Origin of the sequence: Arthrobacter liuii, assembly GCF_014639275.1 — a bacterium.
GTDB classification, from domain to species: domain Bacteria; phylum Actinomycetota; class Actinomycetes; order Actinomycetales; family Micrococcaceae; genus Arthrobacter; species Arthrobacter liuii.
On the sequence record NZ_BMFW01000019.1, the window covers coordinates 1 to 55338 of the forward strand.

Sequence of the window (55338 nt, forward strand, 5' to 3'; positions counted from 1 at the left end):
ATGAATGCCACACCGTGACACTAGAACAAATCCCATTAGTGCGTGAAAAACCATGAAGCAGCCCGCATCACCGCAGGTCAGCACGATACGCTCCCGAAATATCCCGGCCCATGAGCCAAGTCAGGTGGTGAGGCTGATCGCCCCGACGCCGGGGAGCTGCCGGGCGTACTCCACGATCTGGCGCACCACGGCCCGTCCCACGCCGCCGCCCTGGTGTGCCGGATCCACGGCCAGCATCCGGAACTCCAACTCTCCGTTCTGCGCGATCTCGCTGTACGGCTGGCCTGCGAAGGTCAGCGTCACCGCCGACACCACCTTCCCGGAGGTCTCCGCCACCCACACCTGGGCGTGTCCGGCACGGTGTTCCACGTCCTCGAGCACGCTCATGTACGGGTGGTCGGCGGCGAAGTGCCCGGCCCGGAGGTAGGCGTCGCGGGTGATACGCCGGATCTCCGGAAAGTCCGCCGGCACCGCCCTACGGAACACAACAGTCACGAGGAAGCGCCCGAAGCGGCAGCCGTCCGCTCCACGTAGTGGCCCAGATGTGCCAAATCCGGTTGCGACGACGGGTCACCCACGGCATCGGCACCCACAGCGTTAGCTACGGCCAAAGCCCGTGTGTAATCCAGCCCGGTCCTCAGTGCCAGCACCAGGGCGGCGCAGAACGCGTCACCCGCGCCCACGGTGTTCGCCACGGCCACAGAAACGGACGGCGCCTCGGCCACCTTCCGCCCGTGCTCGAACATCGCCGAGCCGTCCTTGCCGTACGTCACCGCCACCAGCTTTGCCTCCTCCAGCGCCGGGATCAGGGCGTACTCGCTCTCGTTGACGATCGCCAGGTCGCACCGGTCGAGCAGCTCCGCCGGCAGGTCCATGGCCGGCGCGGCGTTCAGCACAAAGAAACCCTGCGCCTTCCGCGCCGCCTCGAGCACCACGGGCAGCCCCACCTCCAGCTGGCACAGCACCGTCTCCTCCGGACCGAACTCCACCCCGTCCAGCGACAGGTGGGAGTTGACGCCCGGACACACCACGATCTGGTTCTCGCCGTCGCGCTCCACGACGATCAGCGCGGTTCCGGTCGGCTGCGGCAGGACGTCAACGTCGGAAGTGTCCACGCCGGCAGCAGCCAGGGCATCGAGCATCCGCTGCCCGGACCCGTCCTGGCCGACGGCGCCGACCATCCGCGCACTGCCTCCCAGCCGCGCGGCGGCTGCGGCCTGGTTGGCGCCCTTGCCGCCGGGCTGCTCGGACAGGACGGCGCCGCCGATGGTTTCGCCCGCCGTCGGAAGCCGCTCGGCGGTGGCGATCAGGTCCAGGTTGATGCTGCCGACCACGGTGACGGCAGGACGTGTTGTGTTCATGGGAAAACTCTCTCAGGGGGGAGGGCCGGAAGCGGCCGGGCTTTCGAAAAAGTGTAGCGCATGGTTGTACTTGTGAGTCATACGTGGTTGTATAACAACTCGAATCGCCACGAAAAGACGATCCCTTCTTCTCGAACAAAGGAGTTTGATATGAACACCCCGACCCCCGCCGCAGCCGCGCCTCCCGCGGAAGGAGGCGCCGCCGTCGTACTTCGCGACGGCGACGCGGCCAGGCTTTCCGGCCGCCGCGCCGCCCTGCTGATCTCCACCCTGCTGCTGGGCGTGCTCTCCTTCCAGCTGAACGCCAGCATGGTCACCCCCGCGCTGCCGCAGATCGCCGCCAGCTTCGGCCAAACCGCGGACAACGCCGCCCCTGTCCAGTCCATGTTCTTCCTGGCCGGCGCCATCGCGGGGCCCGTGATCGGCCGGTGGAGCGACTTCATCGGCCGCCGCGCCGCGCTGCTGCTGGTCCTGGGCATCATGGGCGCCGGCACCATCCTCTGCATCGCCGCGCCCACCCTGCCGCTGCTGGTCACCGGCCGGTTCCTGCAGGGCGTCTCCAGCGCCGTGTTCGCGCTCGCCTACATCGTGCTCAGCGAGAACCTGCAGGCCAAGGTCTTCGGCACCTCCGTGGGCATCATCGCCGCCATCAACGGGGGAGTGGGCGGCCTGGACGGCTACGCGGGCGGGCTCATGGCCGAGACCCTCGGCTTCCGGTCCATCTTCGTCGTCGTGCTCGTCCTCACCGCCATCGCCGCCCTCTGCATCTTCCGCCTGGTGCCCGCCGGACGCCCTGCCGGGGTTCGCGGCGCCATGGACTGGTGGGGCGCCGGCTCCCTCTCGCTGTTCCTGGTGTTCCTGACCTACTTCGTGTCCGACGGGTCGGCCGCCGGCTGGACCTCGCCCACCGCCCTGGCCCTGCTGGCCGGCACCGTTTTGTCATTTGCCGGATTCTGGTTCATCGAGAAGCGCCGCAGCCACCCGCTCATCGCCGTGCACCACCTGCGCTCCCGCCAGGTGTGGCCGGTCATCGCCACCACCGTCCTCACCCTGGCCGGCATCTTCGCGGTCATCAACTTCACCGTGGTGCTGCTGAGCCAGGATTCCGACGGCGGCTTCGGGCTTTCCGCCTCCATCTCGGCGTTGCTGTTCCTCACCCCTGCCGCGCTGATTGGCGTCTTCGCCGCGCCTTTGGCGGGGTGGCTGGCTGACCGGCGCGGATGGGTGCGTACGTTGCGGTGGGGGACTTCGCTGAGCCTGGTGTGCGCCGTGGTGGCCGCTGTGTTTTCCACTTCGCCTGTTGCCGTGTTGATTGCTGTCGCCTGCCTGGGCATTTTCTACAACGGCTTCTTCCTCACCGCCATCAACGGGCTCTCGGTGCTGCTCTCGCCCAAGGAGGCCCCGGCTTCCTTGCCCGGAATCAATGGTGCGTCGTTCGGGATCGGGGCGAGCCTCGGCGTCGTGCTCGTGGCGCCGTTCGCCGCGCAGGCCACGGCCGCCGGGTACGCCACCGCCCTCTGGATCTCAGTGGGCATCACCGCCGCCGCGTTTATCGTCAGCCTCTTCGTCGCCGCCCCCAAGGGCGAGACGGTCTAACCCCTCTATCTGTTAAGAAGGAACCTATTGTGACTGCCCCCGTTTACCTGGACTGCGATACCGGCATCGACGACGCCCTCGCCCTGGCCTACCTGCTCGCCTCGCGCCTTGCTTCCGTGGTGGGGATCGGGACGGTGAGCGGGAACGTGAGTGCCGCCGTGGGTGCCCGGAATACTCTGGACCTGCTGTCGTTGGCTGGCACTGCTTCCGTGCCGGTGGCTGTTGGCGCCCACGACCCTCTTGCTGGTTCCTTTGGCGGCGGGTCGCCGTGGGTGCACGGGGGGAACGGTGTGGGGGAGGTTGTGCTGGAGACTTCTGCGGCTTCTGTTGTTGCGGAGTCCGCGGCCGAGATGCTGGTGCGGCTGGCCCGTACGTATCCCGGTACGTTGCGGGTGGTGGCGATCGGGCCGCTGACCAATATTGCGGAGGCGTTGCGGCTGGATCCCCTGCTGCCCTCCTTGGTGGAGTCGGTGACTGTGATGGGCGGGGCCGCGCTGGCGCCGGGGAACATCACGCCCGTGGCCGAGGCGAACATCTGGCACGACCCCGAGGCCGCCGCCCTGGTGCTGGCCGCCGACTGGGCCGTGACCCTGGTGCCCCTGGACGTGACCATGGCGTCGGTGCTGGAGGAACCACACCGGCAGGTTCTGCTGGCTTCGTCGGCGCCGGTGCCGCGGGCGCTGGGGGAAATGCTGGGCTACTACTTCCGGTTCTACGAGGGCATCTACGGCCGGCCCTGCTCCGCCATGCACGATCCGCTGGCTGCGGCGCTCGCTGTTGGCGCTGTGAAGCCTGCTCTGGCACCGGTGGTGCGTGCCGCCGTCGACACCTCCGAGGGGCCCGGCCGCGGGCAGACCGTGTGCGACATGCGCGGGCTGTACGCGGGGTATCCGGAGGTGAAGGGCGCCCGGTGCCGCGTAGTGCTATCGCTCGAGGAGGACTTCGCCGCGCACCTGGTGGAGACGCTGCTGACTTTCTTTAAAGGCACGACGGCGGCGCTCGCCTCAGTAGGTTCTGTCGCCGGAGCTGGAGGGGCCGGGAGATATGAGCGGCTGCCGAGTGGGCCAGCTGGCGGAATCGATTAGGCGTGCATTAGCAGCCGGCGCAAGGGCGGACAGATGGATGCCGATATCAACTTCGATTTCGACCCGATCTGCCCTTTTGCCTGGATGACCAGCAAGTGGGTGCGCATGGTGCAGGCGCAGCGCGGATACAACGTGGACTGGCGCTTCATCTCGTTGCGGCTGATCAACGCCAGCGTCGACTATGACGACGACGTGCCCACCGAGAACGCCGGTCAGCGACGCGGGACGCGGGAGTTCGTGGAGCCGATCCTCGCCGAGGCCGGCCTGCCCCTGTCGCTCGCCGAAGCCCTGGACGACGAGTCCTGGGACCGGGAGATCCGGCAGGAGACCGATGAGGCGCTGGGGCTGACGGGCAAGGATGTGGGCACCCCCACGGCGTGGCGTTCTTCGGGCCCGTGATCAGTCGGCTGGACGGCATAGCAATGTTCGAGGAGAAGTTCGGGGGCAGGGCCCCCGGGCAGATCGCCGACCGCACCCAGCAGGCGCTTCACGGCATCCCGGTAACGCTCGCCGCGATCAAGCAGATCGCCGAGTCCATCGCCTCAAATGAGGAAGCCAGGTCCTAGGCCTGGACCAGCACCATCACTGAGCAAGGTCCGCATGCGTCCGCTCATGCATTGTTTCAGCGCACGGCTAGTACGCCCCGGCTCCGGCCAGCGCAACCTCCTGGTCCTGCTCAATGGTCCCGGTGGACACCCCGATTGCCCCCATGATCCGCCCGTCCCGCACCAGCGGAATGCCGCCGGGGAACACCACCAGCCGTCCACCGTGGGCGTCACTGAGCCCGTGGATGGGGCCGTCCGGGCGGGTCGCTTCCTGCAAATCGCCTGTCTCGCACTGGAACGCGATGGCCGTGTAGGCCTTATTGATCGAGATGGTGATGGAGCCGATGTTCGCGCCGTCCATCCGGGCGTGCGCCTTGAGGTTGCCGCCGGCGTCAACGACGGCGATGTCCATCGGCTGGCCTATCTCTGCGGCCTTCTTCGCAGCGGCGTCGATGACCTGCTGCGCTTCTTCGAGGGTGATGGTTTCGAGAACGGTTCCGTTAGCCATGGCGGCAGTCCTTTTCGCTGGTGGGTGGGTGGTTGTGATTCCGTGACACCACTTGAGCACGGGACCCACGCCACACAACAGGTGGGGATGACCCCCAAGCGCGGGTGCGGGTTTCCCCCCGTACCCAGGAAAGGAAAGCCCCCTTAGCGTTGAAGGAAGCCAAACAAGGAGGTTTCCCGTGGGCGTCGTGCCCCTGAAAGACATAGTCGATCCGGCCTTTCACGACCGCTATGGCGTTCCGGCCGTCAACATTTTCAACGACCTGACCATGGAGGCGGTCCTCGCCGCGGCCGAGGAAGCAAACTCCCCGGTCATCCTGCAGACGTCCGTGAAGACGGTCCGCAGCATCGGCTCCCGCCAGCTGTTCGACATGTGGAAGTCGCTGACCGCCGGCATCCAGGTCCCCGTCACCCTGCACCTGGACCACTGCCCGGACCGGGAGGTGCTCACCGAATGCCTCAAAGCCGGCTGGAACTCCGTGCTGTTTGACGCCTCCAGCCTGCCGGTGGAGGAAAACCAGCGCCAGACCATCGAGGTGGTTGCCGAGGCCCGGCAGTACGGCGCCCAAGTGGAAGGCGAGATCGAGGCGATCACGGGCGTCGAGGATGACCACGGCTCGGACGACGTCGCCCCCCAGCAGAGCCTGGAGACGGCGCTGAACTTCATCGACGCCACGGGCATCGACGTCTTTGCACCCTCGATCGGCAACGCGCACGGCTCCTACAAGGCCGCACCGGTGCTCGACGTCGGCCGGGTCACCGAGATCGTCGAGGCCCGGCACATCCCCATCGCCCTGCACGGCGGGTCCGGCCTGAGCCCCGGGCAGTTCTCGGACCTGATCGCCCGTGGCTGCGCGAAGGTCAACATCTCCACCGCCTTGAAGGAAACGTTCATGCAGTCCTCCTTGGCTTTCCTCAAACAGGCCGAGCAGAACCACAAGTGGGACCCGCCGTCCCTGTTCAAGCACACGCGCGGGGAGGTCATGGCGATGGTCAAGGAGCTGACCCAGCAGTTCGGCAGCGCCGGCAAGGGCGGCCGCTGATGCCCGCCCTGATCTTCGACTGCGACGGCGTCCTCGCCGACACCGAACAGCATGGCCACCTGCCGGCCTTCAACCGTACCTTCACCGACTTCAACGTCCCGGTCCAATGGAGCGTCGAAGAGTACGCGGAGAAGGTCAAGATCGGCGGCGGCAAGGAACGGATGCGCAGCATCCTGACCCCGGAACTCGCCAACAGCCTGGGCCTGAAAGACGATGCCGCCGTGGACGAGGCCATCCTGGCATGGCACCAACGCAAGACCGCCGTTTACAAGGACATGGTGGCGTCCGGAGTCATGCCCGCCCGGCCCGGGATCGCCCGGATCGTCCAGGAAGCGCATGACGCCGGCTGGACCCTCGCGGTGGCCTCCACCTCGGCGGAACCGGCCGTCCGCGCGGTCCTTACGCACGCCGTCGGCGAGGGCCTCGCGAAGCATTTTGCTGTGTTCGCCGGCGATGTCGTCCCGGCGAAGAAGCCCGCCCCGGACATCTACCTGCTCGCGCTCAGGGAGCTGAACCTTGACCCGGACGATGCGATCGTGGTTGAGGACAGCGCCAACGGCCTGCGCGCCGCCCTGGGCGCGGGACTGAGAACCCTCGTCACGGTCAGTGGCTACACCCGTCAGGAGGACTTCACCGGCGCCTCGCTTGTGGTGAGCTCACTGGGCGACCCCGGCGGCGAGGCCGCCGAAGTCCTGGCCGACGACGCCGGCGCCGACGTTCCCGGCGCCGTGACCCTCGCGACGCTGCAGGCCATCCTGTCCACGCCCCGGCCCGGCCGCGGCGGCGCAACCCTCACCACCCCTTTGACCCCGACGGAGACCCCATGACCGCCACCGACCTCGCCGACGTCGAATACGTCGTCCGCACCCTCGCGCAGACTGCTGTCGATAAGGAGAAGGAGTTCGGCGACCTGGACGCCGTCGTGGGCGACGGCGACCTGGGCTACTCCCTGGCCCGCGGCTTCGAGAAGGTCCTGCAGGACTGGGAAAGCTTCAAGCGCGACGACGTCCCCACCTTCCTGCAGCAGATCGCCCTGGCGATCTCGAGCCGTATCGGCGGCACCTCCGGCCCGCTGTGGGGGACCGCGTTCCTGCGCGCCTCCGCCGCAGCGAAGACCGTGGACACCATCGACGGCGCCGCCGCCGTCTCCATGCTGCGCGCCGCCGCCGAGGGCATGATGGCCCGGGGCGGCGCGAGCCTGGGGGACAAGACCCTGCTGGACGCGCTCGTCCCGGCCACCGACGAGCTGGAACGCCAGCTCGCCGCCGATGCCGGAGCCGCCGAATGCCGGGCCGCGTTCGCTAAAACCGTCAGGGAATGCGCGGACGCCACCAGCACGCTCGAGGCCAAACGGGGCCGGGCCAGCTACAGCGGCGAGCGCAGCATCGGCTCCCCGGACGCCGGCGCGGTAGCGATCGCCATCATGATTGAACGCATCACCGAGGGCTGGGACCAGCGCTAGCCCTGTTTGTCTTTCCATCAACCTGACCAGCACAACGATGTGGAGATCACATGAAAAAGTTCGTCAACGACCCCAAACAGTTCGTCCCCGAGATGCTCGAGGGGCTGGCCCTGGCCAACCCCGAGACCCTCAAGTACGTCCCCGAATACAACCTGATCATGCGCGCCGACGGCCCGGACCAGAACAAGGTCTCGATTGTGCAGGGCTCCGGCTCCGGCCATGAACCCGCGCACGTCATGATCGTGGGCAAGGGCATGCTTGACGCCGCCTGCCCGGGCGACGTGTTCGCCGCACCGCCGTTCGACTACGTCTACGAGACCACCAAAATGATGGCCTCGCCCAAAGGCGTGCTGCTGCTGGTGAACAACTACACCGGCGACAAGATGGTCTTCGACATGGCACAGGAAATGTCCTCCGCCGAGGGCATCCAGGTCAGGACCCTCTTTATCAACGACGACGTCTCCGTGGAGGACTCCACCTACACGATCGGCCGCCGCGGCGTGGCCGGGAACTTCTTCGTCATCAAGGCCGTCGCCGCTGCCGCCGAACGCGGCGCGGACCTGGACGAGGTGATCCGGATCGGTGAGAAGGTCAACTCGGTCACCCGCAGCATGGGCGTCGCACTGACCGCCTGCACCCCGCCGGCCAAGGGCAGCCCGCTGTTCGAACTCGGTGAGGACGAGATCGAGATCGGCGTCGGCATCCACGGTGAACCGGGCCGGCGCCGGGCGGCCATGATGAGCGCCAACGAGATCGTCGAGGAAATGCTCACTCCGATCGTCCAGGACCTGCCGTTCGGCGACGGGGACCGCGTGGCACTCATGATCAACGGACTGGGCGGAACCCCCATCAGCGAGCTGTACCTGCTCTACGGCCAGGCCCACAAGCGCCTCGCCGAGCAGGGCATCAGCGTGGGCCGCAGCTACGTCGGCGAGTATTGCACCTCCCTGGACATGGCCGGAGCGTCCATCACTCTGGTCAAGCTCGACGACGAGATCGAGTCACTGCTCAGGGACCCGGCCGAGATCCCGATGCGGGTGTTCTAAAGGACCCGCCCAATCATTGAGGATAGCCAGGGAGTGAAGTACAGCCGCCGGAGCCGGCCGCCCTTTCGGGTGGCCGGCTCCGGCTTTTGTCCTGGCTCGCTTTTGTCTTCGCTCGTCGCAACGCCGTCGCACTGGGTCGCTTAGCCGAACAGGTACGTCGCCTCGTCGTAGCGGTCCTGCGGCACCGTCTTGAGCTTGCCGGTGGCTTCGGCCAGGCTCACCCGGACGATCTTGTCCGACCGCGTGGCGACCATTTTGCCCCACGCCCTCTCGTGAATCGCGTCGACTGCGGCGAGGCCCAGCCGGGTGGCAAGGACCCGGTCCGTGGCGCCTGGGGCGCCGCCGCGCTGGATGTGGCCCAGCGTCGTCGAACGCGTCTCAATGCCGGTGCGGTCCTCGATCACCGGGGCGAGCCGCTCGCCGATCCCACCGAGCCTGGGCCGATTAAAGCCGTCCAGGCCCCGGTCAGCGTGCGGTTCCGTCATGTCGGCGGACACGAATCCCTCGGCAACGACCACCAGGGGGGTGCGGCCGCGCCGGAACGGGCCTTCCACCCAGTCGCAGATTTCGTCCAGGGTGGCCGTCTGTTCGGGGATGAGGATCGCATGCGCGCTGGTGGCCATACCGGCGTAGAGTGCGATCCAGCCGGCATGCCGGCCCATGACTTCCGCGATCATGCAGCGGTGATGGGACTGCCCGGTGGTCTTGAGCCGGTCGATTGCCTCTGTGGCGATTTCCACCGCCGTGTGGAAGCCGAAGGAGAAGTCTGTGGCGGAGAGGTCGTTGTCCACCGTCTTGGGCACGCCGACGATGGGGATCCCCGCGTCGCTCAGGATCTTCGCCGCAGCCATGGTGCCCTCGCCGCCGATCACAATCAGGGCGTCCACGCCCACGGAGCGCAAATTCGCTTGGATCCGCTCGATGCCGCCACCCTCACCGAGCGGGCTGAAGCGCGAAGTGCCAAGGATGGTGCCGCCCAGGTTCGCGATGCCGCGCACGCTCATCCAGTCCAGGTTGATGGTGCTGCCCTCGATCAGGCCGCGCCAGCCGTCCGTGAAGCCAACAAACTCGTCGCCGTGGACGCGGATCCCGCGCAGCACGCACGAGCGGATAACCGTGTTAAGCCCCGGGCAGTCGCCGCCGCTGGTCAGGATTCCGATGCGGGCCATCAGTCTTACCTCCGCCGTGAGAGCCGTCCCAGTTGTCATGTTTCGTGTCGTCCACGAAACCACCTATCCGGGAGCGGCGGTATGAGGACTTCCCCGCCGTGCGGGATAAGGGTTATCCCGCACGCAGACGGGCGTGGGAGGTGCCATTATGGTGGGACAGATCACCAGTGCACCGCCGCAGGACCCGCGGCGCGCGGTTCGTCAAGGAGGACGAGAATGACAGACACCGGGACGGGATCTGGCACCGTGATCCGCAGCCTGCGCGACGCCGACGACACGCAGGGCAAGCTGGACACGGTCGTCGCCCTCGCCCGGGACCTCGCGGGCCGGTTTGAGCTGCAACCGTTGCTGGCCCGGATCCTGGGCCATGCTACCTCCCTGCTGGGGTGCGCATCGGGGTCGATCGCCCTGGTCAACGAGGCCAGCGGGACCTACACCAAGAAAGTGGACATCGGGGTCGGATGCCAGGAGGGCCAGACCTTTTCCCTGAAGGAGGGCTTCACCGGCGAGGTAGTCAGCAGCCGGTCCACCGTAATCCTCGACGCATACAGCAGCATTGAACGCGGGCATATCCCACCGACGGATCCGCGGTGGGACTGCGCCGTGATCGGTGTCCCGATCCAATGGGGCGAGCAGATTGTGGGCGCCTTCATTGTTTTCAGCCCGGAGCCGGGCCGGGTGTTCACTCCGGAGGAAGCCCGGCTGGCCGAACTCCTGGCCAACCATGCCGCAATTGCCTTGGCCAACTCGGAACTGCACTCCAAAGCCTCAGCCCGTGAACTCGAGGCTGCCGTGGCCGCCGAACGCGAACGTGCGGTCCGCGACGTGCACGAGACGGTTGGCCGGGCCCTTGCTGCCCTGCTGCTCAGCCTGGACGAGGCTGAGAGAGCCAGCCGGCTCGACGGGGCGGAACATGCCATCAGCCCGCACCTCAGCAAAGCCCGGACCATTGCCCACGATGCCCTCACCGAGACCCGTCGCACGGTCCTGGGCATGGGCCCGGCCGCGCTCGCCGGCCGGACCCTTGATGACGCCATTGCCGCGGAGCTCCTGTGGGTGGAGTCGATGACTGGCGCCGGAACCCAGCTGAAAGTGATCGGCGAGCCCCGTCCGCTGGCACCCGAGATCGCGCACCAGGCATTCAAGATTGTCCAGGAGGCGCTGAACAATGTGGTGGTCCACGCGCGCGCCACGACCGTACGCGCCGGACTGATCTACGAGCGCGGCGCGCTCGCCATCGTCGTGGAGGACAACGGTCAAGGCTTCGACCTCGCCGCAGCCCACGGTGACCACAACACGCTTCCGTCCGGATGCCTGGGGTTGCACGGCATGACGTCCCGGGCCGTGCACCTGGGCGGCGACCTGCACATCGAATCCACCCCGGGATGGGGCACCAAGGTGCGGGCCACCCTTCCGGACCGAGCACCTGCGCCGGAGGCGTCCGGGCAGCCACAGTGGAAGATCCTGATAGCCAATGACCATCCGATCATTAGCGCCGGCCTGGTCCGGTTGCTGGGCATCGCCGAGCCCGCCATCCAGGTCAGCGCTGAGGTGACCTCGGCCGAGCAGCTCTGCGACGCCTACGAATTGCTGCGCCCGGACGTGATTTTGATGGATCTGGACATGGTCCACCAGAACACCACCGGGATTCTTGCCCGGATCCGCGAGTTCGACCCTGGTGTCGCGGTTGTTGTGCTCACGGACAACCCCACCGTTGAGCAGGTGCGCTCCGCCCGGCAAGCAGGTGTGCGCGGCTTCATCAACCGGCGAGCGAATGGAGAGACCATGGCCCGCATTATCGTGGCTGCAGGTCAGGGCGAAGCCTCGATGGAAGGCGAAATCTTCGACCACCTTATCAGCGGCTCCGCTGCCGACGCCGGGTCCGTTCAGTTCACGACGCGCGAACGCGAGGTCCACGACATGGTCATCCGGGGCATGGCGGACAAGCAAATTGCCCGGGAACTGGAGATATCCGTGAAGACGGTTGAGAAGCACGTGGGCTCCATCCTCCGCAAAACCGGGGCACGCAACCGGACCATGCTGGTGAGCATCAACGCCCGGGAGGCGATTCCCCTGCAGCACTGGCGGTAGCCCTCCGGCCGCCGTCGGGACGAAATGCGTCCTGAAAACGACGGTGGTCCGGGTGGCAGCGGGCGCTGCCGTCCGGAGCATCGTTGGGATACGCCGGTACGCGAGGAAGTCTGGCGTCACCGCGGAACGCCTCGATCAGGATGTCTGTGTTGGGGTCGGCCAGGGTGCGAGCCCATTCGAAGAACAGGCAGCTGGCCGCCGTCCCGCAACCACTGGCCGCCAGGGTGGCCACGATTTACCGCCGGATGTCCCGCCTCGGATTACCGCTCCGAAGCAACCCTGCTTCGGGTTCACGCCCCGAGCCGGTCCGCCAATCCAGGAATGCTTGACGCTACGAGGTTCCAATCACCTTCCGGGGCCAGGTCCACTGCCTGGCCCGGTCCGTGCTCGGTGGGACGGGCCACGAACGCCGTGGCCAGCCCGGCCTCCCGGGCCGCCTGCAGGTCGCTGTTGTGCGCCGCGGCGAGCATCACCTCACCCGGCTCAAGGTCCAGGAACTCCGCCGTCCGGAGGTAGGCCTGGGGCAAGGGCTTGTAGGTGCCCGTCATGTCCGAACCGATGATGACATCCCAGGGCAGGCCGGCGTCCCTGGCCATGTCCAGCAACAATGAGGTGTTGCCATTGGACAGCGGGCCCACGATGTAGTGGCGGCGGATGGCGGCCAGGCCCTCCACGCTGTCGGGCCACGGCGGCAGCCGGTGCCAGGATTTGTTCAGCTCCTCCAGGGTCTCCCTGGAAAACTGGTCCGGATTGATGCCGTGATGGCGGAGGGCCGCGTCCAGGTTTTCGCGGTGGAGGGTGTCCAGCTTCGTGAAACCGCGCTGCCCGGAGCGGATGGCGTCCATGGCCGGCTGGTAGAGGGCCCGCCAGTGGTCGGCGAAGGCGTCGGCGTCGAGCGTATGCCCGTGTGCTGCCGCGAAAGCTGCCACCTCCCTTGCCACGCCGGTGCGCCAGTCCACCACGGTTCCGAAGGTGTCGAAGAGGACGGCGCGCACCGGGCGCCCGGTTGAGGGTGAACGGTACGGCTGGAAATTCATGTGCGGTGTCCTTCCTGGCTGCCGCGCCGGTTGGTCTGGCGGCATGCGAACTGATTTCGGTCCCACGGCGACGTCCGCCCGGGATTTCTACCGGCTGCTCACCGCCGTGGTGGTGCCCCGGCCCATCGCCTGGGTCTCGAGCGTTTCTCCGGAGGGCATTGACAACGTGGCCCCGCACTCCTTCTTCACCGTAGCCTCAACGAACCCGCCCATCGTGCAGTTCACCTCGGTGGGCGAGAAGGATTCGCTCCGCAACATCACCGCATCCGGGGAATTTGTGGTGGCTGCGTTGGCATGGGAGGGACACCTTCCGCCCCGCCACTTTCAGGCCGAAGGCCTAGGACAGGCTGGCCCGCGTTGCACGGAAGAACATCCGCTCGTCCTTGGGCTGGGCGCTCGCCATCAGCAGGGGGCCGCTGGTGGACATGGGGCTCACGTCAACCACCGAGGAGCTGATGGCGATGGCCGTGATGACGCCTACGGGCGTGAGCAGCGGATCCATGGCGATCGAATGGACAACAGGGCTGATGACACCCAGGGTTCCGGTGGTGGAGGCGAAGGCTGAGACGATGGCCACTACGTAGCTGGCGATCAGGGCCGCGAGGGAACTGTTGCCCAGGCCAGCGATGCCTTCCTGGAGTTCCTTCAGCGCACCCATTTTCTCCAGCATGCCCACGTAGGTGACGATGCCGGTGACCAGGATGATGGCCGACCATGGCATGCTTTCCACGGCGGGCTTCTGCACGTTGGAGTCCAGGACGATCAGGACCGCGGCGATGACCAGCGAGGCGACTCCCACATCGAGTCCCAGGACGGTGGTGAGTACCAGGAGCGAGCCGATGCCCGCCAGCGTGAGGATGCGCATGGGGGTTGCGGCCACCTTCTCCGGGCGGGTTCGGGTTCCGGTAGTCACCGAGGCCGGCGCGGTGAGTACTGCCGTTCCGGCGCCGCCGGGACCTGCAACGCTGTCGCCTGAGGGGGCGTCAGCGCCGCCGTCGTTCCTCATGGCAGTGTCACCGCCGCCCGCGTGACGTGCGTCCGGCTTGGCTGACCGGCGCTTCATGATGGCCTGCACCAGCACGTAGGCGATCACGGCCAGGACGGCGTTGAAGACGAAGCAGTAGGCGTAAAGCTTGAATGAATCGTCAGAAGCGCCTGCGCCGTCCAGCATCTTGTTGGCGAGGACGCCGAAGGGGTTGACGGGGGAGAAGGCGCCCGCGTTGGCGCCCTGGACGATGACCAGGCCCATGGCCAGGGTGCTGATGCCGAACCGCATGCCCAGCGCCAGGCCCACGGGCGCCACGATGGCGATGGCCGCGGGCGTGAAGGCGCCGGCGGAGGCCAGGGCTGCCGTCAGCAGGAACATCAGGATGGGGACCAGGATCTTCCGGTCGCCGGCGAGCCGTTCAGCCCAGTAGGCCAGCAGGTCGATGGTGCCGTTGATCCGCACAATGGCGAAGAGCAGGGTGGCGCCCACCAGGATGAAGAACAGTCCGGCGGGGAATTGACCGATGACGTCCTTGATGGACATCCCGGATGGTGCCCACGCCGAATGCGGCGACGGTGGCCAGCAGGCCGGCGTTGATCTTGGTGAAGGAGCCGACGGCGAAGGCCGCCACCAGCACCAGGAATGCGATGAGTGAGAGCGACATGGTGCCCGCCGCCTACGCGTTGGCCGCGGGCCGGACGCGGGCGCCGGACAGCAGGCTGCCTGCCCCGGTGATGGCCGGCTTGTGGCCCAGGGCCTTGAGGATCTCGTACGTGGTGGCCGTGGCCGCCGTGATGACCGGCAGTCCCAGCTCGTCCTCCACTGCCTGGACGGCGGCGAGTGACGGCATCTGGACACAGGCGGACAGCACGACGGCGTCGGCGCCTTCGCGCTGCAGGCTGCGGGCCAGTGCGGGCAGGTTCTGGGGGTCAAGGCAGCCGACTTCCAGGTTGTCCGCTACTTCGAGGCTGATGGCGTCCAGCACCGTGATGCCGGAGCCTTCGATGTAGTCCACCACCATCTGGGTCAGCGGCTTCATGTAGGGGGTGATCATGGCGACCTTCTTGGCGCCGATTTCTTGCAGGGTGCGGACCAGGGCGCCGGCGCTGCTGGTGACGGGCGCCGGGTGCCCATTGCCTTCGGCGGCGTCCGCGATGACCTTTTCGGAGCCCACATGGGCTTCGGGGCCCTGGGCCATGACGGCCACCAGGCAGGCGTAGGCGATAACGTCCACATCGGCGTCGGAGACCGCTTCGGCGCACTGGGCTGCCTTGCCCACCATGGCCAGCAGTTCTTCCCTGGTGACCTTCTTCATGCCGGCGCGGGCGGAGTGGAAGGTGTATTTGTGGCCGGTTGCCTCGGCCTGGCGCCGGAACAGTTCCGGCAGTTCGGTCTCCATGGTGGTGTTGGAGCTGGGGACGATCAGTCCCACGCGGCTGCTCCCGGGGCGCTTGGGCTCGGGGGCGGTTTCGCAGGTGGTGGCGGGGATGCTCATGGATTCTCCACGTCGTTGTGATGGGGATAGGATGCGAGTAAACCCATAAAGTGGGTTCGGGTCCCATGATGTGGGTCACCGGAGTAGGATGTCAAATGGATCACGTTCCGGCATTGCCCAAGCCGTCACTAAGCTGGAGGCTGCCGGCGGAAAAGAGTTAAGGGGCATTGGACTGTGGTGAAGGAAGCAGGAGTTGGGGCATCGCCCCTGCTGGTCCTGCACAAGGTGGCCGAGATCCTGGACTGTTTCTCAGTGGAGGAGCCGGAGCCGACGCTGCAGCAGATCATCCGCAAGACCGGGCTGCCGTCCAGCACCTGCCAGCGGTTGGTCCAGAACATGCTCCGCGAGGGGTTCCTGGACCGCGACGGCGACCGGTACCGGATCGGCATCGGCCTGGTCCGCTGGGCTACCCCTGGGACGTTCGGGCTGGACGTGGTCCGGCTGGTGAGGCCGGTTCTGCAGCAACTGCGCGACGAAACCGGTGAAACTGCCTGCCTGTACGTCCGGGACGGGGCCTTCCGGACCATCGTTGCCGTAGCCGAGACGCGGCACGTGGTGATGCGGCCGTTCATGGTGGGGATGGTCATGCCGCTGCACGCCGGTGCCCCCGGCAAGGTGTTCCTGGCATTCGATCCCGGGGCCTGGGATGCCCTGGACGAACAGGGACTCGAGGGCTTTACGTCGGATACGCCCGTGTCCCTGGAGACGCTGCGGGAGCAGGCGGACGTTGCCCGCAAACAGGGGTATTTCGCAGCCTTCGGGGAACGCCACCAGGACGTGGGCTCCATCAGCGCGCCGGTGTTCGACCATACTGGACGGCTTGCATGCGCCGTGGGCCTGGGCTTCCCTACCCAGCGGATTGGGCCCGTCGATGTTGAGCGGCTGGGGCCGGTGGTGGCCCGTGCGGGGCTGGAAGCCAGCCGTGCACTTGGATATGACACCAGCCAGGCCGTCGGGTGAACGGTTAGGACTGGAACTGCTGCATCACCGAGAGGTGACCGGCCCGCGCGGACACGAGGCACTTGGCCAGGTAGAACGGCCGGTGGCCGTGCCGGACGTACTGGGTCAGCACCAGGACCGGGTCCGACGGGCGCAGGTCCAGCAGCTTTGCCCGGCTCGGTCCCACCTGGCTGAGGCTGATTTGGCACTCACCCGGCCCGGCCAACCTGCCCAGCTGCCTGGTGAGCGTGGCAAGCAGGGTTTCGCCGCCGTCGTCCTCTAGCTCAAGGGGCGCAGCGGCGCCCTTGCCGAAGCTGACCGGCTGGGCGGTGACGTTCTCCTGCAGGTGGGCGATGGCCTCGCCGTCGCGGATCAGGATCGACTCCCAGAGCCAGCAGTCGCTGCCCGGTTCGACGCCGATGCCGGGGGCGACGAATTCGGACGCGGCCTGCCGGACCACCTGGGTGCGCTTGACCTCCACCTTCTGTCCGGGGCTGCCGAGGACGTCCTCGAACGGCTGGATGCGTTCGATGCCGATGCGGGGGAGCGTGTCCGAGACGAAGCGCCCGACGCCGCGCCTTGCCCTGATCAGGCCGTCCTCCTCCAGGAGCATGAGGGCTTCGCGGACCACGGTGCGGCTGACTTTCATGTCCGTGCCGAGCTCGGTTTCGGTGGGGATCATGGAGCCGGGCGTGAGGAGTCCGTTGCGGACGGCTTCGGCGATCCGCGAGTACACCGCCACGCGCAGGGGAGCGCCGGGCTGGGCAGCCACCGGCTGGGACAGGAACCGGGCGGCGTCCTGGTGCACGTTTTGCCTCGCTCTTTGTTTGGTTTCTCCGGGGATTCCAGCCTAGGACATGTAGCACTTGTTTGTTGGACAAGTGGTGCTGGTTGCAGTGTGTAATGCCCATGAGTGATTCAGTCGCGTCGGATCCGCATGCCGCCGTTCCGAAGTTACTGTCCCTCGCGCAGCGCGGCCTGGCTGCCGATCCTTCGAGGACAGCAAATTCGCCGTCAGTCGCTTGAGCGTAAGCAGTGATCCCAAGGTTGGTCAGCGTCATCCCAAAGACCGGGGAAGTGCTTCCTGTGCCGACCGGGCTGCTGGCAGCGTCACTCGGGGTCGGCAAGCTGCGTAACCGCGTCGACACCAAGACCCGTCGGCTTTCGTGAGGTGCGCGTCCTTGCTGGTGAGGACGATCGCGCGGTTCCAGCCACGAGCCGACGCGACTTTAGGGCATCGGCGGCTCTTGCCCGCGGCAACACGTGGCTCGGGGTGGTCCTCGCTCAGGGTACAGGGCCGGATGCCCCTAGCCGAGCGCCGTTCAGAATGGCACGATCTCCGGGTATGGCCTGCACCCACCGCCGCGCTGGCCCCTGATTCCGTCGTACAAAAGGAAGAAACCCATCATGAAGGCAGCACGTTTCCACGCCCGTAAGGACATCCGCATCGAGGACATCCCGGAGCCGGAACTCCGCGCCGGGGCGGTGAAGATCGACGTCGCCTGGTGCGGCATCTGCGGCACGGACCTCCACGAGTTCCTGGAAGGGCCCATCTTCTGCCCGGCACCCAGGCATCCGCACCCGCTCTCGCACGAGGAATCCCCGGTGACCCTGGGGCACGAATTCTCCGGGACCATCTCCGACGTGGGCGAAGGGGTGACGGGCCTGGCGAAGGGGGACAACGTCGTCGTTGAACCCTATTTCGTGGACGGGACCTGCGATATGTGCCAGGCCGGCAGCTACCACCTGTGCCGGCAGATGGGTTTCATCGGGCTGGCCGGCGGCGGGGGAGGGCTGAGCGAGAAGATCGTGGTGGACGCGCGGTGGGTGCACCCCATCGGGGACATTCCGCTGGACGAGGCGGCGCTGATCGAGCCGCTGTCCGTGGCCCACCACGCGGTGGCGCGCAGCGGCGTGAAGGCGGGCGATACCGCGCTGGTGGGCGGGTCCGGGCCCATCGGCCTGCTCACCGCCGCGGTCCTGAAGGGCATGGGGGTGACCACGATCATCAGCGAGCTCACCCAGGCGCGCAAGGAGAAGGCCACCTCCAGCGGCGTGGCGGACCACGTCCTGGACCCGAGCAAGGAGAACGTGCCGGAGCGGGTGCGGGAGCTCACCGGCGGGACCGGGGCCGACGTCGCGTTCGAGTGCGCGGGCGTGAACGCGGTGCTGGACACCATGCTCGACGCCGTCCGGCCGGGCGCCGTGGTGGTCAACGTGTCCATCTGGGGCGCGCCCGCCACCATTGACATGCAGAAGATCGTGCTCAAGGAGATCGACCTGCGCGGCACCATCGCCTACGTCCGCGACCACCCCGCCGTTATCAGGTTGGTGCAGGAGGGCAAGGTGGACCTCAAGCCGTTCATCACCGGCCGGATCGCTCTGGAGGACCTGGTGGAGCAGGGCTTCGACACCCTCATCAACCACAAGGACACGGCGGTGAAGGTGCTGGTGCACCCGTAGGTTCTGCCAGGGGCGGATGCCCGGCATCGAAGGAAGGCCGACGGCGGGACGCAGGTGCCGCCGTCGTCCCCCTCCTACGTGTGGGAGGTCGCCTGGCGGGCGCTGTCGCGGACAACAAGAGTGGGCGCGATCGGGGTCCGGTCCACCTCCCGCCCTTCCATGGCACCAATAAGCACCTCCATGCTCATGAGCGCCAACGCCGTGAAGTCCTGGCGAACGGTGGTCAGGGGAGGCAGGAAGTAGTCTGAACCTTCGATGTCGTCGAAACCGACCACGCTCACATCCTCCGGTACCCGGATGCCATTTTCAGCAAAAGCGCGTATCAGCCCGAGGGCCGTGTGGTCGCTGGCGGCGAAGACAGCCTGCGGCACCTTGTGTTCCCGTACCAGTTGGAGCGCGGTCTCGTAGGCCCACCGAGGGCTCCAATCGCCTTCGAGGTACAGCCCGGGTGCAAGACCGGCGTCGCGAAGCGCCGCCTCCCACCCGCGTTTGCGGACCCGGCCGTCGAACCAGTCCAGGGAGCCGCCGAAGTGGGCGATGTCGGTGTGGCCCAGTTCTATCAGGTGTTGTGTGGCCAGCCGTGCACCCAGCTCCTGGTTCTCCGAGTATGAGAAGACGTTCGGCGTCGATGATGCTCCTGCTGCGATCATCTCCACTGGTACACGGCACGAGGCATTCCATACGGCCGCTGCCATCTCCACCACTGGGGCGATGACGATGATTCCCCCCACGCCGGTATCGTCCAAGGTGTCCAGGGCGGCCTGGACCGACTCACCGTAGGGCCGTTCGACGCTAATGACAGTCGTGGCGTACCCCTTCCTGCGTGCAATGTTCTCGAGGGCCATGAGCGTCCCCACCGGGCCGAACCGCGGTGAGCCGTCGGAAAGAATACCGATGGAGGTGGACCGGCTGGTGACGAGCGCCGTGGCTGCCCGGTTCCTCCGGTACCCGATGTCCTTGATCACCTGCAGAACCCGTTGCCGCGTTGCCGCACTCACGTCCGGTGCGTCATTGAGTACCCGCGAGACTGTGCCGAAGGAGACGCCGGCGACGCTCGCCACATCGTTGATGGTGGGCTTCCGGCGCGGTGGGGCATCCGGTAGCCTCTCGTTCGCCTCACGGGGAACAGTTGCGCCTGCCATGCTCACTCCTGTCTTGCACTTCACGGTTGGAACCACTCGGTTCCGTGCCTTTCGATCTTACGTCCGGCTGGACTTCCGCATCCGCTGAAACAGCCGCTTATGTGACCCTTGACACTTATCTTCGTAAACGTTTACGATGATTTCCGTAAACGTTTACGGTCACCTCGTGAACGTTTACGCAGCCAAACATTTCAATGAGGAAAGGGGAGCGCGATGCCCGACCCGATCGTCGACGCACCCGCGCTCGATCCGCAGGCCGGACTTCGGGATGTCGACCAAACCCAGTGGGCAAATCTCGAAGTGCTCCTGAAGGATACGGCGCCCGGCGATCTGGCAGCCGCTGTCCGCACCTTTGTCTCTGCCGGATCTTCGGCGGTCATTGGAGTCTTCAACGACGATCGTCTTTGGGCAAGCCTGGTGGTCTCCGTCGACAACTCGGGCAAACCCGCGTCGGTGTCCACCGTCCCCGGCCCTGCACGGGAATCGGACGGAGACATGGCGAAGGCGGCCAACGAGGCCGTGGAGTGGGTTCAAGCCCACCACGGGCCGTGTTCCTTGGGCTTCTTCGTCGATAAAACACATGCAGAGGCGCTCCTGGGAGCTTCAGACAAGGCCACTGCCATCCGCACAGCCTCGGCCTCCGGCGGCCTCGTCCTGTCCCCGGTTCCGCCGGCCCTGGCTATCGCCCTCGCCTGAACTACCCCAGGCATCCACCCCATCCATCCCAAGCACTGGAGAACAATGATGATCCGCAGGCTTCCCCTCGTGGCCCTTGCCGCAGCCCTGTCCCTTTCCGTCGCTTCCTGCAGCAGTTCGAGCACGGGCACGTCCAATGCTCCCGACGCCGGCGTGTCCAACAAGGCCCAGCAGGCCCTTGACCAGATCAAGGGACAGGTCCTGAGCAAGGGGCCCAACGGCGAGACGCCCTCCCCGGCGTCCGCAGCAGACCTCACTCCTGACGAGATTCAAAAGGTCAAGGCGCTCAACGCCAAGGCGGCCATCGTGATGCACTACGGCGGCAACGACTGGGCCACCGCCCAGATCAACGGACTGAAGTCCGAGTTTGAAAAGCTCGGCGTCAAGGTCATCGCCACCACTGACGCGAACTTCAAGCCGGACAAGCAGGTCTCGGACATTGAGACGGTCATGTCGCAGAACCCGAACATCATCGTCTCGATCCCCACGGACCCCGTGGCTACGGCCTCTGCCTACAAGAAAGCCGCGGCTGCCGGCACCAAGCTCGTCTTCATGGACAACATCCCGCAGGGCCTGACTGCCGGCCAGGACTACGTCTCTGTTGTTTCTGCCGACAACTACGGCAACGGCGTGGTCTCCGCCCACCAAATGGCTAAAGCGCTCGGTGGCAAGGGAAAGATCGGGGTTGTCTTCCACCAGGCCGATTTCTTCGTGACCAAGCAGCGCTACCAGGGATTCAAGGACACGATCACCAAGGAATACCCGGATATCAAGATTGTCGAGGAAAAGGGAATTGCCGGTCCGGACTTCGCTGGAGATGCCCAGGCTGCCGCGAACGCAATGCTCAGCAAGTACGCCGATCTGTCCGGAATCTGGGCGGTCTGGGACGTTCCTGCAGAAGGAGTCATGGCCGCAGCCCGGGCCGCCGGCCGGCCGGATCTGAAGATCGCTACGGAGGACCTCGGCAAGAACGTCGCGATTGCCCTTGCCAAGGACGAACTTGTGGTCGGCCTTGGAGCGCAGGTTCCGTTCGACCAGGGTGTCACGGAAGCGCGGCTGGCCGCAGGGGCGCTCATCGGCAAGAAAGCACCCGCATACGTGGCGCTGAGCGCCCTTCCGGTTGACCACTCCAACGTCCTGGATGCCTGGAAGCAGGTCTACCACGAGGATGCCCCGAAGGACATCCAAGACTCCTACAAGAAGTAGCCAAGAACCGGCGGTGCGGGGGTCCGGCCCCCGCACCGCGCCGAAAGGGCAACGATGAACACCGCAGACAATGTCGTCGAGATGCGCTCGATTTCCAAGAGCTTCAACGGCGTTCCAGTATTGAAGGACGTCAGTTTCGACGTCCGCAAGGGTGAGGTCCACGCGCTCGCAGGGGGCAACGGCGCAGGGAAGTCAACGCTCATGAAAATCCTCCAGGGCGTCTACCAGGCGGACGCCGGCGAGATCCTCATCGGCGGCAAGCCGATCGCCATCAACTCGATCCAGGACGCGAAGGCCGCCGGGATCGGAATGGTCTTCCAGGAGTTCAGCCTGGTACCGAGCCTGACCGTTGCGCAGAACATTTTCCTCGCCGCCGAACCGCTCGGCACGGGCGGCCTCATCGACGACCGTGCCGCGGTGCGCCGCGCCAGGGAAGTTTTCAGTGAGATGGAGGTCGACGTCGACCCGCGCGCCGGGGTCTCACGGCTCGGCACTGCATACTGGCAGCTGACCGAGATCGCCAAGGCCCTCGCCCAGAATGCCCAGGTGCTCATCATGGATGAGCCCACTGCCAGCCTTGCCCGGCATGAGTCCGAAGCGCTCTTCGAACTGATTGACCGCCTCAAACAGCGAGGCATCTCAATCATCTACATTTCCCACCGCATGGATGAGGTGTACAGGCTCGCGGATCGGATCACCATCCTCCGCGACGGCCACCGCCTCCTCACCGCGCCCCTGACGGACGTCACTCCCGAGCAGATCGTGGAAGGCATCGTCGGCAAGAAGATCGAGGGCCAGCTTTCCTATCGCGCGCGTGATCATGTGGCCCACGACGGGGCGCCGCTGCTGGAAGTCCGCGGGCTTAATGCGGGGCAGCGCGTGCGGGACGTTTCGTTCTCGCTCCGGCCTGGCGAAATCCTCGGCCTGGCGGGGCTTATGGGCAGCGGACGAACCGAGCTTGCCCGTGCCCTCTTTGGCATTGACAAGGTGGACGGCGGTGAAGTCCTGCTGCGGGGCAAAAGGGTCAACCTTGCTTCGCCGCAGCAGGCCATCAACGCGGGAGTTGCCCTCATCCCGGAGGACCGCCGGGCCCAAGGCCTGGTCTTGGAGCACTCCGTCCAGGACAACCTGCTGCTGCCGCTGCTTGGCCGGATCCAGCGGGGACCCTTCCTGGACGGCGCCAAGGCCAAGGAGTTGTCCTCGTCACTGATCAAAAGGTTCGCAGTGAAGGTCGCCCACCCCCACCGCCCAGTGCGGCTCCTTTCGGGTGGCAACCAGCAGAAAGTGGTCATCGCCAAATGGCTGGGCACCGATCCGGACATCCTGATCCTGGACGAGCCAACGGCCGGCGTCGACATCGGCACCAAAAGCGAAATCCTCGACATGATCCGTGAGCTGGCCAGTGCCGGCAAGGCCGTCATCGTCATCTCCTCCGAGTACCCCGAACTACTCGCGGTCAGCGACCGCGTCCTCGTCCTCAAGGACGGCTCCATCATCCGTGACATCCCCCGCAGCGAGATCGCTGACGAGGAATATCTCCAACTCGCAGTACAGGGAGTCTGAAAGTGAGCAAGGCAAACACCATCGCGCCCCGGGACACCGCGGCCCCCCGCAATTTCGGCACCATCCTCAAAGACCTCGACTGGCGGCGCTACGTCATCTACATCGGCTTCGTCGTTGTCTTCCTGTTCTTCGCCGTCCTCCTCCGCGACCAGGGCTTCCTGTCGCCGAACAACCTGCTGAACATCTTCCGGCAGACAGCCACCATCACCGTCATCGCCGTCGGTATGACATACGTGATCGCGTGCGCAGAGATCGACCTGAGCGTCGGATCCGTGGCCGGCCTCTCCAGTGTGTGCACTGCGATGGCGCTCTCCCAATGGGGCCTGGTACCCGGCATTCTGGCCGGCCTCGCCGTCGGGCTCGTCGTCGGATCGATCAACGGTGCCCTGGTCAGCCTCCTCGGCATCCCATCCTTCCTGGTGACACTCGGCATGCTGGGCATAGCCGTCGGCGTTGCCCAGTGGATCACGGCGTCCGCCCCCCAGCCCATCCTGAACGACACGTTCAACACGCTGTTTGGATCCGGCAACTTCGGTCCTGTTCCGGGCCTGGTGGTCTGGAGTGCCATCTTCGTGGCCATCGGCGCCGTCGTGCTGAACCGCACCAGGTTTGGCCGCCAGGTCCTGGCCACAGGAGGCAACCGCAACGCCGCCGAGTTCACCGGCATCAATACCAAGCGCATAAAGTTCCAGGTGCTCCTCATCTCGGGCATGGTGGCAAGCGTCGCCGGAATGCTCTACGCCGGCCGGCTGCAGTCCGGACGCTTCCAGTGGGGATCGGGAGACGAACTCTCCGCCATCGCCGCCGTCATCCTGGGCGGAACCAGCCTCTTCGGCGGGTTCGGCTCCATCATCGGCACCTTATTCGGCGCCCTCCTGATCGGCCTGATCAACAACGGGCTGATCCTCGCCGGACTCGACAGCAGCCAGCAGCAGGTGGTCCGCGGCGCGATCATCATTCTGGCCGTCGCCCTCGCCCGTAAGAAGTAGCACCCGTGGCTTTCCAACTACGGGCCGGAATTATCGGAACAGGATTCATGGGTTCTGTCCACGCCCATGCGGTCCGCGCAGCAGGCGGTGAAGTCACCGCAGTCGCCGGGAGCAGCCAGGCTTCAGCCGAAGCCGCAGCGTCAGCGCTCGGCGCCCGGACCGCAGCCGAATCGGCTGAAGCACTGATCGCACGTGCGGACGTGGATGTCATCCACATCTGCACCCCGAATGCCACCCACGCCGACCTTGCCCGCAAAGCCATTGCGGCAGGAAAAGCAGTCATCTGCGAAAAGCCACTGGCCACGAGCGTTGGGGACGCGTTGGAGCTGACTGCCCTCGCGGCCCAGGCCGGCGTCGTCACCGGCGTTCCCTTCGTCTACCGGTTCTATCCGGCCGTCCGCGAGGCCCGCGACCGGATCCTCCGCGGCGACGCCGGCCGCCTCTGGCTCCTGCACGGTTCCTACCTGCAGGACTGGCTCGCCGGCGCGGAAGCTACGAACTGGCGGGTCGATTCAACCATCGGGGGAGCCTCCAGGGCGTTCGGTGACATCGGCGTGCACTGGTGCGACCTGATGGAGTTCACCACCGGACACAGAATCACCAGGCTTGTGGCCAAGACCAGCAGGGCCTACGACGAACGCGAAACCGGCGGCCGGTTGTCCTCCGTCGGCACCGAAGACGGCGCCACGCTCCTGTTCGAGACGGACAAGGGTGCCACCGGATCCCTGGTAGTCAGCCAAGTCAGTCCCGGCCGGAAGAACCGACTCTGGTTCTCCTTCGATGGAACCGAAGCGTCATTCAGCTTCAACCAGGAACGGCCGGACACCCTGCACGTCGGCCGCAGTGACTCAAGTTCCGAGATTCCGGTCGGCCCGCAAACACTCACGATGCCTGGCGGCCGGCGGTACGCCAAACTTCCCCCGGGCCACCCCCAGGGATACCAGGACAGCTTCAACGCGTTCGTCGCGGACGTATATGCGGCCGTCCACGGCCAGGAACCGGAAGGCCTGCCCACCTTCCGGGACGGACTACGGTCAGCCCTCATCACGGATGCAGTCGTAACCTCGGCTGCGCAGCAGACGTGGGTCGAAATTCCCCCAGCAGAAAACCTCACCGGATCACTCAGGTCTTCCGCAGCAACTGAAAGGCAAAAGCAATGAAACTCGGTTACTGTTCCATCACCTGGGGCGGCGTCGTTGGCCACCCGCAAGGTGTGACGAGCGTGAAAGACCTTTTCTACATGACCCACGGGTCCATGCAGCAAGCAGTCCAGGACATCGCATCCGTCGGCTATCAGGGCGTTGAAATGTTTGACGGCAACCTCGAGGAATACGCAGGGAAGCCTGAAGAACTCAAGGAAATCCTGGATACCGCCGGAGTCGAACTGACAAGTGTCTATACCGGCGCGAACTTCATCTACGCCGACATACTTCCCGACGAGCTGCACCGGATCCACCGTGCCGCCGAATTGGCTGCCGGCTTTGGAGCAGAACGGCTGGTAGTAGGAGGCGGAGCACGCCGCGCCGCCGGAACCACTGACGAGGACTACCAACGCCTCGGTGAGGCCCTGGACAGCGTAACGGACATCGCGGAAAGCTTCGGGCTGTCGGCAAGCTACCATCCGCACCTGAGCACCATCGTCGAAAGCCCGGAGGAACTGGACAGACTGATGCCGCTCACCCGGATCGGTTTTTGCCCGGATACAGCCCACCTCGCTGCCGGTGGAGCAGACCCGGCCGCAGTGATCCGGAAGTACCCCGACAGGATCCGGCACGTCCACCTCAAGGACTTCCAGAAGGACCCTTTCAATTTCCTGCCCCTTGGACAGGGCGAGCTCGACTTCCCCGACATCATCGCCGCAATCCGTGAAAGCGGATATGACACCTGGCTCATGGTCGAGCTCGACAACTACGACGGGGACCCCCGGGAAGCCGCAGCCCTCAGCAAGAAGTACCTGGAAAAGCTCCTCTCTCACTAATTTTTCAACCGCGGGGACTGCCACAGACGGCAACTGCCCCGCCGTCCGGAAGGAACCAGATTCACATGCAAAACCTCAACGTCGGCCTCATCGGAGGCGGCTTCATGGGCAAGGCCCACTCACTCGCTTACGCCGCCATGCCCATGTTCTTCTGGCCTGCACCGGCACTCCCGGTCCGCAAGGTCATCGCTGAAGCCAACCCGGATCTCGCCGCGGAGGCGGCCCGCCGCTTCGGGTTCGAGAACTCCACCGCAGACTGGCGCAGCATCATTGATGATCCGGACATCCACGTCGTAGACATCGCTACGCCCAACCATCTCCACGCCGAGATTGCCATCGCCGCCGCCGAAGCAGGCAAGCACATCATCTGTGAAAAGCCCTTGGCGCGTACAGGCGAAGAATCCAAGGCCATGTACGACGCCGTCAAGGATAAGAACCTCGTCCACATGGTCGCCTTCAACTACCGGCGCACACCCGCCGTTGCGCTGGCAAAGAAATACATCGAAGAAGGGGCAATCGGACAAATCCTCAACTTCCGTGGCACCTACCTGCAAGACTGGAGCGCCGACCCCAACTCCCCGCTGTCCTGGCGCTTCCAGAAATCCATCGCAGGTTCCGGTGCCCTCGGCGACATCGCAACGCACGTCATTGACATGGCAAGGTACCTGGTCGGCGAGTTCAGATCCGTCAATGCCCTCATGTCCACCTGGATCCCCGAGCGGCCGCTCCAAAGCGGAGGTGCTGACGCGCTCGGCACGGTACGGGGCGGGGAAGGCCCGCGCGGCCATGTTGATGTCGATGATGAGGTCATGACCATGATCCGCTTCGCCAACGGTGCCGTGGGTTCGGTGGAAGCAACACGCAACGCCCATGGAAGGAACAACTACATCACCTTCGAAATCCACGGAACCGAAGGAAGCATCGTGTTTAACTACGAGCGGCGCGACGAACTGCAGGTCTGCTTCGCGTCCGACGCTGGCGACCGGCGGGGTTTCCGTACCGTTTACACCGGGCCCGCACACCCCTACGGAGATGCACTGTGGCCCATCCCTGCCCTCGGCATCGGATACGGCGAAACGAAGATCATCGAGGCCTACGACTTCTTCAAGGCCATCGCAGAAGGCGGCAGCGTAAGCCCGAATTTTGCCGACGGATATCAGGTAGCCCTCATTGACGACGCAATCGTCGAGTCGGCTGCAAAAGAATCCTGGGTCGACGTTCCGCAAATCAACGCATGACCAAAGACGAAACGCAAGTCTGGTTAATGCCAGTGTTCACCGCAAAAGCAGGGCATGAAGCAACGCTTCATGAAGCACTCATTGGACTGCAGTCCCTGAGCCGAAAAGACCCCGGCTGCCTGGAATATACCGTCTTCTCGGACGATCAAAGGCCAGGCAGGTTCGTCCTCATCGAGGGATGGGCCCGCCCCGAGGACCTCGCGGCCCACAACGAAGAAGACCATGTCAAGGAATTTGTTCAAGGGGTGCAGGCACTGCTGGCCGAACCGTTCTCCGTGACCCCGATCACGCCTCTTACCGGACTTTCCAGCGAAGTCCAAGGCGCGGCACCATCGCCTACGTCCGGGACCACCGAGCCGTGATCAGGATAGTGCAGAAGGGCAAGGTGCACCCGTAGGTGCTGGCGGGAGGACACCCGGCATCGAGGGAAGGACGACGGCGGGACGCAAGTGCCGCCGTCGTCCTTCCTACCCTGCCTGCTAGCCAATGCCCGGGTTAGCCGGAAACATATCAAGGGCCTTTCCCCCTATCCACCCGCGCCGTGTGCGCGGAAGATAACCCCATGAAAAAGCTTGTGCTGGCGAGCTTCGCCGCCCTTCTCATGGTCATTGGCACCCTGCTGGGCGCGGTCGCTCCGGGCAATGCCGCGGCCGACCCGGCCATCACGGCAGGTCAGATCCTGGTCAAGTTCCGGGACAACGCTGCGGCCGCAGCCGTCCTGCGCCCGTTCGGACTGAACGATGGTCCGGATGTTGGCAGCACCGGCGCGCACCTGATTACGGTGCCGGCCGGTAGGGAGTTGCAGCTCGTCGCCGCCCTGGGCCGGAACCCGGTGGTGGAGTATGCCGAACCGGACTATGTGGTCACTCCGGCCTCAGACGACACCTACTTTCCCCGGCAGTACGCCCTGCAAAACACGGGCCAGTCGTTCACGAACACTGACGGCACGGTGACGATTCCCGCGGGCACCCCAGACGCCGATGTGGACGCCGTGGAAGCCTGGACGGTCACCACCGGCACGGGAATCAAGGTTGCTGTCCTTGATTCCGGCGTCGCCATGGACAACCCCGACATCACCCCGAAGGTCGTGGCACGGACCAACTTCACCACGTCCAGAAGCAACGACGATAACTACGGCCACGGAACCCACGTCGCCGGGATCGTCGCGGGAACCGCCAACAACGGCATCGGCGTGGCCGGCGTGTGCCCGGGATGCTCCATCCTGGCCGGAAAAATCCTCAGCGACACAGGAGCAGGTTCCAGCTCAGGCCTTGCGAACGGCATCAACTGGGCCGTCAAGAATGGTGCCCAGGTCATCAACATGAGCCTGGTGGTTGGCGCGTCAACCACTTTGGAAACCGCCGTGAACAACGCATGGAACGCGGGCGTGGTGCTGGTTGCTGCGGCAGGCAACGGAGGAAACACCAGCATCAACTACCCGGCCGCGTACCCCAACGTCATTGCCGTGGGGGCAACCGACAACAACGACAAGAAGGCGTCGTTCTCCACCTATGGCGCGTGGGTGGATGTGGCAGCGCCCGGGGTCAGCGTCTACTCCACCTTCCCCAACCACAAGTTCGTCCTCGCCAGAGAGTACAACCGTTCCCAGGGGTACGACATCGGCAGCGGAACCTCGATGGCCTCACCGATTGTTGCCGCCGTTGCGGCGCTCGCCCGGAGTGCCAACCCCGGCGGCACCAACTCGGACATCCGCGCCAAGATCGAATCCACCACCGACCCCGTGGGTTCCATCGGCGCTGACTGGGCCCACGGAAGGGTGAACGCCTGCAGGGCGGTCGGGGCAACAGGTTGTTGACCCTTCCTTCGCTAAGGAGCGCGGTTGTAGGGTCAGGGCGTGATCGTCCCCGATATTTCCCAGAACGCCGTGGCGGTGGCGGATCACTACGACGAGCTCGATCCAATCTACCGCCGGGTGTGGGGCGAGCATGTCCATCACGGGCTGTGGGTGACCGGCCGCGAGACACCCGGCGAGGCCGTCGAGGCGCTGGTGGACACCGTCGGCGACCGCCTGGGCCTGACGCCGGGCCAGGCATGCGTCGACATCGGCTGCGGCTATGGCTCCACAGCCAGGCGCCTGGCTATGACCCGCGGGGTCCGCGCCACCGGATTCACGCTGTCGGCCGAGCAGGCCCGCTACGCCGCCGCGCACCCCGTGCCGTGGGTGGACATCCAGGTCCGCGACTGGCTCGCCAACGGACTGGCCGACGCCTCAGCCGATGCCGCCTGGGCCATCGAGTCGAGCGAGCACATGGTGGATAAGCCCAGGTTCTTCGCCGAGGCGCACCGCGTGCTGGCGCCCGGCGGCCGCTTCGTCATCTGCGCGTGGCTCGCCGAGACCGGCGCCCGTGGCTGGAAGGTCCGCCACCTGCTGGAGCCGATCTGCCGCGAGGGGCGCCTGCCCTCGATGGGCACGCGCGAGGAGTATGAGGCGATGGCAATGGCTGCGGGATTTGAGGTCATCGGCTATGAGGATGTCAGCCGCCGCGTCGCCCGCACCTGGATGATCTGCGCCGCCCGGCTCGTGAAGGCCCTGCTCGTCGACCGCGAAACCCGCCGCCTCGCCCCGGGCCCACGCAACCGCAGCTCGTTTCTGGGCATACCCCGCCTGATCCTGGCCTACCGCACCGGTGCGATGCGCTACGGGATATTCACGCTCACGAAGGCGGGGTCGGCTTGATCGCAAGCCCCCTCGACGGACTGCCTCAGGGCAGTGGCTGCCGTTCGCCCACGCTGACGGACGCCGACGGCGGCAGGTACTCTCGCCGTCGTCGTTCCATCCGTTGCTGCTGCCCCGGGGACGGGATCCTGGCACGCTTGGCGCGGTTGCACCTGGCACAGGCGGCGACGAAGTTCTGCAGGCTGGTGGAACCGCCTTTGGACCACGGGTAAAAGTGGTCGCCGTGCTCGGCCGGGCGCCCACAGCGGCGCCCGAACCCGGCTTCCAACTCGCACGTGCCGCCAGCGCGGGCCATCCCTTCGCGGCGCTGCTGGCGGGTGAAACGGCGTACTGGATCCCGACGCCGGACGTCCCGGCTGGTCCCGACGGCGGCGGCAATGCCCAGCACAAGGAGGGTTACGCCGGGGAGAGCGACCGCGGCGACGACGTGTTGAAACAGGTTGCCCATAACCGCTGCGGCTGCGGACGGCCCCGCCCCGGCAGCCGGTGTTGCCTTCGCCATGAGTCCTGACATCACCGCTACAGCGAGCCAAAGAATCGCCGCCGAATACGCCAGGCGAAGCCCCTGCCGGGTCCAATAGATGCGGCCCAGTTCCTGCATTGATTCCCCCAATGTTCAGTTGTCCGGAAAGCCCATGGCCCCGAATGTCCAAGAAATCGTACAGTTCTGACGCATGCCGGTGTCCCAGGTTTGGCCCAGTTTTTGCTGAGCTTTCGTCTGCCCGCGTAAAAGAGGTCTGAGTGCGTCGAATAGGCGCACGTCACCAAGCGGGTGTAAGTGTGGTGGCATGGATGCTGACATCAACTTCTATTTCGACCCGGTCTGCCCTTTCGCCTGGATGACGAGCAAGTGGGTGCGCCAGGTGCAGGCGCAGCGCGACTACACCGTGGACTGGCGGTTCATATCGTTGCGCCTGATCAACGCCAATGTTGACTACGACGCGCAGTTCCCGCCCGAGTACGAGGCCGGACACACGGCAGGGCTCCGGCTTCTGCGGGTGGCGGCCCGGGCGCGTGCGGAGCACGGCCGCGAGTCGATCGCAAGGCTGTACGAGGCGTTCGGGACCCACATTTTCGAAGCTGCCCCGGACCCGGTTAACCAGCGCACCGAGGGCGAGGAGCGTGAGCGGCGGGGGACACGTGAGTTTGTGGGGCCGATCCTCGCACAGGCAGGCTTACCCCTGGCGCTTGCGGACGCTCTCGACGACGACTCCTGGGACACTGAGATCCGGCAGGAAACGGATGAGGCGCTGGCGCTGACGGGCAAGGACGTGGGCACGCCCATCATCCACTTTGAGCCGCCCGCCGGTGTGGCCTTCTTCGGGCCCGTCATCAGCCGGCTGCCGGACGAAGAGTCCGCCGCCGAGCTGTGGGACCACGTGGTGGGGCTGGCACGGTTCCCCGGTTTCGCGGAGCTCAAGCGAAGCCTGCGCGAGCGGCCGCAGCTTCCCGCCCTCGGGGTCACCGCCGGTGCGACCGGTCAGCAGGAGGACTGGCACGGCGGCAGCCGGAGGCAGAAGAAGTGACCGTCAGTAAGGATGGACCCATGAATCAGGCCAGCATCCGCCAATACCAGGAATCGGTCACCGTCAAAGCCTCAGCCGAGGCGCTCTACGATTTGGTCTCCGACATCACCCGCACCGGTGAGTGGAGCCCCGTTTGCACGTCGTGTTGGTGGGACGACGAGGACAGCTCAGGCCGGGTGGGTGCTTGGTTCACCGGGCGCAACGAGCTACCGAACCGGACCTGGGAGACCCGGTCGCAGGTGGTGGCCGCCGAGCGCGGCCGCGAGTTTGCCTGGGTGGTGGGCGGCAGGTTTGTCCGCTGGGGCTTCGCCCTCACCCCGGCAGACGCCGGAACCATCCTGACCGAGTCCTGGGAATTCCTGCCGGAGGGAATAGCCATGTTCGAGGAGAAGTTCGGCGATGGGGCCGACGCACAGATCGCCGACCGCACCCAGCAGGCACTCGACGGCATTCCGAAAACGCTCGCCGCGATCAAGCGGATCGCCGAGTCCACCACTGCACACGAGGACGTCAGGTCCTAGGACTGGACCAGCATGGGGCAGCGCCCCGGCGGCAGCCTGCGCTGCCGCCGGGGCCGTAGCCTTACTTGACGGCGAGCTCCCCGAGCTCAGACCACCACCTACGGCTTGGTCATCGCGGAACGCCTCGATCAGGACGTAGGTGGTGGGGCCCGCCAGGGAGCGCGCCCATCAGGGCACCAGGATGGCCCGGCCGCGGACCTTGCCCGCATCCAGGTCGCTGATGGCCTGCTGGAAATCATCCAGCTTGTACTTCTGGGTATGCAGCGTCACCGCGCCCCGTGCGGCCAGCGCCATCAGGTCCTGCAGGTCGTTATAGGACCCCACGAGGTTGCCGATGATGTTGATTTCCGAGGAGATGATGTCGATAGTCGGCACACTGATGTTCTCGCCGTAGCCCACCACGAAGTAGTCACCGGCCCGGCGCAGCATGGCGATCCCTTCGGACGTGGCCCCGCCCTCGCCCACAAAGTCGATCAGCACCTCCGCACCGTGGCCGCCGGTCAGGGCCAGCACCTGGTCCACCTGGCTGCCGTCCGCCACCACGCCTTCGTCCGCGCCGATGGACTTGGCCAGCTCCAGTGCGGCAGGGTTGCGGTCCACCACCACGATCCGGCTGGGCGTGAGGGCCTTCAGCACCTGAATGCCGATGTGCCCGAGGCCGCCGGCTCCGATCACCACACAGGTGTCCCGCGGCGTCAGCCGCTTCGCCGCCTTCGCCGCAGCGTGGTAGGCGGTCAGGCCGGCATCGGCAAGGGCAGCCACGTCTGCAGGCTCGAGTGCGTCGTCGATCTTCACCACGGACCGGGCCGAGGTCAGCAGGTACTCAGCGTACCCGCCGTGGGTGTCGATGCCCGGGAACCTGCTGTTTTCGCAGTGCACGTCGTCGCCGGAGCGGCACGCGCGGCACAGGCCGCAGGTAATCAGCGGGTGCAGGATGACCTTGTCGCCCTCCTTGACGTTGGTGACGGCGCTGCCCACGGCGTGCACCCATCCCGCGTTCTCATGGCCGATCGTGTAGGGCAGCTGCACCTGGGACTTCTCCGCCCACTGGCCCTCCAGGATGTGCAGGTCCGTCCGGCACACGCCGGCACCCCCGATCTTGACCACCACGTCCCAGGGGCCAGCGGCTTCCGGGACGGGCGCCTCGGTCATTTTCAGGCCTTCGTGGTAGCCGACCACCTGGACGGCGCGCATGGTGTTCATGGGTGGTTCTCCTTGACTGTGAACGGAAGTTGGTGGTGATGGTCAGCCGGCTCAGCCCCTTCAGGCCGGTCCGCCTGGTCAGCGCCCGAGCCCTCGTAGCGGGTGCGCAGCAGCCCCCGGCAGAAGTGGGCGTTGCCGTCGATCGATATGCGCGTCGAACGCGCCCGCCGCAGCGCCACGGGCACGTGCTCCGCGGGGTAGGGAATGCCGTCATGGTCAACGAGTACGACGGCGGCAGGCGCCGTGGGCAGCCCAAGCGCCATCCGCCGTCGTACTAAAGCATCCTTGGTCCGCCCCGCCGGCAGGTCACCCAGCAGCACCGTCCCCACGTTCGCTTCGGTGAGCGCGGGATCGGCGCGCAGCAGTTCGGTCAGGCAGCGTTCCATGGCAGCGGTGTGCGCCTTCCGGCGGAACATCAGGCGCAGCTCGTCCAGGCTGTCCTCGGCCTCGTGGCCAAAGGTGCCCCGGTAGCCGGCATCCGCCGCAAGGCCGGCATTGATCAGGGCGGAGTCGTGGTGGTCATCGAGCTCCACCACCACCGTTCCCACCCCGGGCAGCGCCGAGATGGCGTCCTTGCTGTCCGACGCCATCAGGTAGGCGAAGTTCGGAGAGCAGAAGGAGGTGGGCAGGCGCAGGTGCACGGTCACCTCGGCACCCGGGGCAGCACCTGCGACTTCAATGGAACGGACGAAACCCAGATCCGTGATGGGCTCATCGAGCTCCGGATCCAGCACGGCGTCCAGTGCCCGCCGGACGGCCTGCACCGCCACACTCCGGACGGTGTGTTCAACCAGTGCCGCTGTCACGCCGCGCCTGCAATGTCCGCCCGCTCCGGCTGGCGCGGGCCCGTGGCCGTTTCGTCGGCGTCCGGCAGCTGGAGCCCGGCCGGCACCGGGATGCCGTACATCTTCGCGGCGTTCAGCCCCAGGATCTTCTTCTTCTGGTCGGTGGTGATCGGAGCGTACTCGGTCATGTCCTCCGGGATCTGGAAGTCCACGAACCGCTCCACCAGCCAGCGCGGGGTCCACAGGGCGTAGTCGCTGGAGAAAAAGATGCGGTCCTCGCCGATCCAGTAGATGAGCTCGCCGATGATTTGCGCGAAGTAGCGCGGCCGGGTATGCATGAACGGCATGGCCACGGCCAGGCCGCCGTAAACGTTGGGTTCCTGGGTGGCGATCCAGCAGAAATCCTCCAGCCGCGGCAGGCCGACGTGCTCCACGATGAAGTTCAGGTCGGTGAAATCGGACGCCACGTGGTCCACGTCGGACACGTCAAAACTGTCGCGGTCCAGGGGCCGGATGGTGGGGCCCTTGTGGACGTGGATGTTCTTGATGCCGAGTTTGCGGCACTCCTCGAAGTACCTGAAGGCCCAAGGATCGGAGAGCTTGTAGCCGCGGGATTCACCGTGCCATTCGGCGGTGTAGAGCTTGACCCCGGTGAACTTCATCTTCTCGTGGTCCGCGCGCAGCCTGTCCAGGCCGCGTTCGCCGTCGCGCGGATCAAAGCAGTGGTTGTAGGTGAGCTTGTCCGGGTTCGCCGCAGCCAGCTCGTAGGCTTCCTTCGTCTGTCCGAAACCGTTCCGGTAGAACTCGCCGAGGTACGCCGGCTGGAAGATGGCGTGGTCCACGTAGCCGTCCTCGAAGAGGTCCTTCATCAGGCGCTCGCCGCCCTGGTACAGGTATTCCTCGTAGGTCCACAGCTCCTCCTCGGGGGAGAGGTTGCGGTGGTAGTCGTAGAAGCAATCGATGAACTGCTTGCCGTGAACGTTGCGCTGGTTCTCGGGACGGGCATCCCACAAGGCAATGTGGGCGTCAACGATGAAGTAGTTCTCGCCGTCTTTGCTGTACATGTTGTTCTCCTCCCCGCGACTGCCATAGTCGCGACACCATCGAGGCTAGGGCGGACCGGCGCGTGTGAACATGTGACCGGTGTCTCATTTTGAGACAGTTGGGGGTCGCCCTCCCGGACGTGGCGACGTACCCTCGAAACAGGCAGGACAAGGAGGGCGGCAATGGTGCCGAATGGGAACGTGCCTGTTCCGCGGCCGGACAGCGGCGAGCCTGCGGTTGCCACGCGGCGCCTTCTCGCTTCGTGGCAGCGGAGCGAGGACTACGGCGTGTCAGCGGAGGAAGTTGACCCGGTCTGGGCCGGGACCGTGGACGGAGACTCGCTGTTCTACCAGTGCGGGCAGGAGGTGCTCACCGGCCTGCACCAGACCCTCGCCAACGAGCCCCTGAGCCTCATGCTCACCGACGCCGACGGGCTGGTGCTCAACCGCTTCAGCGGCGACACGTCCCTGCTGCGGGCGCTGGACAAGGTGCACCTGGCTCCCGGCTTCGCATTCTCCGAGCGGGAGGCGGGAACCACAGGACTCGGCCTGGCCCTGGCCGACCGCACACCCAGCCTGGTCCGCGCGGAGGAACACTACAGCGCCAGCCTGCGCACCTACACCTGCGCCGCCGTGCCGGTGCTTGATCCCCTGAGCGGACGGCTTGAGGGCAGCGTCAACATCACCACCTGGTCCAAGTCCTCCCCGGAGCTGCTGCTGGCGTTGGCCCAGTCCGCGGCGAACACCACCTCCGCCCTGATGCTCGCCAAATCCCGGGGCCGCCGGCCCAAACCCGGGCCGAGGGGCGGGGTGTTTCGTGTGCAGCGGGGCCGGCTGGAGCCCGGGTCCGGCACACTGCGCGCCATGTCCCGGCCATGGACCGAGGCCCTGGACAGCGCTGCTGCGGCGCTGGTTTCCGGCAGGGTGGCGGCCGCCGTCGGAGAACCGGGGACCGGGCGTGCCACCCTGCTGGGCCAGGCCATCCGACAGGCGCACCCCGGCAGCCGCATCCTCTGCGCAGCCGTTCCCGCACCCCAGGATGTGGAGGCTTGGCTGTCGCTGTGGACGCCGGAGCTGGCCAAGCCCCATACCGCGGTCATCGTGGAAAACGTCGACCTCCTCCCCGCCTGGGCCGCCCAGGAGCTCAGTGCCCGGGTGGTCAGCTCGCGGGGCCCGGGACCGAACGGCCATCCCGCTCCCGTGACCTGCGCCGTGACAGCCGAGGAGCTCACTGCCATTCCGGCCCCGCTGGCGGCATTGGTGGAGACGGTGGTGCCGGTGCCCGCGCTGCGCGACCGGAGCGCCGATGTGATGCCCCTTGCCCGGTACGCCGCCCGCCAGGCGCGCATGCGGGAGGTCGATTTCACGCCTGCTGCCGAACACGCGCTGACTGCGTATGGATGGCCCGGCAACATCGACGAGCTATTCGGTATGGTCCAGGACGCGGCCCTGCGCACGGAGTCCATCGATGTGCGGCACCTGCCGGCAGCGCTGATCGGCCGCACCGGGCCCAGGCTGACACGGATCGAGGCCGTTGAGAGGGATGAGATTGCCAGATGCCTGTCCCGACCGGGAACAACTGTGGCCGCCGCCGCGGCGGAACTGGGGATCAGCCGGGCCACGATCTACCGGCGCATGGCCCGGCTGGGAATTACGGCTCCGAAGTAGGCCTGGCCGCCGGCCGGGCGCGGGCTGCCCCGCTGGACAAAGGCCTGACTTTTGACCCTTGTTTTTGCTAATCCGCAAGGCCCTGACTAATGGGAGGAGCGGAATCCGGCCGCCCCATTTTCGTCCCGAGGGAGAAAGACCATGTTCGCCAGAATCAGCACCTACCAGACCGGCCCCGAAACCCGCAGGGACAATCCCACCGACGACGTGGTCAACAGCGTGCTCCAGCTTCCGGGATGTAAAGGCGTCTACTACTTGAACGGGAAGGGGACGGACAACGCCCTGTCCATCACGCTTTGGGATACCGAGGAAGCGATGGTGGCCAGCCGGCAGGCAGCCAGCAGGATCCGGGAGGAGAGCAGCCAGGCGGACAGGACCCAGATCGTGTCCGTCGAGGAATTCGAAGTCACCGCCAGCAGTCTGAAGGATTGAGCCGCCGGCGCCCGGCGTTTGATGGGGCTTAGGGGTGAACGGGGGTGGCCGCTTCCTTTCCCAGGACCGTGGTCCACGGGCGGGCGGTCCATTGCGTCACCACGCCAGCGGTGACGTAGGGATCGGCGGCTGCAAAAGCCCTTGCGGCCTCGAGTGCGTTCTCGCCTGTGAAGATCAGCAACCCAGTGAAGGATCCGTCACCAATGGCTCCCCCGAGAAGCAGCTCGCCCCGCTCAACTGCTTCCCATCCCGCCTTGAGGTGGTCTGCGCGGTACTTTTCGCGGGTCTCGAGGTAGTTGTCCTCGTAGGTGTATTCGAGCACTGCGTGCATGGCTGTCCGTCCTTTTCGTTTTAGGGCTTTCGCTCGTTGGTAGATGTAGCCTACCCATCCGGCAGGAGGTTGGCCGCCAGCGTCCGGGCCATGAAACGCCCGAACCGGTCCGCACTCCAGGCGCGCTTGAGGACCAGGGTTTCGTAGAGCTCGGCCGAGGTGCTCATAAAGAAGACATCGGCCACCTCCTCCGCGGTGAGCCCGGTGCGCAGGAATTTCCGTCCGAGAACTTGGTGCGCGTTGTGCAGCATGCGCTGGTACCGCTCGCGGTCCACCTCGCGCAGGAGCGCGGCCATGTCCTGGTCCCCGCTGGCCGCGGCGTCCCTGATGAGGAGGTAGACGGGGGAGCCCAGCGGACTGACCTCGGCAATGAACCGGCCGAACTGCTCCATGAGTTCGCGCGGATCGGCGACCGTGGCCTGCGCTCGGTCCGACCGCTCTTCCGCCGGGGTGCCGCCGCCTCCCAGCAGGCTCTGCCCGTAGATGGCCCGTACCAGCCCCGGTTTCCCGCCGAACCCCTTGTATACGGACTCTTTGGAGACGCCGGCGGCGCGGGCGATGGCGGCAACGGTGGTCCGGCCGTAACCCTGGGCCAAAAACAAAGCACGCGACTGGTCCAGCACCCGCTTCCTGGACTCCTCAGCAGCCTCCTGCCGGCGGCGGGCGTCGTAACTGCGGGAGCGGGGCAGCGCATCATTGACCGCGGGTCCCATCGGGCTTAAACTCCTTGTGTCAGTTGAATACAGCTGACTGTATCAAATTCAGCGCACCAGCCTATCCGCCTCCCGCGACGGAACCTAAGGAGCAGATCATGGACGCATCAGGAATCGACCGCGTCCCCGATGGCCCGGTCCGGCGCATGCTCGCTGCGGCCGGCCGCCACGACCTTGAGGCCATGGTGGCCCAGTTCGCGGACGACTACCGGAACACCACCCCCGTCCATCCGGCCCGCAGCTTCACGGGCTCCGCCCAAGTCCGGAAGAACTGGACCGCACTCTTTGCCGGCCTGCCGGACCTCACCCTCACCGTCCATGACGCGGCCACCGGACCGGACGGCAAACTCTGGATGGAATGGAGCAACCACGGCACCCGTCCGGACGGATCCATGCAGCGTGCCGCAGGGGTGGCCATCTTCACCCTCCGCGACGATAAAATCGCCGCGGCCCAGTTCTACCTTGAACCCGTGGACCAGGACTCCGGCGACGTCAACCAGGCTGTCAGCGAGGCAGTCCACGGGGCAGCCGGAGGTGACGGGCCATGATCCTGGTGGTCGGCGGCACGGGCCGCCTTGGCCGCGCCGTGGTTCCGCTGCTCCGTGCCGCCGGACAGCAGGTCCGCATCATGGCCCGCGGCAAGTCCCAGGCTTTCGCCCAGAAGATGGGCGACGGCGTCGAACTCCTCCGCGGGGACCTCGGTTCTGACGCGGACTGCCGGCAGGCGGTGGCCGGCTGCACGGAGGTGGTGTTGGCGGCCTCAGGGTTTGGGATCAAGGACTCCACCCCGGCCGCGGTTGACCGCGACGGCGCCATCCGGCTGGTGCGCGCGGCGGCCGCTGCCGGAGTGCGGCATGTGGTGATGATGTCCATGCACGGAGCCGCCGCCGACGGGCCCATCGATTTCCTGCGCTGCAAGGCCGCGGCCGAGGACGCCGTCCGCTCGTCCGGCATGGACTGGACCGTGGTCCGGATCGGAGCGCTGCTCGAACAGCGGCTCGAGAACATGACGGCACCGCTCACGTCGAAGGGCAAGGTGCCCGTGTTCGGCTCGGGATCGGCTCCGGTGACCTATACCTCGGTCGAGGACGCAGCCGCCGTCGTGGTCCGTGCCCTCCGTGACCCGGCGCTGCAGAACCGCCTCATCGAATGGGGCTCGCAGACGCTCACCGGCAACCAGTTGGCGGAGGCCGTGCTTGCCCGGGCCGGCCATGGGTCGGTGCAGCGGATCCCGGCGGCCGCGCTGCGTGTCCTGTCCGTGGCCGCCAGGCCGTTTTCACCGTTCCTTGCCAGGGTGGCAGGGGCAGGGGTCTGGGAAGGATCGGGGACAGCTGCTTTCGACTTTGGCCCGGCGCGCGCCGAGTTTCCGGACATCCCCGTCACCGGGCTGCAGCAGGTCCTCGAGGCATCCGGCGCGCCGGGATCTTTGTCCTAGCCGCGTGCAACAATGACGCCATGACCCACGAACAGCACGAATCCGTCGCACCGGAACTGGACCGCACCGCCCACCCCGCATTCGAAGTCGCGTACCAGGCAGCCCGGAAGAGCCTGGCCGAGGGCGGCATCCCCATCGGGGCGGCGCTCGCCCGGGACGGCGTGGTGGTTGCGAGCGGGCACAACGAACGGGTCCAGAACGCCGATCCGATCGCGCACGGGGAGATGTCCGCGCTCCGCGCCGCCGGCCGCCAGAAGAGCTACCGGGACACCACGCTCTACACCACCCTGGCCCCCTGTGCGATGTGCGCCGGAACCATCATCCAGTTCAAGATTCCCCGCGTGGTGGTGGGGGAGGCGCGCACGTTCGACGGCGAATTGGAGCTTCTGCGGTCACGCGGGGTTGAGGTGGTGGTGCTGGACGATCAGCGGTGCGTGGACATGATGCGCACCTTCCAGGCGGACAAGCCCGAGCTGTGGGCGGAGGACATCGCGGAGTAGGGGATTTCCGGGCGGTTGATCAGCTGCCTGGCGAGAGCGTACGGAGCAGGGCGGCCGCGTACAGGAGGTCTGCACGCGTCAGGTCCACCAGGTTGATCGCGCCCAGAACGGCGTCGGCCCCACCAAAACTCGGCGGAACGCTGGGCGGCCGACGGGTGCGGAATCAAGCCGATGCAAGGCGTTGACCGGGTGCGTCTGTGAGCGCATGCTTTACGTTACGGACAGTGAGGTCCTACTCATCAGGGGGGTGGGTGCTTGTGGATGAGACCGGACGTGCCCTTGTCACCGCGGTGCTTCCACCGCTCGTTACAGCAGTCCTCGCCGCACTCAGCCTGTGGTCTTCGGAGCTGCGCAGGGAACGCAATGCGGCCCAGCGCCGACGGCAAGCGATCGCGGAGGAAACCAATCACGTCAGATATTTGAAGGCGTGGCTGGAGACCGAACTCCTGGCCGGCGGTTCCAAGGGTGGAGAGGCCAGCAAAGTTCGGGCGGAAGTGCGCAAACAGCTTGTTGCTTCCCATGCCCGGCTTTCGAGCGTTGGGATGAAGAAGACGGAAGCCCGTCCTCCCGTGATGTTGAGGGCACTGAAGACGGCGGCACTTGTCCCGCTCTCGCGTCCCGCAGCCCGAGTTGTGCGTGGCGTCTACTGGTTTGTCCTCGTCCTCGGGATTTGCGTTTGGTCCTTTGTCATCACGAGGGACTTCACCGAGGTCCGCACCATCAACGTTGGCGTTAGTGACCACTTCTTTTTCTCATTGATGGTGCTGCTGCAGTTCCTGAGCGTCGCGGTACTCTTGGCGCACTGGGCGCGGGCTCTGGAAAGCGGGCGGGACCTGCGTGCTTCGGATCCGTCAATCGGTGCTTTGTCCCCGAACGCGTCGGGTTCGGGTGCGGGAGCGCACGAAGCCCGACTTGCATTTGGCATCGGCCTAACCGCTCCGCACAGGCGCCGGCTATCCAGTGATCCAGGCCGAAGCGAGCGATAGAGGTCACAACGACCGCGTCCGATGTCTGGACTCAGGAACCGACTTTACTGGGAGCCTGGCAAGGTCACCCGCTGACTGAAACGGCCGCCACCTCAACCTGTACCCCCGCCTCCCGGAACTTCCGCACCTGGGCGGGGTCGGCGCCGTCGTCCGTCACCAAGGTCCAAGGCAAAGCCAAACGAACCCACGCGTGGAAAGGCCGCAGGCCGAGCTTGGACGAGTCGGCCAGAACATAAACGGAACGGCCCCGTCTAGCCATGAGCTCCTTGAGCCGGGTTTGGGCGTGGTCGGCTTCGCAGATGCCGTCCTCGGCGGTGACCGCGTCGGCGCCCAGGAACACCCGGTCAAAGCTCATCCGCTCCAGCGCCGCCTCGGCCAGCGGGCCCACGAAACTCTGCGAAACGCCGCGCAGCCGGCCGCCCAGGCAGTCCACCTCGATGCCCTCTGAATCGGCCAGCTCCTGCAGGGTGTTGATGCCCGGCGTCGTCACCGACAGCTTCGCGAACCCCCGCAGCTCGTGGGCCAGGGCACCCGCGGTGGACCCGGCGTCGAGCAGGATGTTCTCCCCGGCCTGGACCACCGACGCCGCCCACCGGGCGATCGCGTGCTTCTGCTCGAACGCCTCACCCGTCCGCTGCCGCAGCGACGCCTCCGGGTGCGCGCCCAACGCCATCGCCCCGCCGTAGGTGCGGGCCAGCTTCCCTTGCGAGTTAAGCAAAGCCAGGTCACGGCGGATGGTGGACGCCGTCACCTCGAAGCGGGCGGAGAGTTCCTCCACGGAGGCCAGGCCGGTGGTCACGGCAAGGTGATAGATCTCCTCGCGCCGCGCTTTTGCGCTCAGCATTCCCGGTCTCCTTCCCGTGGCCATGGCGGTGGCAGTGCTACCCATGCTAGTTCCGGCCCAGGGTTTCGACGGACTCAACCAGCAGGGGGAGACAGCGACGGCCGGTCAGCAGCTCTCCGCTGACCGGCCGTTTCACGCGGGGAGGCGCCTACAGAGCTTCCTCGCGTGCCGGCGCCAGGTCCACTGCCTGGCGCAGTGCCTCAAGAAGCGACTCGTGGTCGGCAATATTCTTTCCCGCGATGTCGAACGCCGTGCCATGGTCAACGGACGTGCGAACCACGGGCAGGCCCACGGTGATGTTCACCCCGTTCTCCAGGCCCAGGACCTTCACCGGGCCGTGGCCCTGGTCGTGGTACTGGGCAACCACAAGGTCGAAGTCGCCGCGGCCGGCAAGGAAGAACAGGGTATCGGCCGGCAGCGGACCGAAGGCGTTGATACCCTCCGCCTGGGCCTTCTCGATGCCCGGCTGGATCTTCTCCGCCTCTTCGCCGTAACCGAACAGGCCGTTCTCGCCGGCATGGGGGTTGATGGCGCAGACGGCGATCCGCGGGTTGTCGATGCCAGAGGCGCGCAGCAGTTCGTAGCCACGCTTGATGGTCCGGTAGACCAGGTCGCCGTTGATCTTGGCAATCGCATCGATCAGGCCGATGTGGGTGGTTACGTGGATGACGCGCATCTTCGGGGCGGTCAGCATCATGGAAACTTCCTCGGTGCCGGTCAGCTCAGCAAGGAGTTCGGTGTGCCCGGGGTACTTGTGGCCAGCGGCGTGCAGGGCTGCCTTGTTCAGTGGCCCGGTGCAGATGGCATCCACCTGGTGGTCCATGGCCAGCTGGACGGCTTTCTCGATGAAGAGGTAGGAGCCGTGGCCGGCCGCCGCGGAGAGTTCGCCCCAGGCAAGGTCTTCCGGGATGCACTCGATGTCCAGCACGTCAATGGTGCCCTCCTCGAACAGCGCCTCCGACGGCGCCGTGACCTTCCGCAGGGTCAGCGGGCTGGAGACGATGCCCGCGGCGAGCTGCAGCCGGCGAAGGTCGCCGATCACGAGCATGCGTGCCTTTGACCGCAGTTCGCTGTCAGCAAGGGTCTTGACGATGATTTCCGGTCCAATGCCGGCTGCATCGCCCATGGTGATGGCAACAATCGGACGTCCCATTATTTGATACTCATTTCAGTCGTTGAGGCAGTAAGAAATTGTGTGGTCCGGGCCAGCGTACCGGCGTCCCCGAAGGCGCCAGCCTTGGTGACCAGCAGGGGAAGCGGCGCCGGCAGCACGCTCATAACGACGCCGGGTTCAATCTCACCCAGGACGGTGAAGCTGCCCACTCCGAGGGCCTTCAGGACTGCCGTGGCCGTTTCGCCGCCCGTCATGACCAGGGCATCACAGTGCCCAATGCCCGCAGCAGTGGCGCGGGCCAAAGCCTCTGCCACCACCAGCGCCTGCGACTTGTCGATGGTTCCCATCGGATCCGGGGTCAGCACCACATCGTTCCCGGTCATCGCTTCTGCAACCTTGCGGGCAACATCAGGCTCGTCCAGCGCGTTGTGGTCCAGCGTGATGTGCTTCGCGCCGGCGGCGACAAGGGCCTGGGTCTGCTGCCGCGCAAGGCCCGAGTAGCTGCCGATGACGGTCATGGTGCGGCTTGCATGCCCAACCTGCGCGTTTCGCGCACCCGTTCCCTCTCGGCGCGCGGCGATGTGTCCGGCGAGTCCGCCGGAGCCCACCAGGAGTGCTGGGAAGTCCAGCAGGTTCGCAGCGGCCGCGATGGTCTTCAGATCCCGGTTCGAGGAGGCGTCCAGTACGACGGCGTCAATGCCGCGTTCGTGCACGTCCCGCAGGTGCCGGGCCAGTTCGTCCGGGCTGCCTTCGGATCCGCCCGCGGCCACCTCAGTAGTGAGGCCACCGGTGGCGAGTGCCGCAGCCACATCGCCGCCAAAGCTTCCTTCCGTGTTAGGGAAGCCGTTGACGTGGACCGTGCCGCCGTTTGTGGTCCTTCCAGTGCCGGGGAACGCCGGAGCCACAATGGCCAGGCCTTTGCCGCGGCCCTGGGCGATGGCCTCCAGTGCTGCCGCCACCTCTGCGCCCACGTTGCCGCGGAGCAGCGAGTCGATCTTCTTGAAGACCCGCCGGTGCTGGCGGAGGGCCCGTCCGGCCGCTGCCGTAACGGCTGATGCGGCTTCCGCGGGAGCCAGGTACCGGCTTTCGGTGTTGATCGAAAGGATCCCGGCCTCGGGCCAGATGCAGTCGACGTCCAGGAGTACGGAACTGGTGTGTGTGGGTCCGTAGGCTGCGGCGGCATCTGCCGCTCCCGTGAGGTCGTCGGCGATGATCGCCCAGCGCGCGGCTGCGGGGGTGTTCATACTGCGGCAGTCACCTCGGGCGATGCCACAGCCTCCTTGGTCCTGAGGCGCTTGGCGTACCAGGCGACCATGAGGGGGCAGCCGATGGCAGTGACCACCACGGAAGCGGCAACCAGGACGGTGGCGGGTCCTGCAGCCGGAGCGTATGCAGGATTGGCTGCGGCCACCAGCATGGGAACTGTGGCAGCGTTGCCGGCGGTGGTGGCTGCCGCCAGACCGGCAATGCCGGATCCTCCGGTCAGCTTGTCGGCGAAGAAGAGCACGGCGCCGCCGGCGATGAGCACGAACAGGCCCAGTGCCACTCCGAGCAGCCCGGCGTTGAGCACCTGGCCCAGGTTCAGTCCGAAGCCGAGGGCGAGTGCGAAGAATGGAATGAGCACGGGGGCCGCGGAGGACAGGAACTTGCGCATGGCCGGGTCCAGCGCGCCCAGGATGGCGCCGAGGAGTAGGGGGATGATGGCGCCCACGAGGGCCTGCCACGGGAACGCCGACAGCCCGGCGACGCCGAGGGTCACCATGGTCAGGAAGGGGCCGGATTCCAGCGTCATGACGGAGTAGGCCGCCACGTCCTTGGGCTTGCCGTACTGGCCCATGAGCGCCATGTACATGCCGCCGTTGGTGTCGTTGAGGGCAGCAAGGATGGCCAGGACGGAAAGGCCCGACAGCAGGCCGCCGTCGATGGGAAGTTCACCCAAGAACCTGCCGGCGATGACGCCGATGATGATGGCGAACAGGACCTTGCTGCCGAACAGGACGCCGCCCTTCTTCAGGATGTAGGGCGTGGCCTTGATATCGATGCTCGCACCCATGCAGACGTAGAAGACCGCGAGGATGGTGGTGCCGCCGGTGAAGAGCGCGCCGGTGAACGAGCCGAAGAATTTGGCGGAATCCGGGGCGAAGGTGCCAAGCACGGCGCCGATGAGCAGGGGGATCAACATCATGCCGCCAGGAACCTTTTCCATGGTGGCCTTGATTGGGACGGACATAAAGCAACCTCGTTGTTGTTTGGGGAATGGGGTCGAGCAGGCAGCTCGAAGCATGATGTAGATCATAGCCATGGCTGCGCGTTCAGCGCAAGACTGTCTGCGCGTAACGCGCATTACTGGCCAATGGACGCTGTGGCCATGGCCGCCTTCCCCTCCAGCCCCGGGGTCAGTCCCTGGCCATCGAGGGACTCCACGCGGCCTTCGCCTCCGCCGCCGCGCGGCGGTGTGCGGCGTGGCCCGTCACCGTGACGGCCGTCGCAATTAGCGCAGCCAGCGACAGCGCCAGCGCCAAATGCACATGCAGCGCGGCCGCTCCCGCCAAGGCCCCCAGCATGATCAGGGCGATGGCCAATGCACGCCGCTGCCAGAACGTTCCCTTGCCGCCGGCCAGCCTGGAGTCCGAGGCCAGGCCTGTGATGGTTGACGTGACCACCACCGTGGTGATTTCCGCGACCTTCAGGCGCTTGGCTGTCGCAGCCTGGGTGCCCATGAGCAGGGCGAGCACGCTGGTGACGGTGCTTCCAAGGGCGGGATCGGCCTGCACCGGAGCCAGGAGCACGAAGACCGCCAGGAGCCACAGGCCCAGCGACACGGCGGACAGGGCGGCTGAGGTCTGCGGTGACCAGCCTTCGCCGCTGCGCCGAAGGAGCCGGCCGGCCAGGGCTGCACCCAGCATGAAGAAGGCCAGCGCCAGCGCCGGCCGCAGTACGGGGAGGCTTGTTCCGCCGGCCATGGCCATGCCGAGCAGCACCACGTTGCCGGTCATGTTCCCGGTGAAGACGCGGTCCAGGCCGAGGTAGCCCATTGCGTCCACCACGCCGGTGGAAAACGTCAGGGCCAACATAAGCACCAAGTGCAGGCGGCCGGCCGAGCCGAAAAAGTGTGTTCTCACCGTATTTTCTCCGATACATCCTTGAAACAAACGTATACCAAGGTTATGTTCATACAGCGATTGTATTCAATCTCACATTTCGTGCTCGATCATAGGACTTGTATGAGACTCCCGATCCGCCTCCCGGGCCTTCCGGACGGCACCCTGTCCAGGGCGAAAGGCGCTGCTGTAGGTGGCACCCTGGCCGCCCTGGCACTGGCGATGACCGCCTGCGCGCCCATCCAGCCCCTGCCTGAGGCCGTAGCGCATAACGACGTGACATCCGCCCCTATCGGCAACCAGAAAGCCGCTGACGGCGGGGACCTGGTGATGGCCCTCTCTGCTGAACCGGACCGCCTGGACCCCACCACGTCGTCGTCCCTCTACACCCGGTATGTCATGCAGACGATGTGCCAGAAGCTCTACGACATCGACGCCCAGGGCAAGATCGTGCCGCAGCTTGCCACCAAGCTTCCCGAGGTGAGCAACAACGGGCTGACGGTGACCATCCAGGTCCGGGACGATGCGGTGTTTGCCGACGGCACCAAGTTCGACGCCGAGGCGGTCCGCGCCACCCTGGACCGTGACCTGACCATGAAAGGCTCCGCCCGCAAGAGTGAACTCGGGCCGATCAGCGGCATCGCTGCCCTGAACCCCACGACCGTCCAGATCAGCTACAAGAAGCCTTTTGCCCCGCTTACCGCAGCGCTCGCGGACCGGGCCGGCATGATCCTCTCACCGACGGCCGTTGCCGCGGCAGGGGATTCCTTCGGGGATCACCCCGTGTGCGTGGGGCCGTTCAAGTTCAAGCAGCGCATCCCTCAGACCTCCATCCAGGTGGAACGTGACCCGCTCTACTACGACGCCAAGAACGTCCACCTGGACACGGTCACCTACCGGATCATGACGGATTCCAACATCCGGACCGCCAACCTGCGGTCCGGCGACGTCCAGGTGGCGGACAGCATCGCGCCCCAGGACGTGGACGCGCTGTCCAAGGAACGCGGCATCGGCGTGCTCCAGGTGGGATCCCTTGGCTACCAGGGCCTGACCATCAACCTTGGCAACACCAACGGGGTTGGCAAGCCGCCCGGGGACCTCAATACACCCCTGGCCAAAAACGCCGCCATCCGCCAGGCGCTGTCCATGTCCATCGACCGCAAGGCCCTGGTGAGCACGCTGTTCAACAACTGGTACGAGCCTGCCTGTTCTCCCGTGGCACCTTCCAGCCCCTTCTCCTCGGACGCCAGCCAAACCTGCCCCGCCTACGATCCGGCGAAGGCCAAACAGATGCTGACGGACGCCGGCGTCCAGGTGCCCTTCCCCATCCGCGTCCAGGTCACCAACTCGCCGGACTCGCTGCGGTATGCCCAGGCGCTGCAGGCATCAGCGGCGGACGGCGGATTCGCCCTGACCATCGCGCCTGTTGAATACTCCACTCTCCTGGACGTCCAGAGCCACGGCAGCTTCGAAGCCCTGCTGCTGGGCTGGTCGGGGCGCGTCGACCCGCACGGCAACATGTACAACTTCCTTGCCACCGGCGGCGGCAACAACTACTCCGGCTACAGCAACCCGGCGGTGGACAAGCTCCTCACCGACGCCTCCGCCACCACCGACCAGGCTGCCCGGGCCGCCCTGTACGGGAAGGCCGTCCAGCAGGTCCAGGCGGACGACCCCGTGATCTACCTCTACCGGATCCACAGCCTCACGGCCTATTCCACCAGGGTGGCCGGAATCGAAACGTTCGCGGACGGTGTGGTCCACCTCAGCAACGCCGCCTTCGTGAAGAAATAAGGACATCCACCATGATCCGATACCTGTCCACCCGTCTCTGGCACTCGGCCATCACCCTGGCGCTCGCCTCAGTGGTCATCTTCATTGGCATCCGCCAGCTCCCCGGTGATCCGGCCATTGCCATGGCGGGGGAGGAAGCCAGCCCTGAACAGCTGGATGCCATCCGGTCCAAGCTTGGCCTGGACCAGCCCCTTCCCGTGCAGTACTTCTCCTTCATCGGCCGGCTGCTGCAGGGGGACCTTGGCAAGTCCACCCGTACCGGAACACCCGTCACGGACCTGCTCGCGGGCACCCTGCCCGTGACGCTGTGGCTTGCCGCCTACGCCATCGTGGTGGCCGTCGTCGCCGGCGTCCTGCTCGGTGTGGTGGCCGAGCGGTACCGCGGCCGCTGGCCGGAATGGATCTCCAACGGCTTTGCCCTCATCGGGCTGTCCGTCCCAAGCTTTTGGCTCGGCCTGCTGGCCATCCTGTACCTGGCCGTCAACCTCGGCTGGTTCCCGGCTTCAGGCTATGTCGACGTCGGAACGAACCCCGTGCGCGGCCTGTACTACCTGACGCTGCCCGCGCTGATCCTGGGCACCGGCCTCGCCGCCGTCATCCTGCGGCAGACGCGGGCTTCCATGATCGAAACCATGAGCACGGACTACGTCCGCACCGCCCGCGCCAAGGGCCTGGGCGGCGGCCGCATCCTGTTCCGCTACGGGCTCCGGAATTCCCTGATCGTGGTGGTCACCATCGTGGGCCTGCAACTGGGCGGACTGATCTCCGGCGCCGTGGTCACGGAGCGCATCTTCGCCCTGCCCGGCTTCGGCAAGCTCACCCTTGATTCCGTCTTCACCCGCGATTACCCCGTGATCCAGGCCGTGGTGCTCGTCATCACTGTTGGGTACATCCTCATTAACCTTGCGGTGGACATCCTGTACTCCGTGATCAACCCGCGAATCCGAGTAGGAAGCAACTGATGGCCGTCACCGACATCCGCCCTGCAGCCCCGGGCGCAACCAGCCTGGGCTCCGACCGCGGACGCATCTGGAAGTCGCTCCGGCGGAACCCCCTGGGCCTGGCCGGCGGCATCCTGCTGGCCCTCGTGGTCCTGGTGGCCCTGCTGGCACCGCTGCTTGCCCCCTACGATCCGGCGCAGGTCCACTTCGCCACCCCGTTCCAGAAACCCGGCACGGTAGGCTTCCTGCTGGGCACCGACGACCTGGGCCGCGACATCTTCTCCCGGCTGGTCTTCGGAATCCGTTCCTCGCTTGAAGTGGGGGTGCTCGCGGTCCTGCTCTCGGTGCTCATCGGAACCCCGCTGGGACTGCTCGCGGGCTACTGGAAGTGGCTGGACGCCATCATTTCCCGGCTCAACGACGTGACCCTCGCCTTCCCCTTCCTGATCATCGCGGTGGGCCTTGTGGCCATCAGCGGCCCGAGCCTGGGCAACGCCGCGGTGGCGATCGGCATCGCGCACATCCCTGCCATGATCCGCATCATCCGCGGCGAGACCCTGCGGATCAAGGAAAGCGACTTCGTCATCGGCGCCAGGACCATGGATGCCTCCGGTGGCCGGATCATCTTCCAGCACATCCTTCCCAACACGGCCTCCTCGCTCATCGTTCAGGCAACGGTGATCATGCCCGCCGCCGTCATCGGCGAAGCCGTGCTGTCCTTCCTGGGCCTGGGCATCCAGCCGCCCGCACCCAGCCTGGGCATCATGCTCTCCGACGCCCAGCAATACCTCTTCCGCTCACCCACGGCGGCCATCGTCCCCGGCCTCGGCATCGCCGCGATCTGCCTGGCCTTCAACCTGTTCGGCGACGCCCTGCGCGACGCCATGGACCCCGCCGCCACCAGCCGAAAGAAATAGCCATGACCTACACCCCTGCAGACAGCTTTACCACCCGCCCCACCCTCCAAGGCACCTTCGGCATGACCGCCTCCACCCACTGGCTCGCCACCGCCTCTGCGCAGGCGGTACTGGAACGCGGCGGCAACGCCTTCGACGCCGCCGTCGCCGGCGCCTTTGTCCTGCACGTGGTGGAACCCCACCTCAACGGCCCCGGCGGGGACATGACCGGCGTGTTCGTCACGGCGGAGAACCCGTCCGAACCTGTCGTGCTCATGGGCCAGGGCCCCGCCCCGGCCGCCGCGACCCGGGAGCATTACCTGGCCGAAGGACTCGAACTCGTGCCCGGAGCCGGAGCGCTCGCCGCCGCGGTCCCGGCCGCCGTCGACGCCTGGCTGCTGCTCCTTGCGGACCACGGCACCTGGGAGCTGGCGGACGTGCTGTCCTTCGCCATCGGCTACGCCCGCAACGGGCACCCGATCGTGGGCCGCGTGGGGACCACCATCGAAACCGTCGCCGAGCTCTTCACCGAGCACTGGCCGACGTCGGCCGCCCTCTGGATGCCGGACGGGAAGATTCCCGCAGCCGGAGACATCATCAAAAACCCGGCGTACGCCAATGTCCTGGACCGGCTCATCGGCGCCGGAGAGACGGACGCGTCAGCGTCGCGGGAAGCACGCATCGAGGCCGCCCGCCGGGAATGGCACGAGGGTTTTGTGGCAAAGTCAGCGGTCAAGTTCCTCGCTACGCCCCACCGCCACTCGTCCGGCGCCGACCATGCAGGCGTCATGACCGAAGCGGATTTCGCCGGATTCTCCGCCGGCTACGAACCCGCCACCACCATCGAGTTCCGCGGCCACACCATCGCCAAGACCGGCCCGTGGGGGCAGGGCCCTGCTTTGCTGCAGACCCTCGCCATCCTGGAAGGGTTCGACGACGACCGCCTGGACCCGTCCACCGCCATCGGCGCCCACACCATCCTCGAGGCGCAGAAGCTCGCCATCGCGGACCGCGAGGCCTACTACGGCGATTCTGCCGTGCCGATGGACTATCTGCTCAGCCCCGAGTACGCGGCGGAGCGCCGGGAGCTGATCGGCGAGCAGGCCTCGCACGACTTCCGGCCCGGAAACGTCCCCGGCCACGAACCCTTCGTTCCGCCGCTGCGCACGGAGTACTTCCCGCCGTCGCTCTCGGAGAACGGTGGGCTGGCCTTCGCCGGCGTGGGGGAACCCACCGTCATGCCCACCGGGGAAACCCGCGGGGATACCTGCCACATCGACGTCGTGGACCAATGGGGAAACATGGTCTCGGCAACGCCCTCCGGCGGCTGGCTCCAGTCGTCCCCGGCCATCCCCGAACTCGGCTTCTGCCTGGGGTCCAGGCTGCAGATGACCTGGCTGGAGGACGGCGCACCGTCCACGCTGACGCCCGGCAAGCGCCCCCGGACCACGTTGACGCCCACGCTGGTACTGAAGGACGGCAAAGCGGTGACCGCCCTCGGTTCCCCTGGCGGGGACCAGCAGGACCAATGGCAGCTGCTGTACCTGCTCCGGACCATCGTGGGCGGTTACGAGCCCCAGCAGGCCGTTGACGCACCCTCCCTCCACACCACCTCCGTCCCCGGATCCTTCTGGCCCCGGACCTGGACGCCGGGCGGTGCGGTGGTTGAAGACCGCGTGGGCAACGACGTGATCAGTGAACTGGAAGAGCGGGGCCACGTGGTGACCCGGGCCGGGGACTGGGCGCTCGGCCGCCTGTCATCGGTGGTCAGCGAGCCTGAAACGGGCATCCTCAAGGCTGCCGCCAACCCGAGGGGAGCGCAGGGCTATGCAGCAGGACGCTAGGAACGAAGGAAAAACGCTGCTTTCCGTCCGCGACCTGGAGGTCAGCTACGGCGGCACCCCGGTCCTGGACAAAGTCTCCTTCGACCTGAAACAGGGCGAGCGGGTGGCGATCGTGGGCCAGTCAGGATCGGGCAAGTCCACCGTGGTGGGCGCCATCCTGGGCCTTTTGTCCGGCGCCGGCCGGATCACCCACGGGTCCATCCTGCTCAACGGGGAAGACCTGGCGGAAGCCTCCCAGGAGGAGCTGCGCGGCATCCGGGGCAAGAAGATCGGCCTGGTCCCGCAGGATCCCATGTCCAACCTCAATCCCTCCATGAAAGTCGGTGCCCAGATCGCCGACGCACTGGCAAGCAACGGCATGCGCGGCCGGGCAGCCATTAAGCAGCGGGCCGTGGAACTTATGACGGAAGCCGGCATTCCGGACGCCGAACGCCGTTACAACCAGTACCCGCACGAGTTCTCCGGCGGCATGCGCCAACGGGTACTGATCGCCATCTCCCTGGCAGGGGAGCCGGACCTGCTGATTGCTGATGAACCGACGTCGGCCCTTGACGTCACCGTCCAGCGGCAGATCCTCAACCACCTCCAGACACTGGTGGACGCCCGCGGCACCTCGCTGCTGTTCGTGACGCATGACCTGGGGCTGGCAGGGGACCGTACGGACCGGATCATCGTCATGGCCGAGGGACGGATCGTTGAGAGCGGCACGCCGTGGGAGGTGCTGTTGAATCCGCAGGAGGACTATACGCGGCGCCTGGTTGCGGCCGCACCGTCGGCGAGCCTTTCCGCCGACCCGGCCTCGGACCCACCTGCCCCCGAACGTGATCGTCCCGCTCCCGTGCTGTCGGTCAGGAACCTCGCCAAGGAGTTCAAGCTGCGCGGCCAGCGCGGGCGCAGGATCCAGGCTGTGGATGACGTCTCCTTCGACGTGCACGGGGGTACCACCACGGCCGTCGTCGGTGAATCCGGATCCGGTAAGTCAACCGTTGCCCGGATCATCCTGGGCCTGGAGACACCCACCTCCGGCTCGGCGTTGATCAAGGGTGAGAGCATCGCCACCAGCAACCCACAGACGCGCCGCGCCCTGCGCCGCATCGCACAGCCCGTTTTCCAGGACCCTTACGGATCCCTGGACCCCACCTTCAGCATCGAGCGGCTGATCGACGAGCCGCTGCGGATCTTCAACGTAGGGACGCGGGACAGCAGGCGCGAACGGGTAGCGGAACTTCTGGACCAGGTGGCGCTGCCGCGGACGGTGGCCCAGCGCCGGCCCCATGAACTGTCCGGCGGCCAACGCCAGCGCGTGGCGATTGCCCGGGCCCTGGCGCTGGAACCGGAACTGCTGATCCTGGACGAGGCCGTCTCAGCCCTGGATGTCCTGGTCCAGGAGCAGATCCTCACCCTGCTGGAGGACCTGCAGGATAGGCTGGGCCTGACCTACCTCTTCATCACGCACGATCTGGCCGTTGTCCGCCAGATAGCGCACAACGTGGTGGTCATGAAAACTGGAAAAGTGGTTGAAACCGGCAGTGTGGACCAGGTCTTCCTGGCACCCTCGGCCGACTACACCAAAGAACTACTTGGAGCGATACCCGGTGCAGCCTTCGCTAGCTAGCGGCGATCCCACCCCACGGGCCCGCGTCCAGGATGAAATCCGGCGGGACATCATCTTCGGGAAGCTCCCCGCCGGGACCAGGATCACCGAGTCCTCCCTGGCAACCAAATACGGGATTTCCCGGGTTCCGGTCCGGGAAGCGTTGCGGGCCCTTGAGGTGGAGGGCTTCGTTGAGTCGAAGCCCTTCGCCGGGTCCACGGTGTCGGAGATTCCCGTGGACGACGCCGATGACCTCTTCGCCGTGCGCGAGGCCTTGGAAGCCGCGACAGCCCGCCGGGCTGCCCGGCGGGCCGCCGCCCAGTTTTCGGCGGGCGGTCCAGATACGCAGTGGTGGGAGACACGGCGGGAACTGGCCGCGATCCTGGACGAGGGCGACGAAGCGGTGGCAAGCGGGCAGGTTGAACTGCTGCCCGAGCTGAACATCCGCTTCCATCTGGGGGTGGCTGAATTGAGCCGCAGCTCGTCCCTGACAGCACTGCTCCGCCAGATCGCCGGCAAGATCGAGTGGCTCTACGCCTCGGACGTGGACTCCCGCGGTATCCGGTCCTGGGCCGAACACCGGGGCATCATGGCAGCCATCGATGCCGGCAACGCGGAGGCCGCCGAGCAGGGGATGGCGGCACACGTCCACGGGTCCAGGTCGGGATACCTGAGCCGGTTCAAGGAGAAGGACGCCAACGCGATGTAGCGGCTGGGATGACCGCTGCCGGACACGATCCGACTGATCGGCGCCGGCCCGTGGGTTCAGCGGCTTTGGGATCCGGACGAAATGGGCTGCCCATCGTGCTTTCCTTCGGCCGATTCCCAGTGCCGGCGCAGTGCCTCCGCCAGCCGCTGGGGCTCCGCACGGTGGGGCGGATCGAAATGGTGGCGGCCGGGAAAGACTTCCAGGTGGAAATCTGGAAAGAAGACGCGTGCCAGCCGTGCCGCAACCTCCCCGAAGTCATCTGGATGGCTGAGGCCGCCAAGGGCAAAGAACACCGGCTTGGTGAAGGCGGCCAGCCGTGACCTGTCCAGGTCGTAGTCTTTGAAGGTTTGCATGAAGGCTTTGATGCCGGCCGGCCGCTTGGCCATCCACGGCGGCGGTGGACCCGCCTCCCTGGGCGGAAGGACGACGTCGGCCCTTACCTGCAGCTTTATGAAGGCGGGCATGAACTGCTCCGGAGGGAGTCCATCCAGCTCCTCGAACCTTTTCCAGTGCTTGGCGTAGGCCGGGCTCCAGTCCCAACTCCCTGCCCATGCCGGCTCCAGCAGGGCCAGGCTCTTCAGGCGTTCGCGGTGCTTGGCGGCGAACGCCAGCGCTGCCGCGCCGCCACCGGAGTAGCCCAGGAGGTGGAACGTCTCCCAACCCAGCGCATCCGCTTCCCGCAGGACTCCTTCAACCTCGGTGTCGAGAGTCCAGCCCTCAGGCACTTCATCGTCCTGATAAAGCTCCAGTTCCTTGGCGACGGCTTGCACGCCGGGGCCCAAGGCCTCAATCAAGCCTCCGTAGGCAAGGTCGGCAGGGAGTACTGAACCAGGAAGCAGAATGGCCCGAATCGGTTCCATGCAAGAACGATACGCCTGTTCGACGCGGCCACAATGGCGTCGGGAAACCGATGCGCACAGCCCGCCGAACTCTGGTTGGGGCATTCCTGCTGCCCCTATCCAGACGAGGCCCGGTAGCGCGTGATGACCCCATGAAAAGATCCGCTCTTTCCGGTCCCGCA

Annotated in this window: 57 protein-coding genes and 1 pseudogene; 36 read left to right on the forward strand and 22 right to left on the reverse strand. The window is 66.3% G+C overall.

What is annotated here, in order from left to right; translation table 11 throughout:
* Positions 1–120: 120 nt before the first annotated feature.
* Positions 121–495: a GNAT family N-acetyltransferase gene (locus tag IEW19_RS15935; RefSeq protein ID WP_188572583.1), complete on the reverse strand. Its 375-nt coding sequence runs from the start codon at positions 493–495 to the stop codon at positions 121–123.
* On the reverse strand, positions 492–1361 hold the full coding sequence (locus tag IEW19_RS15940; RefSeq protein ID WP_188572584.1) for a ribokinase: 870 nt from the start codon (positions 1359–1361) through the stop codon (positions 492–494). The genes IEW19_RS15935 and IEW19_RS15940 overlap by 4 nt, the downstream gene beginning before the upstream one ends.
* 150 nt (positions 1362–1511) lie before the next feature.
* Between IEW19_RS15940 and IEW19_RS15945 the strand changes: the two genes are divergently transcribed.
* From IEW19_RS15945 to IEW19_RS15960, 4 genes are read left to right on the forward strand one after another with little or no spacing between them, the layout of a single operon-like run.
* Positions 1512–2957 carry an MFS transporter gene (locus IEW19_RS15945; protein WP_188572585.1) on the forward strand — a complete coding sequence of 482 codons (1446 nt, stop codon included), beginning with the start codon at positions 1512–1514 and terminating at the stop codon, positions 2955–2957.
* A gap of 29 nt (positions 2958–2986) precedes the next feature.
* Complete coding sequence (locus tag IEW19_RS15950) at positions 2987–4042, forward strand: nucleoside hydrolase (RefSeq protein WP_229748511.1); 1056 nt, start codon at positions 2987–2989, stop codon at positions 4040–4042.
* Between the two features lie 33 nt (positions 4043–4075).
* Positions 4076–4441, forward strand: coding sequence for a mycothiol-dependent nitroreductase Rv2466c family protein (locus IEW19_RS15955; RefSeq protein WP_229748512.1), 366 nt, complete (start codon positions 4076–4078; stop codon positions 4439–4441).
* On the forward strand, positions 4438–4608 hold the full coding sequence (locus IEW19_RS15960; RefSeq protein WP_229748513.1) for a hypothetical protein: 171 nt from the start codon (positions 4438–4440) through the stop codon (positions 4606–4608). Before IEW19_RS15955 ends, IEW19_RS15960 begins: the two co-directional genes overlap by 4 nt.
* Positions 4609–4675: 67 nt before the next feature.
* On the opposite strand, the gene IEW19_RS15965 is transcribed toward IEW19_RS15960, so the two are convergent.
* Complete coding sequence (locus tag IEW19_RS15965) at positions 4676–5095, reverse strand: GlcG/HbpS family heme-binding protein (RefSeq protein WP_188572586.1); 420 nt, start codon at positions 5093–5095, stop codon at positions 4676–4678.
* A 178-nt stretch (positions 5096–5273) separates the two neighbouring features.
* Here IEW19_RS15965 and IEW19_RS15970 point away from each other — a divergent pair, with 178 nt between their 5' ends.
* From IEW19_RS15970 to dhaK, 4 genes are read left to right on the forward strand one after another with little or no spacing between them, the layout of a single operon-like run.
* On the forward strand, positions 5274–6137 hold the full coding sequence (locus IEW19_RS15970) for a class II fructose-bisphosphate aldolase (RefSeq protein ID WP_188572587.1): 864 nt from the start codon (positions 5274–5276) through the stop codon (positions 6135–6137).
* On the forward strand, positions 6137–6964 hold the full coding sequence (locus IEW19_RS15975) for an HAD-IA family hydrolase (protein WP_188572588.1): 828 nt from the start codon (positions 6137–6139) through the stop codon (positions 6962–6964). The genes IEW19_RS15970 and IEW19_RS15975 overlap by 1 nt, the downstream gene beginning before the upstream one ends.
* The gene (gene dhaL, locus IEW19_RS15980; RefSeq protein WP_188572589.1) at positions 6961–7599 is read left to right on the forward strand and encodes a dihydroxyacetone kinase subunit DhaL; all 639 of its coding nucleotides are present in this window, start codon (positions 6961–6963) and stop codon (positions 7597–7599) included. The genes IEW19_RS15975 and dhaL overlap by 4 nt, the downstream gene beginning before the upstream one ends.
* A gap of 50 nt (positions 7600–7649) precedes the next feature.
* The gene (gene dhaK / locus IEW19_RS15985; protein ID WP_188572590.1) at positions 7650–8645 is read left to right on the forward strand and encodes a dihydroxyacetone kinase subunit DhaK; all 996 of its coding nucleotides are present in this window, start codon (positions 7650–7652) and stop codon (positions 8643–8645) included.
* Positions 8646–8785: 140 nt separating this feature from the next.
* Here the strand turns inward: dhaK and IEW19_RS15990 are convergent, their stop codons facing one another.
* Positions 8786–9814, reverse strand: coding sequence for an ATP-dependent 6-phosphofructokinase (locus IEW19_RS15990; RefSeq protein ID WP_188572591.1), 1029 nt, complete (start codon positions 9812–9814; stop codon positions 8786–8788).
* Positions 9815–10030: 216 nt separating this feature from the next.
* On the opposite strand from IEW19_RS15990, the gene IEW19_RS15995 reads away from it, so the two are divergent.
* Entirely contained in the window at positions 10031–11905 is a 1875-nt protein-coding gene (locus tag IEW19_RS15995) for a GAF domain-containing protein (RefSeq protein WP_188572592.1), read from the forward strand.
* A gap of 290 nt (positions 11906–12195) precedes the next feature.
* Here the strand turns inward: IEW19_RS15995 and IEW19_RS16000 are convergent, their stop codons facing one another.
* Positions 12196–12942 carry a haloacid dehalogenase type II gene (locus IEW19_RS16000; protein WP_188572593.1) on the reverse strand — a complete coding sequence of 249 codons (747 nt, stop codon included), beginning with the start codon at positions 12940–12942 and terminating at the stop codon, positions 12196–12198.
* 43 nt (positions 12943–12985) lie between these two features.
* Between IEW19_RS16000 and IEW19_RS23950 the strand changes: the two are divergent.
* Positions 12986–13177: pseudogene (locus IEW19_RS23950) on the forward strand (flavin reductase family protein); the annotation flags it as partial.
* 102 nt (positions 13178–13279) lie between these two features.
* On the opposite strand, the gene IEW19_RS16010 reads toward IEW19_RS23950, so the two are convergent.
* The 3 genes from IEW19_RS16010 to IEW19_RS16015 are packed head-to-tail and all read right to left on the reverse strand — an operon-like array spanning position 13280 to position 15425.
* The gene (locus IEW19_RS16010) at positions 13280–14467 is read right to left on the reverse strand and encodes an SLC13 family permease (protein WP_373283619.1); all 1188 of its coding nucleotides are present in this window, start codon (positions 14465–14467) and stop codon (positions 13280–13282) included.
* On the reverse strand, positions 14349–14594 hold the full coding sequence (locus tag IEW19_RS24250) for a hypothetical protein (protein ID WP_373283618.1): 246 nt from the start codon (positions 14592–14594) through the stop codon (positions 14349–14351). The genes IEW19_RS16010 and IEW19_RS24250 overlap by 119 nt, the downstream gene beginning before the upstream one ends.
* 12 nt (positions 14595–14606) lie before the next feature.
* On the reverse strand, positions 14607–15425 hold the full coding sequence (locus IEW19_RS16015; RefSeq protein ID WP_229748515.1) for a maleate cis-trans isomerase family protein: 819 nt from the start codon (positions 15423–15425) through the stop codon (positions 14607–14609).
* A 177-nt stretch (positions 15426–15602) separates the two neighbouring features.
* On the opposite strand from IEW19_RS16015, the gene IEW19_RS16020 reads away from it, so the two are divergent.
* Entirely contained in the window at positions 15603–16385 is a 783-nt protein-coding gene (locus IEW19_RS16020; protein ID WP_229748516.1) for an IclR family transcriptional regulator, read from the forward strand.
* A gap of 4 nt (positions 16386–16389) precedes the next feature.
* On the opposite strand, the gene IEW19_RS16025 is transcribed toward IEW19_RS16020, so the two are convergent.
* Positions 16390–17172: a GntR family transcriptional regulator gene (locus tag IEW19_RS16025; protein WP_188572595.1), complete on the reverse strand. Its 783-nt coding sequence runs from the start codon at positions 17170–17172 to the stop codon at positions 16390–16392.
* A gap of 599 nt (positions 17173–17771) precedes the next feature.
* On the opposite strand from IEW19_RS16025, the gene IEW19_RS16030 reads away from it, so the two are divergent.
* Positions 17772–18827, forward strand: coding sequence for a 2,3-butanediol dehydrogenase (locus IEW19_RS16030; protein WP_188572596.1), 1056 nt, complete (start codon positions 17772–17774; stop codon positions 18825–18827).
* A 74-nt stretch (positions 18828–18901) separates the two neighbouring features.
* On the opposite strand, the gene IEW19_RS16035 is transcribed toward IEW19_RS16030, so the two are convergent.
* Positions 18902–19969, reverse strand: a complete 1068-nt coding sequence (locus IEW19_RS16035; protein WP_188572597.1) for a LacI family DNA-binding transcriptional regulator — start codon at positions 19967–19969, stop codon at positions 18902–18904.
* A gap of 213 nt (positions 19970–20182) precedes the next feature.
* Between IEW19_RS16035 and IEW19_RS16040 the strand changes: the two genes are divergently transcribed.
* From IEW19_RS16040 to IEW19_RS16085, 10 genes are all read left to right on the forward strand, one after another.
* Positions 20183–20665 (forward strand): hypothetical protein, encoded by a 483-nt coding sequence (locus IEW19_RS16040; RefSeq protein ID WP_188572598.1) that lies wholly within the window; start codon positions 20183–20185, stop codon positions 20663–20665.
* 45 nt (positions 20666–20710) lie between these two features.
* Positions 20711–21871 carry a substrate-binding domain-containing protein gene (locus IEW19_RS16045; protein WP_188572599.1) on the forward strand — a complete coding sequence of 387 codons (1161 nt, stop codon included), beginning with the start codon at positions 20711–20713 and terminating at the stop codon, positions 21869–21871.
* Between the two features lie 54 nt (positions 21872–21925).
* Positions 21926–23434, forward strand: coding sequence for a sugar ABC transporter ATP-binding protein (locus IEW19_RS16050; RefSeq protein ID WP_188572600.1), 1509 nt, complete (start codon positions 21926–21928; stop codon positions 23432–23434).
* A 2-nt stretch (positions 23435–23436) separates the two neighbouring features.
* Positions 23437–24423, forward strand: coding sequence for an ABC transporter permease (locus IEW19_RS16055; protein WP_188572601.1), 987 nt, complete (start codon positions 23437–23439; stop codon positions 24421–24423).
* Positions 24424–24428: 5 nt separating this feature from the next.
* On the forward strand, positions 24429–25583 hold the full coding sequence (locus IEW19_RS16060; RefSeq protein ID WP_188572602.1) for a Gfo/Idh/MocA family protein: 1155 nt from the start codon (positions 24429–24431) through the stop codon (positions 25581–25583).
* Positions 25580–26401 (forward strand): sugar phosphate isomerase/epimerase family protein, encoded by an 822-nt coding sequence (locus tag IEW19_RS16065; RefSeq protein ID WP_188572603.1) that lies wholly within the window; start codon positions 25580–25582, stop codon positions 26399–26401. The genes IEW19_RS16060 and IEW19_RS16065 overlap by 4 nt, the downstream gene beginning before the upstream one ends.
* A gap of 65 nt (positions 26402–26466) precedes the next feature.
* On the forward strand, positions 26467–27639 hold the full coding sequence (locus tag IEW19_RS16070) for a levoglucosan dehydrogenase (RefSeq protein WP_188572604.1): 1173 nt from the start codon (positions 26467–26469) through the stop codon (positions 27637–27639).
* Positions 27636–28001, forward strand: a complete 366-nt coding sequence (locus tag IEW19_RS16075) for a putative quinol monooxygenase (protein ID WP_229748517.1) — start codon at positions 27636–27638, stop codon at positions 27999–28001. The genes IEW19_RS16070 and IEW19_RS16075 overlap by 4 nt, the downstream gene beginning before the upstream one ends.
* 200 nt (positions 28002–28201) lie before the next feature.
* Positions 28202–29455, forward strand: coding sequence for a S8 family serine peptidase (locus tag IEW19_RS16080; protein ID WP_188572605.1), 1254 nt, complete (start codon positions 28202–28204; stop codon positions 29453–29455).
* 39 nt (positions 29456–29494) lie between these two features.
* Positions 29495–30337: a class I SAM-dependent methyltransferase gene (locus IEW19_RS16085; RefSeq protein WP_188572606.1), complete on the forward strand. Its 843-nt coding sequence runs from the start codon at positions 29495–29497 to the stop codon at positions 30335–30337.
* Positions 30338–30362: 25 nt separating this feature from the next.
* On the opposite strand, the gene IEW19_RS16090 is transcribed toward IEW19_RS16085, so the two are convergent.
* Positions 30363–30938 (reverse strand): HNH endonuclease, encoded by a 576-nt coding sequence (locus tag IEW19_RS16090; protein ID WP_188572607.1) that lies wholly within the window; start codon positions 30936–30938, stop codon positions 30363–30365.
* Positions 30939–31125: 187 nt separating this feature from the next.
* On the opposite strand from IEW19_RS16090, the gene IEW19_RS16095 reads away from it, so the two are divergent.
* Both IEW19_RS16095 and IEW19_RS16100 read left to right on the forward strand, forming a co-directional pair.
* Positions 31126–31863 carry a DsbA family protein gene (locus IEW19_RS16095; RefSeq protein WP_188572608.1) on the forward strand — a complete coding sequence of 246 codons (738 nt, stop codon included), beginning with the start codon at positions 31126–31128 and terminating at the stop codon, positions 31861–31863.
* 20 nt (positions 31864–31883) lie between these two features.
* Positions 31884–32384 carry an SRPBCC family protein gene (locus tag IEW19_RS16100; RefSeq protein WP_188572609.1) on the forward strand — a complete coding sequence of 167 codons (501 nt, stop codon included), beginning with the start codon at positions 31884–31886 and terminating at the stop codon, positions 32382–32384.
* Between the two features lie 168 nt (positions 32385–32552).
* Here the strand turns inward: IEW19_RS16100 and IEW19_RS16105 are convergent, their stop codons facing one another.
* From IEW19_RS16105 to IEW19_RS16115, 3 genes are read right to left on the reverse strand one after another with little or no spacing between them, the layout of a single operon-like run.
* The gene (locus tag IEW19_RS16105) at positions 32553–33587 is read right to left on the reverse strand and encodes an NAD(P)-dependent alcohol dehydrogenase (RefSeq protein WP_229748518.1); all 1035 of its coding nucleotides are present in this window, start codon (positions 33585–33587) and stop codon (positions 32553–32555) included.
* Positions 33584–34393 (reverse strand): iron-sulfur cluster assembly protein, encoded by an 810-nt coding sequence (locus IEW19_RS16110; protein WP_229748519.1) that lies wholly within the window; start codon positions 34391–34393, stop codon positions 33584–33586. The genes IEW19_RS16105 and IEW19_RS16110 overlap by 4 nt, the downstream gene beginning before the upstream one ends.
* The gene (locus IEW19_RS16115) at positions 34390–35436 is read right to left on the reverse strand and encodes an amidohydrolase family protein (protein WP_188572610.1); all 1047 of its coding nucleotides are present in this window, start codon (positions 35434–35436) and stop codon (positions 34390–34392) included. Before IEW19_RS16115 ends, IEW19_RS16110 begins: the two co-directional genes overlap by 4 nt.
* Positions 35437–35598: 162 nt before the next feature.
* Between IEW19_RS16115 and IEW19_RS16120 the strand changes: the two genes are divergently transcribed.
* Entirely contained in the window at positions 35599–37083 is a 1485-nt protein-coding gene (locus tag IEW19_RS16120) for an AAA-type ATPase lid domain-containing protein (RefSeq protein ID WP_188572611.1), read from the forward strand.
* 141 nt (positions 37084–37224) lie between these two features.
* The gene (locus IEW19_RS16125; protein WP_188572612.1) at positions 37225–37515 is read left to right on the forward strand and encodes a hypothetical protein; all 291 of its coding nucleotides are present in this window, start codon (positions 37225–37227) and stop codon (positions 37513–37515) included.
* A 28-nt stretch (positions 37516–37543) separates the two neighbouring features.
* Here IEW19_RS16125 and IEW19_RS16130 read toward each other — a convergent pair whose 3' ends face one another.
* Positions 37544–37846 carry a YciI-like protein gene (locus tag IEW19_RS16130; protein WP_188572613.1) on the reverse strand — a complete coding sequence of 101 codons (303 nt, stop codon included), beginning with the start codon at positions 37844–37846 and terminating at the stop codon, positions 37544–37546.
* A gap of 50 nt (positions 37847–37896) precedes the next feature.
* Positions 37897–38559 (reverse strand): TetR/AcrR family transcriptional regulator, encoded by a 663-nt coding sequence (locus tag IEW19_RS16135; RefSeq protein ID WP_188572614.1) that lies wholly within the window; start codon positions 38557–38559, stop codon positions 37897–37899.
* Between the two features lie 98 nt (positions 38560–38657).
* On the opposite strand from IEW19_RS16135, the gene IEW19_RS16140 reads away from it, so the two are divergent.
* The 4 genes from IEW19_RS16140 (at position 38658) to IEW19_RS16155 (ending at position 41480) form a co-directional block, all read left to right on the forward strand.
* Positions 38658–39107, forward strand: coding sequence for a nuclear transport factor 2 family protein (locus IEW19_RS16140; protein WP_188572615.1), 450 nt, complete (start codon positions 38658–38660; stop codon positions 39105–39107).
* Positions 39104–39994 carry an SDR family oxidoreductase gene (locus IEW19_RS16145; protein WP_188572616.1) on the forward strand — a complete coding sequence of 297 codons (891 nt, stop codon included), beginning with the start codon at positions 39104–39106 and terminating at the stop codon, positions 39992–39994. The genes IEW19_RS16140 and IEW19_RS16145 overlap by 4 nt, the downstream gene beginning before the upstream one ends.
* A 20-nt stretch (positions 39995–40014) precedes the next feature.
* Complete coding sequence (locus IEW19_RS16150; RefSeq protein WP_188572617.1) at positions 40015–40494, forward strand: nucleoside deaminase; 480 nt, start codon at positions 40015–40017, stop codon at positions 40492–40494.
* Between the two features lie 257 nt (positions 40495–40751).
* The gene (locus tag IEW19_RS16155; RefSeq protein ID WP_188572618.1) at positions 40752–41480 is read left to right on the forward strand and encodes a hypothetical protein; all 729 of its coding nucleotides are present in this window, start codon (positions 40752–40754) and stop codon (positions 41478–41480) included.
* A gap of 64 nt (positions 41481–41544) precedes the next feature.
* Here the strand turns inward: IEW19_RS16155 and IEW19_RS16160 are convergent, their stop codons facing one another.
* The 5 genes from IEW19_RS16160 to IEW19_RS16180 form a co-directional block, all read right to left on the reverse strand.
* Positions 41545–42324 carry a DeoR/GlpR family DNA-binding transcription regulator gene (locus tag IEW19_RS16160; protein WP_188572619.1) on the reverse strand — a complete coding sequence of 260 codons (780 nt, stop codon included), beginning with the start codon at positions 42322–42324 and terminating at the stop codon, positions 41545–41547.
* A gap of 148 nt (positions 42325–42472) precedes the next feature.
* Positions 42473–43477, reverse strand: a complete 1005-nt coding sequence (pdxA, locus tag IEW19_RS16165; RefSeq protein ID WP_188572620.1) for a 4-hydroxythreonine-4-phosphate dehydrogenase PdxA — start codon at positions 43475–43477, stop codon at positions 42473–42475.
* Positions 43477–44682, reverse strand: coding sequence for a four-carbon acid sugar kinase family protein (locus IEW19_RS16170; protein WP_188572621.1), 1206 nt, complete (start codon positions 44680–44682; stop codon positions 43477–43479). The genes pdxA and IEW19_RS16170 overlap by 1 nt, the downstream gene beginning before the upstream one ends.
* Entirely contained in the window at positions 44679–45668 is a 990-nt protein-coding gene (locus IEW19_RS16175) for a 2-keto-3-deoxygluconate permease (protein WP_188572622.1), read from the reverse strand. The genes IEW19_RS16170 and IEW19_RS16175 overlap by 4 nt, the downstream gene beginning before the upstream one ends.
* Positions 45669–45834: 166 nt before the next feature.
* Positions 45835–46560 carry a YoaK family protein gene (locus tag IEW19_RS16180; protein ID WP_229748520.1) on the reverse strand — a complete coding sequence of 242 codons (726 nt, stop codon included), beginning with the start codon at positions 46558–46560 and terminating at the stop codon, positions 45835–45837.
* 102 nt (positions 46561–46662) lie between these two features.
* Here IEW19_RS16180 and IEW19_RS16185 point away from each other — a divergent pair, with 102 nt between their 5' ends.
* From IEW19_RS16185 to IEW19_RS16210, 6 genes are read left to right on the forward strand one after another with little or no spacing between them, the layout of a single operon-like run.
* On the forward strand, positions 46663–48333 hold the full coding sequence (locus IEW19_RS16185; RefSeq protein ID WP_188572623.1) for an ABC transporter substrate-binding protein: 1671 nt from the start codon (positions 46663–46665) through the stop codon (positions 48331–48333).
* 11 nt (positions 48334–48344) lie between these two features.
* Positions 48345–49295, forward strand: coding sequence for an ABC transporter permease (locus IEW19_RS16190; RefSeq protein WP_188572624.1), 951 nt, complete (start codon positions 48345–48347; stop codon positions 49293–49295).
* Positions 49295–50191: an ABC transporter permease gene (locus IEW19_RS16195; RefSeq protein WP_188572625.1), complete on the forward strand. Its 897-nt coding sequence runs from the start codon at positions 49295–49297 to the stop codon at positions 50189–50191. The genes IEW19_RS16190 and IEW19_RS16195 overlap by 1 nt, the downstream gene beginning before the upstream one ends.
* A gap of 2 nt (positions 50192–50193) precedes the next feature.
* Complete coding sequence (locus IEW19_RS16200; protein ID WP_188572626.1) at positions 50194–52014, forward strand: gamma-glutamyltransferase family protein; 1821 nt, start codon at positions 50194–50196, stop codon at positions 52012–52014.
* Entirely contained in the window at positions 51998–53629 is a 1632-nt protein-coding gene (locus tag IEW19_RS16205) for a dipeptide ABC transporter ATP-binding protein (protein WP_188572627.1), read from the forward strand. The genes IEW19_RS16200 and IEW19_RS16205 overlap by 17 nt, the downstream gene beginning before the upstream one ends.
* A complete protein-coding gene (locus tag IEW19_RS16210; RefSeq protein WP_188572628.1) occupies positions 53610–54317 on the forward strand; it encodes a GntR family transcriptional regulator in 708 nt (235 codons plus the stop codon). The genes IEW19_RS16205 and IEW19_RS16210 overlap by 20 nt, the downstream gene beginning before the upstream one ends.
* Before the next feature lie 56 nt (positions 54318–54373).
* On the opposite strand, the gene IEW19_RS16215 is transcribed toward IEW19_RS16210, so the two are convergent.
* Positions 54374–55177, reverse strand: a complete 804-nt coding sequence (locus tag IEW19_RS16215; protein WP_188572629.1) for an alpha/beta fold hydrolase — start codon at positions 55175–55177, stop codon at positions 54374–54376.
* Positions 55178–55338: the final 161 nt, after the last annotated feature.

Excerpts from the sequence above, each read along its gene's own strand:
- IEW19_RS16195 (WP_188572625.1), top strand. The coding sequence starts at position 49,295 with ATGGCCGTCACCGACATCCGCCCTGCAGCCCCGGGCGCAACCAGCCTG.
- IEW19_RS16125 (WP_188572612.1), top strand. The coding sequence starts at position 37,225 with ATGTTCGCCAGAATCAGCACCTACCAGACCGGCCCCGAAACCCGCAGG.
- IEW19_RS15975 (WP_188572588.1), top strand. The coding sequence starts at position 6,137 with ATGCCCGCCCTGATCTTCGACTGCGACGGCGTCCTCGCCGACACCGAA.
- IEW19_RS16145 (WP_188572616.1), top strand. The coding sequence starts at position 39,104 with ATGATCCTGGTGGTCGGCGGCACGGGCCGCCTTGGCCGCGCCGTGGTT.
- IEW19_RS15995 (WP_188572592.1), top strand. The coding sequence starts at position 10,031 with ATGACAGACACCGGGACGGGATCTGGCACCGTGATCCGCAGCCTGCGC.
- IEW19_RS15990 (WP_188572591.1), bottom strand. The coding sequence starts at position 9,814 with ATGGCCCGCATCGGAATCCTGACCAGCGGCGGCGACTGCCCGGGGCTT.
- IEW19_RS16150 (WP_188572617.1), top strand. The coding sequence starts at position 40,015 with ATGACCCACGAACAGCACGAATCCGTCGCACCGGAACTGGACCGCACC.
- IEW19_RS16175 (WP_188572622.1), bottom strand. The coding sequence starts at position 45,668 with ATGTCCGTCCCAATCAAGGCCACCATGGAAAAGGTTCCTGGCGGCATG.
- pdxA (WP_188572620.1), bottom strand. The coding sequence starts at position 43,477 with ATGGGACGTCCGATTGTTGCCATCACCATGGGCGATGCAGCCGGCATT.
- IEW19_RS16000 (WP_188572593.1), bottom strand. The coding sequence starts at position 12,942 with ATGAATTTCCAGCCGTACCGTTCACCCTCAACCGGGCGCCCGGTGCGC.
- IEW19_RS16030 (WP_188572596.1), top strand. The coding sequence starts at position 17,772 with ATGAAGGCAGCACGTTTCCACGCCCGTAAGGACATCCGCATCGAGGAC.
- IEW19_RS16090 (WP_188572607.1), bottom strand. The coding sequence starts at position 30,938 with ATGCAGGAACTGGGCCGCATCTATTGGACCCGGCAGGGGCTTCGCCTG.
- IEW19_RS16200 (WP_188572626.1), top strand. The coding sequence starts at position 50,194 with ATGACCTACACCCCTGCAGACAGCTTTACCACCCGCCCCACCCTCCAA.
- IEW19_RS16080 (WP_188572605.1), top strand. The coding sequence starts at position 28,202 with ATGAAAAAGCTTGTGCTGGCGAGCTTCGCCGCCCTTCTCATGGTCATT.
- IEW19_RS15940 (WP_188572584.1), bottom strand. The coding sequence starts at position 1,361 with ATGAACACAACACGTCCTGCCGTCACCGTGGTCGGCAGCATCAACCTG.
- IEW19_RS15965 (WP_188572586.1), bottom strand. The coding sequence starts at position 5,095 with ATGGCTAACGGAACCGTTCTCGAAACCATCACCCTCGAAGAAGCGCAG.
- IEW19_RS16215 (WP_188572629.1), bottom strand. The coding sequence starts at position 55,177 with ATGGAACCGATTCGGGCCATTCTGCTTCCTGGTTCAGTACTCCCTGCC.
- IEW19_RS16115 (WP_188572610.1), bottom strand. The coding sequence starts at position 35,436 with ATGTACAGCAAAGACGGCGAGAACTACTTCATCGTTGACGCCCACATT.
- IEW19_RS16140 (WP_188572615.1), top strand. The coding sequence starts at position 38,658 with ATGGACGCATCAGGAATCGACCGCGTCCCCGATGGCCCGGTCCGGCGC.
- IEW19_RS16065 (WP_188572603.1), top strand. The coding sequence starts at position 25,580 with ATGAAACTCGGTTACTGTTCCATCACCTGGGGCGGCGTCGTTGGCCAC.
- IEW19_RS16160 (WP_188572619.1), bottom strand. The coding sequence starts at position 42,324 with ATGCTGAGCGCAAAAGCGCGGCGCGAGGAGATCTATCACCTTGCCGTG.
- IEW19_RS16045 (WP_188572599.1), top strand. The coding sequence starts at position 20,711 with ATGATGATCCGCAGGCTTCCCCTCGTGGCCCTTGCCGCAGCCCTGTCC.
- IEW19_RS16105 (WP_229748518.1), bottom strand. The coding sequence starts at position 33,587 with ATGAACACCATGCGCGCCGTCCAGGTGGTCGGCTACCACGAAGGCCTG.
- IEW19_RS16185 (WP_188572623.1), top strand. The coding sequence starts at position 46,663 with ATGAGACTCCCGATCCGCCTCCCGGGCCTTCCGGACGGCACCCTGTCC.
- IEW19_RS16170 (WP_188572621.1), bottom strand. The coding sequence starts at position 44,682 with ATGAACACCCCCGCAGCCGCGCGCTGGGCGATCATCGCCGACGACCTC.
- IEW19_RS24250 (WP_373283618.1), bottom strand. The coding sequence starts at position 14,594 with ATGTCGCTCTCACTCATCGCATTCCTGGTGCTGGTGGCGGCCTTCGCC.
- IEW19_RS16100 (WP_188572609.1), top strand. The coding sequence starts at position 31,884 with ATGAATCAGGCCAGCATCCGCCAATACCAGGAATCGGTCACCGTCAAA.
- dhaK (WP_188572590.1), top strand. The coding sequence starts at position 7,650 with ATGAAAAAGTTCGTCAACGACCCCAAACAGTTCGTCCCCGAGATGCTC.
- IEW19_RS16015 (WP_229748515.1), bottom strand. The coding sequence starts at position 15,425 with ATGAGCATCCCCGCCACCACCTGCGAAACCGCCCCCGAGCCCAAGCGC.
- IEW19_RS16040 (WP_188572598.1), top strand. The coding sequence starts at position 20,183 with ATGCCCGACCCGATCGTCGACGCACCCGCGCTCGATCCGCAGGCCGGA.
- IEW19_RS16130 (WP_188572613.1), bottom strand. The coding sequence starts at position 37,846 with ATGCACGCAGTGCTCGAATACACCTACGAGGACAACTACCTCGAGACC.
- IEW19_RS16190 (WP_188572624.1), top strand. The coding sequence starts at position 48,345 with ATGATCCGATACCTGTCCACCCGTCTCTGGCACTCGGCCATCACCCTG.
- IEW19_RS16070 (WP_188572604.1), top strand. The coding sequence starts at position 26,467 with ATGCAAAACCTCAACGTCGGCCTCATCGGAGGCGGCTTCATGGGCAAG.
- IEW19_RS15945 (WP_188572585.1), top strand. The coding sequence starts at position 1,512 with ATGAACACCCCGACCCCCGCCGCAGCCGCGCCTCCCGCGGAAGGAGGC.
- IEW19_RS16035 (WP_188572597.1), bottom strand. The coding sequence starts at position 19,969 with ATGGCAGGCGCAACTGTTCCCCGTGAGGCGAACGAGAGGCTACCGGAT.
- IEW19_RS16095 (WP_188572608.1), top strand. The coding sequence starts at position 31,126 with ATGGATGCTGACATCAACTTCTATTTCGACCCGGTCTGCCCTTTCGCC.
- IEW19_RS16205 (WP_188572627.1), top strand. The coding sequence starts at position 51,998 with ATGCAGCAGGACGCTAGGAACGAAGGAAAAACGCTGCTTTCCGTCCGC.
- dhaL (WP_188572589.1), top strand. The coding sequence starts at position 6,961 with ATGACCGCCACCGACCTCGCCGACGTCGAATACGTCGTCCGCACCCTC.
- IEW19_RS15955 (WP_229748512.1), top strand. The coding sequence starts at position 4,076 with ATGGATGCCGATATCAACTTCGATTTCGACCCGATCTGCCCTTTTGCC.
- IEW19_RS16050 (WP_188572600.1), top strand. The coding sequence starts at position 21,926 with ATGAACACCGCAGACAATGTCGTCGAGATGCGCTCGATTTCCAAGAGC.
- IEW19_RS16135 (WP_188572614.1), bottom strand. The coding sequence starts at position 38,559 with ATGGGACCCGCGGTCAATGATGCGCTGCCCCGCTCCCGCAGTTACGAC.
- IEW19_RS16120 (WP_188572611.1), top strand. The coding sequence starts at position 35,599 with ATGGTGCCGAATGGGAACGTGCCTGTTCCGCGGCCGGACAGCGGCGAG.
- IEW19_RS16075 (WP_229748517.1), top strand. The coding sequence starts at position 27,636 with ATGACCAAAGACGAAACGCAAGTCTGGTTAATGCCAGTGTTCACCGCA.